The 57671-nt window shown below is 58.2% G+C and carries 46 protein-coding genes and 1 tRNA gene (1 of these 47 running past the window's edge); 20 read left to right on the forward strand and 27 right to left on the reverse strand.

Annotation, left to right across the window (positions count from 1 at the left end; translation table 11 throughout):
* A partial coding sequence (locus VEH04_03655; GenBank protein HYG21853.1) for a glycoside hydrolase family 5 protein occupies positions 1–644 on the reverse strand: 644 nt, incomplete at its 3' end.
* 137 nt (positions 645–781) lie between these two features.
* Between VEH04_03655 and rpmI the strand changes: the two genes are divergently transcribed.
* From rpmI to pheS, 3 genes are all read left to right on the forward strand, one after another.
* Positions 782–991 carry a 50S ribosomal protein L35 gene (gene rpmI, locus VEH04_03660; protein HYG21854.1) on the forward strand — a complete coding sequence of 70 codons (210 nt, stop codon included), beginning with the start codon at positions 782–784 and terminating at the stop codon, positions 989–991.
* 33 nt (positions 992–1024) lie between these two features.
* Positions 1025–1405 carry a 50S ribosomal protein L20 gene (gene rplT / locus VEH04_03665; GenBank protein ID HYG21855.1) on the forward strand — a complete coding sequence of 127 codons (381 nt, stop codon included), beginning with the start codon at positions 1025–1027 and terminating at the stop codon, positions 1403–1405.
* Positions 1406–1533: 128 nt separating this feature from the next.
* Positions 1534–2562, forward strand: a complete 1029-nt coding sequence (gene pheS, locus VEH04_03670; protein ID HYG21856.1) for a phenylalanine--tRNA ligase subunit alpha — start codon at positions 1534–1536, stop codon at positions 2560–2562.
* Between the two features lie 10 nt (positions 2563–2572).
* On the opposite strand, the gene VEH04_03675 is transcribed toward pheS, so the two are convergent.
* From VEH04_03675 to VEH04_03685, 3 genes are all read right to left on the reverse strand, one after another.
* The gene (locus VEH04_03675) at positions 2573–3379 is read right to left on the reverse strand and encodes a hypothetical protein (protein HYG21857.1); all 807 of its coding nucleotides are present in this window, start codon (positions 3377–3379) and stop codon (positions 2573–2575) included.
* 42 nt (positions 3380–3421) lie between these two features.
* The gene (locus VEH04_03680; GenBank protein ID HYG21858.1) at positions 3422–8986 is read right to left on the reverse strand and encodes a DNA repair ATPase; all 5565 of its coding nucleotides are present in this window, start codon (positions 8984–8986) and stop codon (positions 3422–3424) included.
* A 238-nt stretch (positions 8987–9224) separates the two neighbouring features.
* Positions 9225–11399 carry a flotillin family protein gene (locus VEH04_03685; GenBank protein HYG21859.1) on the reverse strand — a complete coding sequence of 725 codons (2175 nt, stop codon included), beginning with the start codon at positions 11397–11399 and terminating at the stop codon, positions 9225–9227.
* Positions 11400–11835: 436 nt separating this feature from the next.
* Between VEH04_03685 and VEH04_03690 the strand changes: the two genes are divergently transcribed.
* From VEH04_03690 to pheT, 3 genes are read left to right on the forward strand one after another with little or no spacing between them, the layout of a single operon-like run.
* Positions 11836–13161 (forward strand): cytochrome ubiquinol oxidase subunit I, encoded by a 1326-nt coding sequence (locus tag VEH04_03690; protein HYG21860.1) that lies wholly within the window; start codon positions 11836–11838, stop codon positions 13159–13161.
* The gene (locus VEH04_03695) at positions 13158–14165 is read left to right on the forward strand and encodes a cytochrome d ubiquinol oxidase subunit II (protein ID HYG21861.1); all 1008 of its coding nucleotides are present in this window, start codon (positions 13158–13160) and stop codon (positions 14163–14165) included. The genes VEH04_03690 and VEH04_03695 overlap by 4 nt, the downstream gene beginning before the upstream one ends.
* A gap of 46 nt (positions 14166–14211) precedes the next feature.
* On the forward strand, positions 14212–16641 hold the full coding sequence (gene pheT / locus VEH04_03700) for a phenylalanine--tRNA ligase subunit beta (protein ID HYG21862.1): 2430 nt from the start codon (positions 14212–14214) through the stop codon (positions 16639–16641).
* Positions 16642–16652: 11 nt separating this feature from the next.
* Here pheT and VEH04_03705 read toward each other — a convergent pair whose 3' ends face one another.
* The 7 genes from VEH04_03705 to nadC all read right to left on the reverse strand — a co-directional run bounded on the left by VEH04_03705 (position 16653) and on the right by nadC (position 22364).
* Positions 16653–16961, reverse strand: a complete 309-nt coding sequence (locus tag VEH04_03705; GenBank protein HYG21863.1) for a PGPGW domain-containing protein — start codon at positions 16959–16961, stop codon at positions 16653–16655.
* A gap of 106 nt (positions 16962–17067) precedes the next feature.
* Positions 17068–17556, reverse strand: coding sequence for a ribonuclease HI (rnhA, locus tag VEH04_03710; protein HYG21864.1), 489 nt, complete (start codon positions 17554–17556; stop codon positions 17068–17070).
* 6 nt (positions 17557–17562) lie between these two features.
* Complete coding sequence (locus VEH04_03715; protein ID HYG21865.1) at positions 17563–18693, reverse strand: sugar phosphate nucleotidyltransferase; 1131 nt, start codon at positions 18691–18693, stop codon at positions 17563–17565.
* 45 nt (positions 18694–18738) lie between these two features.
* Positions 18739–19551: a tryptophan synthase subunit alpha gene (trpA, locus tag VEH04_03720; GenBank protein ID HYG21866.1), complete on the reverse strand. Its 813-nt coding sequence runs from the start codon at positions 19549–19551 to the stop codon at positions 18739–18741.
* A 156-nt stretch (positions 19552–19707) separates the two neighbouring features.
* Complete coding sequence (locus VEH04_03725) at positions 19708–20457, reverse strand: type III pantothenate kinase (protein ID HYG21867.1); 750 nt, start codon at positions 20455–20457, stop codon at positions 19708–19710.
* Between the two features lie 4 nt (positions 20458–20461).
* Positions 20462–21445 carry a biotin--[acetyl-CoA-carboxylase] ligase gene (locus VEH04_03730; GenBank protein HYG21868.1) on the reverse strand — a complete coding sequence of 328 codons (984 nt, stop codon included), beginning with the start codon at positions 21443–21445 and terminating at the stop codon, positions 20462–20464.
* Positions 21435–22364, reverse strand: a complete 930-nt coding sequence (gene nadC / locus VEH04_03735) for a carboxylating nicotinate-nucleotide diphosphorylase (protein ID HYG21869.1) — start codon at positions 22362–22364, stop codon at positions 21435–21437. Before nadC ends, VEH04_03730 begins: the two co-directional genes overlap by 11 nt.
* A gap of 131 nt (positions 22365–22495) precedes the next feature.
* Here nadC and treZ point away from each other — a divergent pair, with 131 nt between their 5' ends.
* The 3 genes from treZ to VEH04_03750 are packed head-to-tail and all read left to right on the forward strand — an operon-like array spanning position 22496 to position 26672.
* Complete coding sequence (gene treZ / locus VEH04_03740) at positions 22496–24412, forward strand: malto-oligosyltrehalose trehalohydrolase (protein HYG21870.1); 1917 nt, start codon at positions 22496–22498, stop codon at positions 24410–24412.
* A complete protein-coding gene (locus VEH04_03745; GenBank protein ID HYG21871.1) occupies positions 24402–24584 on the forward strand; it encodes a hypothetical protein in 183 nt (60 codons plus the stop codon). The genes treZ and VEH04_03745 overlap by 11 nt, the downstream gene beginning before the upstream one ends.
* A 21-nt stretch (positions 24585–24605) precedes the next feature.
* Positions 24606–26672: an amylo-alpha-1,6-glucosidase gene (locus VEH04_03750; protein ID HYG21872.1), complete on the forward strand. Its 2067-nt coding sequence runs from the start codon at positions 24606–24608 to the stop codon at positions 26670–26672.
* 60 nt (positions 26673–26732) lie between these two features.
* Here the strand turns inward: VEH04_03750 and treY are convergent, their stop codons facing one another.
* Positions 26733–29435: a malto-oligosyltrehalose synthase gene (gene treY / locus VEH04_03755; GenBank protein ID HYG21873.1), complete on the reverse strand. Its 2703-nt coding sequence runs from the start codon at positions 29433–29435 to the stop codon at positions 26733–26735.
* Between the two features lie 175 nt (positions 29436–29610).
* Between treY and efp the strand changes: the two genes are divergently transcribed.
* The 3 genes from efp (at position 29611) to VEH04_03770 (ending at position 33274) form a co-directional block, all read left to right on the forward strand.
* A complete protein-coding gene (gene efp, locus VEH04_03760; GenBank protein HYG21874.1) occupies positions 29611–30168 on the forward strand; it encodes an elongation factor P in 558 nt (185 codons plus the stop codon).
* A 111-nt stretch (positions 30169–30279) separates the two neighbouring features.
* Entirely contained in the window at positions 30280–32058 is a 1779-nt protein-coding gene (ptsP, locus tag VEH04_03765) for a phosphoenolpyruvate--protein phosphotransferase (protein ID HYG21875.1), read from the forward strand.
* Between the two features lie 175 nt (positions 32059–32233).
* Positions 32234–33274 carry a UDP-glucose--hexose-1-phosphate uridylyltransferase gene (locus tag VEH04_03770; GenBank protein HYG21876.1) on the forward strand — a complete coding sequence of 347 codons (1041 nt, stop codon included), beginning with the start codon at positions 32234–32236 and terminating at the stop codon, positions 33272–33274.
* Between the two features lie 8 nt (positions 33275–33282).
* Here VEH04_03770 and msrA read toward each other — a convergent pair whose 3' ends face one another.
* The 4 genes from msrA to VEH04_03790 form a co-directional block, all read right to left on the reverse strand.
* Positions 33283–33825 (reverse strand): peptide-methionine (S)-S-oxide reductase MsrA, encoded by a 543-nt coding sequence (msrA, locus tag VEH04_03775; GenBank protein ID HYG21877.1) that lies wholly within the window; start codon positions 33823–33825, stop codon positions 33283–33285.
* A 99-nt stretch (positions 33826–33924) separates the two neighbouring features.
* Positions 33925–34140: a DNA gyrase inhibitor YacG gene (gene yacG, locus VEH04_03780; protein ID HYG21878.1), complete on the reverse strand. Its 216-nt coding sequence runs from the start codon at positions 34138–34140 to the stop codon at positions 33925–33927.
* A 2-nt stretch (positions 34141–34142) separates the two neighbouring features.
* Entirely contained in the window at positions 34143–36521 is a 2379-nt protein-coding gene (locus VEH04_03785) for a carboxy terminal-processing peptidase (protein ID HYG21879.1), read from the reverse strand.
* A 99-nt stretch (positions 36522–36620) separates the two neighbouring features.
* Positions 36621–36697, reverse strand: a tRNA-Asp gene (locus VEH04_03790).
* 323 nt (positions 36698–37020) lie between these two features.
* On the opposite strand from VEH04_03790, the gene hisC reads away from it, so the two are divergent.
* On the forward strand, positions 37021–38148 hold the full coding sequence (gene hisC / locus VEH04_03795; GenBank protein HYG21880.1) for a histidinol-phosphate transaminase: 1128 nt from the start codon (positions 37021–37023) through the stop codon (positions 38146–38148).
* 235 nt (positions 38149–38383) lie between these two features.
* Positions 38384–40621: an autotransporter-associated beta strand repeat-containing protein gene (locus tag VEH04_03800; protein HYG21881.1), complete on the forward strand. Its 2238-nt coding sequence runs from the start codon at positions 38384–38386 to the stop codon at positions 40619–40621.
* 108 nt (positions 40622–40729) lie between these two features.
* On the opposite strand, the gene VEH04_03805 is transcribed toward VEH04_03800, so the two are convergent.
* The 7 genes from VEH04_03805 to VEH04_03835 all read right to left on the reverse strand — a co-directional run bounded on the left by VEH04_03805 (position 40730) and on the right by VEH04_03835 (position 48522).
* Entirely contained in the window at positions 40730–42949 is a 2220-nt protein-coding gene (locus VEH04_03805; protein HYG21882.1) for a multiheme c-type cytochrome, read from the reverse strand.
* Positions 42950–43166: 217 nt separating this feature from the next.
* A complete protein-coding gene (gene hemA, locus VEH04_03810) occupies positions 43167–44240 on the reverse strand; it encodes a glutamyl-tRNA reductase (GenBank protein ID HYG21883.1) in 1074 nt (357 codons plus the stop codon).
* Between the two features lie 309 nt (positions 44241–44549).
* Positions 44550–45932: a phosphoglucosamine mutase gene (gene glmM / locus VEH04_03815; GenBank protein HYG21884.1), complete on the reverse strand. Its 1383-nt coding sequence runs from the start codon at positions 45930–45932 to the stop codon at positions 44550–44552.
* 13 nt (positions 45933–45945) lie between these two features.
* Entirely contained in the window at positions 45946–46377 is a 432-nt protein-coding gene (locus VEH04_03820) for a CdaR family protein (GenBank protein ID HYG21885.1), read from the reverse strand.
* On the reverse strand, positions 46374–47264 hold the full coding sequence (gene cdaA, locus VEH04_03825) for a diadenylate cyclase CdaA (GenBank protein ID HYG21886.1): 891 nt from the start codon (positions 47262–47264) through the stop codon (positions 46374–46376). Before cdaA ends, VEH04_03820 begins: the two co-directional genes overlap by 4 nt.
* Before the next feature lies 1 nt (position 47265).
* Positions 47266–48051 (reverse strand): dihydropteroate synthase, encoded by a 786-nt coding sequence (gene folP / locus VEH04_03830; GenBank protein ID HYG21887.1) that lies wholly within the window; start codon positions 48049–48051, stop codon positions 47266–47268.
* A gap of 69 nt (positions 48052–48120) precedes the next feature.
* On the reverse strand, positions 48121–48522 hold the full coding sequence (locus tag VEH04_03835; GenBank protein HYG21888.1) for a VOC family protein: 402 nt from the start codon (positions 48520–48522) through the stop codon (positions 48121–48123).
* A 218-nt stretch (positions 48523–48740) separates the two neighbouring features.
* Here VEH04_03835 and VEH04_03840 point away from each other — a divergent pair, with 218 nt between their 5' ends.
* Both VEH04_03840 and VEH04_03845 read left to right on the forward strand, forming a co-directional pair.
* Positions 48741–49943: a hypothetical protein gene (locus VEH04_03840; protein HYG21889.1), complete on the forward strand. Its 1203-nt coding sequence runs from the start codon at positions 48741–48743 to the stop codon at positions 49941–49943.
* Between the two features lie 74 nt (positions 49944–50017).
* The gene (locus tag VEH04_03845; GenBank protein ID HYG21890.1) at positions 50018–51238 is read left to right on the forward strand and encodes a hypothetical protein; all 1221 of its coding nucleotides are present in this window, start codon (positions 50018–50020) and stop codon (positions 51236–51238) included.
* Here the strand turns inward: VEH04_03845 and VEH04_03850 are convergent.
* Genes VEH04_03850 through VEH04_03865 form a run of 4 tightly spaced genes read right to left on the reverse strand, consistent with a single transcriptional unit; the run spans position 51205 to position 54905 of the window.
* Positions 51205–52803, reverse strand: a complete 1599-nt coding sequence (locus tag VEH04_03850) for a class I SAM-dependent methyltransferase (GenBank protein ID HYG21891.1) — start codon at positions 52801–52803, stop codon at positions 51205–51207. The two genes, VEH04_03845 and VEH04_03850, sit on opposite strands and share 34 nt — an antisense overlap.
* Before the next feature lie 22 nt (positions 52804–52825).
* Positions 52826–53515, reverse strand: a complete 690-nt coding sequence (locus VEH04_03855) for a CAAX prenyl protease-related protein (protein ID HYG21892.1) — start codon at positions 53513–53515, stop codon at positions 52826–52828.
* Positions 53516–53556: 41 nt separating this feature from the next.
* Positions 53557–54093, reverse strand: a complete 537-nt coding sequence (locus tag VEH04_03860; GenBank protein HYG21893.1) for a hypothetical protein — start codon at positions 54091–54093, stop codon at positions 53557–53559.
* Entirely contained in the window at positions 54090–54905 is an 816-nt protein-coding gene (locus VEH04_03865) for an AAA family ATPase (protein HYG21894.1), read from the reverse strand. The genes VEH04_03860 and VEH04_03865 overlap by 4 nt, the downstream gene beginning before the upstream one ends.
* 183 nt (positions 54906–55088) lie before the next feature.
* On the opposite strand from VEH04_03865, the gene VEH04_03870 reads away from it, so the two are divergent.
* The 4 genes from VEH04_03870 to VEH04_03885 all read left to right on the forward strand — a co-directional run.
* Entirely contained in the window at positions 55089–55865 is a 777-nt protein-coding gene (locus VEH04_03870) for a polyprenol monophosphomannose synthase (GenBank protein HYG21895.1), read from the forward strand.
* 245 nt (positions 55866–56110) lie between these two features.
* Entirely contained in the window at positions 56111–56512 is a 402-nt protein-coding gene (locus VEH04_03875; protein HYG21896.1) for a hypothetical protein, read from the forward strand.
* Positions 56513–56984: 472 nt separating this feature from the next.
* Positions 56985–57518 carry a peroxiredoxin gene (locus VEH04_03880; protein ID HYG21897.1) on the forward strand — a complete coding sequence of 178 codons (534 nt, stop codon included), beginning with the start codon at positions 56985–56987 and terminating at the stop codon, positions 57516–57518.
* 59 nt (positions 57519–57577) lie between these two features.
* Positions 57578–57671: the 5' portion of a hypothetical protein gene (locus VEH04_03885; protein HYG21898.1), read on the forward strand. The gene runs 1052 nt beyond the window's last position; 94 of the gene's 1146 nt are visible here — the first part of the coding sequence; the start codon lies at positions 57578–57580; its stop codon lies off the right edge, out of view.

A 57671-nucleotide genomic window follows, 5' to 3' on the forward strand; every position in this document is an offset into this window, starting at 1 on the left:
TCTGGAATGTTTCCCCAGTTGCCCGGTTCCACAAAAAGCGTGCGGGACGGGTTCGACTTCCGGATTTCGCTGATGACGCGAGGATAAATGTCATTCATCACCGCCGTCGTCGCCTTGTCGTGCGGTTCGTTCAGCACCTCGAATGCAAGAGTCTCGGGACTGTCTTTGTAATGTTCCGCTACCTGCCTCCAGATGGCCACGAGTTGGTCGGCAGAACCGGCAGGATCGGCATCAAATTCGCGGAAGTGATGAATGTTGATCAAGACCGCCAAGCCATGGGCCAGCGCATTCGTCACCACAAAGTCCACTTTGCCAAAGATTTCCCGAGAGAGTTGAAATTCGGGCGCAGGGCTGGAATAGCGGTGCCATCCCACAGGCACGCGGATGTGATCGAAACCCTGCGCTTTGATTTGCCGGATATCCTCGGCGCTTACGCGAATCGCCCAGTCGGGGCCGGCTTCCAGGTAATCGCCGAGGTTCACACCGCGCAGGAACTTCCTGGCCGCACGGTAGGCAGGGGTATCGCGACTCGCGATAGGTTGCATCGCAGGCGGGTTTTGCGACTGAAAGGGCAGGTCCGCCCCCGGTGAGGGCAGCGCGGAAGCAAACCAGAGCGCGAGGAAAAACGAAGGAAACGGTTTCACTGGGGAACTATCGGTCCTGGGGTTGCCTACTTCAATTCGCATTGCGATGACCTGAGCCGTCAAAATAATGGCTTGCGTGGCCGGAGGCCGGTACTTATATTGCGCGCTCTTTTTGAAAGAAAGTTGATTGATTTTTTATGCGACGTCCCAAAGGCATTAAGACGAAGAAATCCGCGGCCAAGCGGTTCAAGATCACCGCAAGCGGCAAGGTCATGCGCTCCAGCGCAGGCCGCCGCCATTTGGCACAGGGCAAGAGCCCGAAGCGCCGCCGCAATCTTCGGGGGACCACCACGGTTCACTCCACCGACGAGTATCGCATCAAGCAGAACCTTCCGTTCACACGCTGATTTTTCGACTGAGACCCTGCACCTGATTTCGTTATGCGAGTAACAAACGCTCCAGCTTCCCGCAAACGCCGCACCAGAATGATCCGGGCCGCCAAAGGCTTCCGGTTGCGTCGTTCCAAACTCTACCGTTACGCTTCCGACGCCGTTGATCACGGGCGCCAATATGCCTACCGCGATCGCCGCACGAAGAAGCGCACGTTCCGCTATCTCTGGCAGATCCGCATCAATGCCGCCGCACGCGAGGCCGGAATCACCTACAGCCGCCTGATCGAAGGACTGAAAGCCGCCAAGTGTGAACTGGACCGCAAGGTCCTCGCCGACATCGCCGCGCAGGACGTCGCGACGTTCAACGAAATCGTCAAGCTGGCGCAGGGTGCGCTCAAGACGAAGGCGGCGACCGCCAAGGCGGCATAAACCGATCACTTCTGTTTTCGCCACGGGCGATCCGCAATGCGGGTCGCCTGTTTTGTTGTCGCGAACCGAAAGGAGTTTGGAATTTTCTGTGACTTTTGCAGCCGATGCGGATTAAATCTGCCGCTCGTATGTCGTTCCTGAATGAAATTGAGCCGTTGAAACAAGCTGCCCTGGCTGAGTTGAGCGGGGCATCAGACCTCGCCGCCCTGGAGCAAACCAAGGGGGCCTGGATGGGTGCCAATGGGAAACTGACAGGCCTGATGAAGCAACTCGGTACGCTTCCCAAGGAGGAAAAGCCCGCCGCAGGAAAATTGATCAACGCCGCAAAAGCCGAACTCGAAGCAGCGCTGGCGCAACGCCGAAGCGAGCTCGAAATGAAGGCCGCCCTGCCCAAGGAACCCACTGACTTTACGCTCCCAGGACGCCGTCGCGTTCTCGGCAAGTTGCACCCGCTCACGCAGGTCACCGAAGACATTGTCCGCAGCTTTCGCAAGATTGGGTTCGTGGTCGCTGACGGCCCTGAGATCGAGGACGAGTATCATTGCTTCGACGCACTCAACACTCCCGCAGACCACCCCGCTCGCGACACGCAGGACACGTTTTATCTGGGCGGAAATCCGAGTTCCGAAAATCCCGGTGCCAAGCCGATGCTCCTGCGCACGCATACGTCGTCGGTCCAGATTCGCGTGATGAAATCCCAGCCGCCACCCGTGCGCATCATTGTGCCGGGACGGGTTTACCGGCGCGACAATGCGGATGCCACGCACAATCCGACCTTCCAGCAGGTGGAAGGGTTGTATGTCGACAAAGGGGTGACGGCGGCGGATCTGAAGGGCACTGTCGAGTTTGTGTTCCGCGAATTGATGGGCAGCGACGTGAAGATCCGCTTCCGCCCACACTACTTCAGTTACACCGAACCGAGCTTCGAAATCGATTTCACGAGCGCGCTCGTCAAGAAGATGGGCAAGGATTGGCTGGAAATCGCGGGCTGCGGCATGGTGCATCCCAAGGTTTTTGAAAATGTCGGCTACGATCCCGAAGTCTGGACAGGCTGGGCTTTCGGCTTCGGCATCGAACGCATCGCAATGATTCGGTATGGAATCAACGACATCCGCCTTTTCTACGAAAACGACCTGCGATTCCTAAGGCAGTTCTAAGCCGGAAAGCTCAGCGCGAATATTTCGATTGGTGCGGATTTTTCTTCAATCGATCCAATGCTTCCTGTTTCCAGTCGACGGCTGGAGCAGATTCGACCGAAGGCACCGGTGGAGCAGGCGAGGAGGCGGCGGCAACTCCACTGATCGCTGGCGGAAGTGCGGGAACGATTGTTTGCGAGGGGATGCTCCGCGATTCGAAATATGAGCTTTGGCTGAACGCCGATTTTGCCGGCATGTCGGCTTGGATGGGGGCGGGGGAAGTGACGCTCGCCGCCTGGGATGAAAGTGCCGCCGGTTCTTCCTCCTCTGTTCGCCAGGAAAGACGCACCGACGGTATGGGCCCGACATGCACCACAAGCGTGCGATATGTGAGTTCGCTCAGCGCGACGCGGTCCGCGACAGCCTCCGCCTGCAGCAGTGATGAGAGCAACGCGTGGATTGTCTTGCGGGCTTGATGCGCGGTGACAAGCGCTCGGATGGCGGGATGGGGGACGTCCTCGTATTTGTCCAGGTGCACTACCAGCCGCTGCACGGGGCTCAGTTCCATGTCCACACCGCGGAGGTCGTATCCGGCTTCGGCGAACGTGCCCGCCGCGTCGTGGATCTCCTGGAGCGCTTCCAGGATGTGATCGGGATTATCCATCCGCAGATCCGTAACGCTCGACTGAATGCTGCTGCGCAGTTGCTGCAACTGGCCTGCGGTCACGGCGACAGTCTCGCGAATCTCGGAAATTTTTGGCGGAACACTTTGGATGGCCTTCTGAATGTCAGCAGCCTTCTGGCTGAGATTCTGAACTTTTGTGACGAAGCGTTTCATTGGCTTTTTAAATTGTTCGTTGTGGGTTGCACCGTCAGGTTTTCATTCTCGCCTCTCTTGATCGGGAGCGGGCAGGGGACCGGGCTGGGGCGCGGGTGTGTCGTCCTGCGATTGCGAGATGACTTGCTGGAACTTTTCCAAAAACGCGCGCTCGTTCGTCAGCATCTCCTGCGTCAGGTCAATTTCCACCGTTCCCTGCCGGGCCCGCGTCGCCAGGAGTTCCTGCGCTTCGCGGAGATGATTGCGCTGCTGCTCGGCGAGATCCTTCAACGTGCCGAGCGTGCTGTGAATCATCTCCAACTCGTGCGACAGGCTGTTGACCTTGTCGGACATCGACCCTGAATGAACGGCAGTGATCGCCCGTGTGAGGTCCTCGCGCAAAGCGTGGAGGCTTTCCGAGAACTGCGACGCAAGGTTTGCTCCGTCGGGCGCGGCTTTTGGCGCTTCCGCCGCGGGAGGCCGCGATAATCCGTGTTCGAGGGTCGTTCTTAACGTTTCCAGCGTTTTGCCTATTGGCGCCAGGTCAAGCACGGGCGGCAAAGCTGGCTTCGAGAGTTGTTTTTCCAGCGTGCTTTGAATGGATTCCAGGCCTGCCTGAAAGCCGGAAAGCTGTCCCACGACACGGCTCACCGGATCGTTCTGATCTCCGCCGCGGACGAGTTGATTGCGTTTGAACGTCTTCTTGATGTCTTCCCACCGCGCCTGCTCTTCATCGGTGATCGCGCCGATCATTTCCTTGAACTTGAGCAGGTTGGCCTCGGCTCCCGTGGTGAGCGTCTGCGATTCGTTGCGATAATGATCCAGGATGATGCCGCGCACTTCCGCGTCGTTCATGATCGGAACCACCTTTTCCGCAAGGCGATTCATGTTGCGGTAGGAACCCTGCAGGCGGAAGGGAGGCTCGACACGATACTCGTCAACCTGCGCTGCGGAATGAATATATTCCTGGTTCACGCGCAGGATGACTTCGCGGATGGCCACGAGTTTCTTCATCACGGAAAGAATCTCCTCCACTTCCTGCGGTGAATAGCTGCCTTCAAATCCTTCCGCTTCGCGCTCGCCGGATTCCGCCATGCGGATGAAGGATCGAATATCCTTGTGGCTCTTGTTCGCGAGTGGCGCGAGCACAGCGTTCGATGTGACGGCGTTCTCGATGTAGCTCGCCTTGAACCATTCTGCACTGCCGCCAATGATGTCGCCCAGGTTGTAGGTGTCGGCGCGGTTGGCCAGCATGTCGGGGATTTTGAATTTCTGTCCGCTCTCCGTGTAGGGATTGCCCGCCATGACAACGATCACCTTGCGTCCGCGCAGGTCGTAGGTTCGCGGCTGCCCGCGCCAGACGCCTTCGATCTTTCTTTGCGCGTCGCAAAGCGAAATGAATTTTTGCAGGAACTCGGGATTGCAATGCTGGATGTCATCCACGCAGATCATCGTGTTGTCACCCATTTCGAGCGCGAGATTCAGCTTTTGAATTTCCTCGCGGGCTGCGGCGTTCGGCGCCTCCTCGGGATCCAGCGACGTCACCGCGTGCCCCAGGGCGGGGCCATTGATTTTGACGAACACGATCCCCAGGCGATTGGCAACGTACTCCATGAGCGTTGTCTTGCCGTAGCCGGGGGGTGAAATGACAAGCAGCAAACCCATGAGGTCCGTGCGCTTCTGATCGCCCGCCGCGCCGATCTGTTTTGCGAGGTTGTCGCCGACGAGAGGAAGGTAGATGCGATCGATCAACTGATTTCGCACGAACGATGTGAGCACGCGGGGCTTGAATTCATCGAGCCGAAGCTTGCGCCGTTCCTGTTCCACGAACTGCTGTTTGAGTTCACGGAATCGCTCGAACTTTGGAACCACCTCGCTCTCGAACTTTTGCAAACGTTCCGTGAATTGCAGGTAATCGAAGCGATAGCGGCTGCCGTGAATCACGGCGTGATTGCCCTTCATCCCATCCAGTTCACGGACCGAACTTGCCTCGACCACGCTCTGTTCGAGCGCGTCTCCGCAAAACACGATCGCCGCGATCTCCTCGACGTATTGCATCCGCCCTGCGGAAGCCGCCGTTGCGTTCAACAGGAATCCGCGGACCCAATCCCGCGTCAATTCCAGCGAGCTTTCCGGATGATCCGCCAGTTCGGTGACGGCCGCGTCGAAAATCTCCTCGCTCGATTTGGCGATCAGGTATTGATGGAAGTCGATGGAAAGCTGGTGCGCCTCCTGCGTTACGGCAAATGCATCGCCACTGATCAGCTCGTGAAAGAGGTATTCGCCCGCTGGGTGCACAACATTCTCCGGATACAGGGCATTCTGTTTTACGAAGGCCCTGATCAGGTTTTGAAGGGCTGCGATGTAATTGCCCTGGATGGGATCGCCAGGAAACAACTTGTTGCGTTCGCCAAAAGCCCGCAGCCGGGCGCGCCACAGCGTGCGAGCTGGTTCGGGGCAGAAGCGATGCCAGTAAACAACGGCGCATGCCCGCGCGGTTGGATCGAAGCGGGCGAGTTGCAAAGCCAGATGTGATCCAAGGAGGGCGGAGAATATTTTTGCGCCGTCCAGGTCGTGCACCCCCTTCGTGTATCCCTCCTGATAACGGGCGCTTACAAACTGCTGCACAAAAGCCAGGCGCTCGTCATCGGACCACGACGCAACCTCCTCGAGTGACACGGAGGAACCTGGGCGCCCATTGGCCGCCTGGGCGCTGCTCGCCTCAGCATCTTCAGTAACGGCAACCTGGCCACCGTTTTGCGCGCGCGCGGGAGTGCCGTTGAGCGTGCCCGCGGCAAGGGATTGCAGAAGCTGCCACGCGAGATATTCGCCGCGATAAACCTGCGCGTTTTCAGAAACAACCTCCTGGTTCCACACGTCGCGCGTGGCGAGCAGGTCCGGGCTTTGAATCGGATCGAAGTATCGGGTGCCCGTGAGATGAATGAACTGCGTGCCGTCGCGCTGAACCACAGTGAGGTCGAGCGGCTGCGTGTTGATGTTGAAGCGATGCTTGCCCAGCTGAATCACTCCCTCTCCGCCCGCAAACAGATCCTGCCGATCCTTCAGCTGGCGAACCGCTTCCTGCTGCACGCTTTTCAGGCGCCCCTGCAGGTCGTCCGCCTTCACCGAATCCCCCGTCGCCATCAGTTGATCGATTGTCTCGCGCACCTTGGCGATCATCAGGTCTGACGCCATGTAGGTGTTGATATCCTCGACCGATTTGAAACCACTGAGGCGGTTTTGGATGACCTTCAGGATCCGCTCCGCTGCGGTCATCAGCGCATTTGCGCGCCGATGTCGCTGTTCCACGAGAGCGAGCTTTCTTTGCTCAAACGCTTCGTAGAGTTCGGTGCGCCGTTCAGATAGCTGAACCGTGTATTCCTCAAAATCGGCGAACGCGCCTTCCAGTTCCTCGATTTGAACGGTGAGGCGGTTCAGATATTCCTCGCACTTCGCAGGCGAGTCGCAGAGATCGAGATAGCTTGCGGCGGCCTGGCTGAGCAGCTTGATCTGGGCGTTGAACTGCGCCGCGCCTTCCCGGGCGACCAGTTCCTGCAGGCGCTTCTTCAACGCTGCCTTCACCTGGTTCAGGGTCGAGTAGACTGCCGTGATCCCATCGATGATGCGGGTTGTCTCCGTCGCGTCGGCAATGTTCAGGCTGTTGACGACTTCAATCAACATCTCGAGCTCGCCGCCGGCTGTGTTGACCGCCTTTTCGATCGCCTTGCCTTCGGCGACTTTTGAAATCTGTTCGACCGCAGCAACCTGCGTGTCGGCCTGCTTGCGATACGAGTCCAGGGATTCGGGCTTCAGCAGGAACTGCACGGTGGCCGTGGAAAGTTCGCCGGCCTGCCCGGCCACCTTTGCCTCGATGGCATCCAGCGCCGCGAGATCGACGTAGCGAACCTCCTTCAACGTGATCAGCTCGCCCCGCATGTGCCGGAGTGCGGTGAGGTTCACCACGAAATCGTTCAGCGTGTTGAAGCTCGTCCTGCGAATGGTGTTGAAAAGCTCGCGGCTGCGCTTGCTGACGTCATCAACGCGTTGCACGGCTTCGCGCTGAAGGCGTTGAACCTTGTCGAATTCGTCGACAGCCTTGTCGGCAGCTTCGCCCACCTGGCGCAGCGCATCATCAATCTGAAACGCATCGGGGTGCGCGAGCCACGGATACGAATCCAGGATGGCGCTGCAGCGCTTGACGAGGTCCGTGTAGAGTTCTGCGTAGGGATTCTCCTTGCGAACCAGCGTCAGCACTTCATTGCATTCTGCCAGCGCACGAACGACCTCCTTGTTTCCAACCTGGTAGAGATAGGCGTCCTTCCGTCCGGCCGGCTCATAGCCGGGCTGATGAAAAGGGGTCTGTCGCAGCTGGATCGAATGATGTTTCTGCGGTTCCAATTCCGCGCGGAAGAGCAGCAGCTGGCCATTCGGAAAAATCGAAAAGCCGTTGCAGCTGATCCGCTCCTCCACCTTTTGAGCGATCAAGCGGTAGGGCATTAGCACGTATTCGCCGCTGATCCGATTGTAAAACACGTATAGGACATCCTCGCCGTTGGGTGCGTGGATGACGCGCTCCATGACCATGCCATCGACCCTCGCCTCGAAACGCTTCAGCTCGCCCGTCGCGAGATAGTAACCGTCGGGAAAGATCAACCCGTGCGACTCGGGCAGGAACACGCAGGATTCGCCGACCGAATCGACGCGCACAGCGGTCTGCTGCTTTTCGTTGAAGATGAAGTATCGCGCCTGCGATTCCTTGTACGGCCGCACCTTTAACAGTATCAGGTGCCCAACAATGCCATACGCGATCTCCGCGTCATCGACCTTCTGGTACTTGTCATCAACAGGTTCGGCATACACGCCTTCGCCCGTTGCGGTGTTGTCCTCGACCTTGATCGTGAGATCGCCGCCCACGCTTTCGACAAAGACGCGGTCTTCAATCGACACGTGGGGATGATCGCCGTATCGATACGACTCGCGGTCGGGAGTTTGCCATTTGAATTGGTGAGGGGAAGGATAGGCGATGCGGCGGTATTCGGATTCGGCCCGGCCGTCGACGAATTTCAGGTTGCCATCGTTGTAGGCCCACTTGAACACGGCGAAGTCATTGATTCCCGCGCCTGTGGCAAACTTCATGTAAAGCTTCCCCTCGATCAGGGCGAACTTTCGAAACGCGGCCTTCTCGTAAACATTGTAAAGGCGCTTGAAGTCCCCAAGGAACTGCTTGTCCATGAGCAGGTCCATGCTTGCTTCCTTGAACGAGCCCGACTGTTCGTCGCGGCTGTAGATCGCGAACACATCGCTCAATTCCATTTCCTTCTTCAAGCCAAACTGGACGTTGAAGCCGAACAGGAACTGGTTTTCGCCGAGTTGCACCATGTCGCGCGGGACGCAGTTGTGCGCGGTGACGATGCGATCGGCCTGCAGCAGCTTGAATTCAATGGAACCGAAAACTTCCCTGCGCCGGCTGTCGAGCTGCGCCATGCGATCACGCAGTTTGGCGCCCTGCGCCTGCAGGCGGTTGCGAATGATCTCGTACGTCGCGCTGCCGAGCGCCTGGACAGTGGATGATCCGTCGGGAACGGCCGGCGCCCCCGGAGCTGGGGCCCCGGGGTCGTTCGGCTTCATTAAATTGTCGGAAACTTCAGCCATGCTTCAAAGTCCGCGCCTTCGCAACGGTGCGCCGGTTTCCCAACCTGCCGTATCGCAGATTTTCACATCTGCGTTCGCGTGAACTTGGCGCGCAGGTTGGAAACCTGTCCACCCTCCGCAGTAGCTGCTTCGGAGGTCGGGCGATACAGCGGACTGGGAGGTCTGCGCTACGCCGCCGGATGAGTCCGCGTGACAACATTGTCAGAGCTGCATGTCACCCGCGGGCTCCCGCCTTGTCAGCCAAAGCGATGGACGCAAGGGTTTCCGCGATCCCACTCTGGTCAGCCATCGCCTTCGCCGATTTCAACAGCGACTGCAGGGAACTGTCCTTTGTGGAAGCCATCAGCTTTGTGATCAAGGCGGCAACAGTGAGGTTTTTCAAATCCTCGCTGCTAATGCCAAACTCATTCACAAGCTTCCGAAGCTTCGTTCGGAAATGTTCCGGGTCGCCATTGAAGAAGGTTTCCTTGATATCGGTCAGCGTCGCACTGTTGTGTACCAGGCGGTCGACGGCCTTGCCGTTGCTGACTGAGCGCACAACCTTTTCGAAGAAGTCATTCTCGCCGCCAACGATGTCGATGTGCGCGCTCTTGAGCGCTTCGCCCACAAGGTGCGAATGTGACTGCGCAATATCCCTTTGCACGTGGATTGCGGCGAGTTCGACATCCCGCTCCTTGGCGAGTCGAAGCCGGAATTCCTCGTGTTGCTGGCTGGCGGCCTGCAGGAGTTTCATGGCGTTGGCCTTTTGCTCGATGCCTTTTGCCTCGGCGAGCGCGCGGGCCTCAATGCCCGCAGCGGCGGCGAGTTCCTTTTCCTTCACCCCTTCGGCTTCGGCCTCGGCCTGCTGCTGTGTTATGTCTGCATGGGAATGCCCCTTGGCCTTGATGATCTCGGCCTCGGCAAGTCCCAGTTCGCGCACGCCACCGGCCTCGATCTTTTTGGCTTCGGCCTTGGCCATGATGACCTTGGCTTCCGCAAGCCCGTGTGCGGCTTCCTGCGCGGCCAATCCTTCGGCTTCCTGTTCCATTGCGTGACGCTTGCGTTCAGAGGCCTTCGCTTCCGCCTCGGCAAGAGTCTGGATGCGTTCGGCATCCCGCACAGCCGCTTCCTTCGCAGCTTCTGCCGCCACGACAGTCTTGATCTTTTGTGCATCGGCCATGTTGCGTTCCGCGTCACGCTGCGCTTCTGAGGCCACCACCTTCACGACCTGTTCCTTCTTGGCGTTCATCTCCGCCTCGATCAGCGTGACCTCGCGGACGCGCTCGGCAGTCATGCGCGCTTCGATATTCAGCTTCTCCTCTTCCTGTTGAACGACAGCTTTCTGTTCGGCCACGACAATGGCGCGTTTGCGTTCCACTTCCACCCCGGCTTCGGCGACTCTCGCGCTCTTGTCCAGGTCAGCGAGAGCGACCGTGCGCTCGCGGCGGACACGGGCTTCCTCGCCCTCCTGTTGCGCCTCCTGTTCCAGCCGTTGTTTTTCCTTTCGCACCGTGAACTCGCGTTCCTGAACGGCGCGGTTCATGTCCTCTGTGCGCAGGCGAATCGACTCCTCGGTCTCCAGGCGCTTGGCTTCCACTTCCATCCGCCGCGCTTCGATCACCTTGCGCGCCTCGGCTTCTTCGTTGGCCTTGATCTCTGTGATGGCGCGGGTTTGCTTTGCCGTGTCTTCCTCGTTGCGACGTTTCTGTTCACGCCGCGCGATCTCGGCATCGGCGTTTTCCTTTTCAATCTGCACTCCGGCGCGCTGTGAATGCTCGTTGGAAACAACCCGCTCGCGTTGTGTGATCTCGGTGATCTTCTTGATGCCTTCAGAATCAAGCACGTTGTTTGGATCGTGCTGGTCCAGGGGCGTCTGTTCGAGGTAATCGATGGCGACGTCCTGCAGGAGGAAGCCATCGAGGTCCTTGCCAATAGTGTTCTGGATCTGGTCGCGAAACTTGATTCGCTCGGTGAACAGCTCGTGAAATTCCATCTGCTTGCCGGCCGTCTTGAGCGCCTCGGAGAATTTGGCCTCGAACAGTTCTCTCAGCTTCTCAATGTCCGACACGCGTTCGGGCGTCAGCATCTGCGCCACCTTGCGAACGCTTTCCTCCGTGGCATCGACGCGGATGTAGAACGCCACGGTAATGTCCGCACGAATGTTATCCTTGCAGACCAGGCCGTCCTTTCCTTTGCGGGCGATCTCCAGCTTCTTCACGGAGATGTCGACAATGTGGTAGTTCTGCAGGAGCGGGAAGGCGACCATCCAGTCGAACGACACCTTCAGGCCGCCCATGCCCGTCTTCACGCCAGCGCGGCCCGGCTGGATTTTTCGGACGAAAAGCATGCTGACGATCGTGACAACGACCAGCAAACCGATGACGACGACTGTGATGATTGTGGGCAACATAACTATGAGCGGGTTATCAACAGTTTCTCCTGAGTTGGTTCAGATCCGGGCTGCAAAAACTGGTTTATGGTTAACAGAGCGGAAGATTGGATGCGAATATAATTTCCCGAGCGGATTCGAACGGGGCGTGATCAACGTCGTGAGGCGCGGGGCTCTTCAAATCGGCGGCATCCGCCAACTCAATGCAGGTTCTCCCGACGAGTCGGGACCGTCTCGCCGCGCTTCCAACCCGGACGGGTATGGCCAGCGCCGAGCAGGCTAGGAAATCCGCAATGGAGCAACCTTGGAAGTCTGCGCCACGTGAAACTCATTTTCGCCATAAGCATCCTGAAATTCTGACAGTGGCCCATGGACGTTTCGGTCCATGGTGTCCATCTTCTTCGCAACTCACAGCCGGAACATTCCCGAAGCAGTATGCTTCGTTATCGCAAATTTTATGAGTGACCTGCTTGCTGCCCGATCGCAAATGGCGATGTCGCTCGCGTTCCACATCATCTTCGCCGTGGTCGGCATCGCCATGCCCCTGATGATGGTGATGGCGGAGTGGAAATGGCTGCGGACGCGTGATGACGTTTATCTCACGCTTGCGAAGCAGTGGGCCAAGGGGACCGCGATCCTGTTTGCGGTGGGCGCGGTTTCCGGAACCGTTCTTTCGTTCGAACTGGGGTTGCTCTGGCCGGAGTTCATGCGTTACGCGGGTCCGATTATTGGGATGCCGTTCTCGCTGGAGGGTTTCGCGTTTTTCCTCGAGGCGATCTTTCTCGGAATTTATCTGTATGGCTGGAAGCGCGTGTCGCCCTGGGCACATTGGTTTTCAGGCGTCATGGTGGCGTTCAGCGGCATGATGTCAGGCGTCTTTGTTGTCACGGCGAATGCATGGATGAATACGCCTGCCGGATTTGAACTGGTGAATGGCAAGCCCGTGAACATCGATCCCATCGCCGCAATGCTGAATCCCGCGGCGGTGCAGCAGGTCGTTCACATGACGCTGGCGGCGTATGCAGCGGTTGGATTTGCAGTCGCTGCCATTCACGCATTCATGTTGCGGCGCGATCGGGAGAACCTGTTTCATCGGCGCGCATTCGTGATCGCGTTCATCGTCGGCGCAGTCACTTCCGTATTGCAGCCGCTGAGCGGCGATTTCCTCGCGCGGCAGGTTTTCCGCTATCAACCCATCAAACTGGCTGCAATGGAAGGGCAGTTTGAAACGGAACGCCGCGCGCCTTTGCGCATTGGCGGCTGGCCGGATGAGAAAACCGGGACAACGCGATATGCAATCGATATTCCTGCCGGCCTCAGCCTGCTGGTTCATCACGATCCCGACGGCGAGATCAAAGGGTTGAACGAATTCCCCAGGGACGAATGGCCGCCCGTTGCCATCGTTCACGTTGCGTTTCAAATCATGGTGGGTTGCGGCATGACGCTGCTGGCGGCAAGCCTGGCGGGCGCGTGGCTTGCGTGGCGGAAGAAAAAGCTTTGCGATCAACGCTGGTTTCTGACGTTTGTCATGCTCTGCGGCCCGCTGGGATTCATTGCGATCGAGGCAGGGTGGACGGTGACGGAAGTCGGACGCCAGCCCTGGATCATTTACAATTACATGCGGACTGCCGACGCAGTCACGCCCATGCCAGGGCTGATCGTGCCGTTCATCTCGTTCACCATTCTCTACATTTTCCTGGCATTCGTCGTCGTGTTCCTGTTGAAACGGCAGGTGTTTGAAAGCCCGCGCATTTTTCGTCCGCCCGAAAGGACCAAGCCATGATGACGCAGGCTGAGTTGGTGGGAATCGTCATGTTGTTCGCGCTCACATTTTACGCGCTGGGCGGCGGAGCGGATTTTGGCGGCGGGGTGTGGGATCTTCTCGCGCGTGGCCCAAGAACACGCGAACAGCGCGATTTAATCGCGAGCGCAATCGGACCTATCTGGGAGGCCAATCATGTCTGGCTCATTCTCGTCATCGTGCTCCTGTTTGTAGCATTCCCGGCGGCGTTCTCCGCCATCAGCATCGCTTTGCACATCCCGCTGACCGTGATGCTGATCGGGATTGTCCTGCGAGGTTCAGCCTTCGTGTTCCGCAGTTACGATACGCAGAGGGACGATGTTCAGCGGCGCTGGAGCCGCTTGTTCGCGGCTGGCAGCATTGTTTCTCCTTTGATGCTTGGAGTGTGCGTTGGCGCGGTGGCATCGGGGCAAATTCGAGTCGATGTTGAAACTGGCGTCGTGCAAACCAACTTTTTCTCGCAATGGATGGCTCCGTTCCCATTCGCAATAGGTTTTTTCGTTCTGGCATTGTTTGCGTTTCTTGCGGCGGTTTACCTGGCATGGGAGGCGAAGGATCCAATGTTGAAGGATGATTTCCGGCAGCGCGCATTGTGGTCTGGGATTGCGGTGGCAGTGACGGCATTCGGTTCGCTCCTGCTTGCGGGTGATGGCGCCCCGATGCTGCGATCCGGCCTCGCGCAGTCATGGTGGGCATTGCCGTTCCAGTTGCTCACCGGCGCGGTGGCCGTCATGACACTCGCCGCGCTGTGGCTCAGGAAATTTCATGCGGCGCGCGTGCTGGCGATCAGCCAGGTGGCATTGATCATTTGGGGTTGGGGCTTTTCCCAGTTCCCATTCCTGGTTGCGCCGAACCTCACGTTCACCAACTCGGCCGCGCCTGATAACATCCTCCGCAGCCTCCTGATTGCGCTCGCGGCGGGCGCAGTGCTGCTGCTTCCCTCGCTGTGGTATTTGTTCCGCGTCTTTAAACGACGCGAGGACTAGGAGCAGGTTGACTGCCCTTTGCCGGCCGTTTACCGTCCCCCCTTCGATGAAAGTCACCCTGAATTGGCTCAAACAATACGTGGATTTTGACTGGACGGCAGACGAGTTGTCCGAACGCCTGACCATGCTCGGCCTTGAAGTGGAAAGCGTTCACAAAATCGCCGCCGAGTTCGAAGGAGTCGTCGTTGCAGAGGTGATCAGCCGCGACAAGCACCCGAATGCCGACAAGCTTTCGCTCTGCCGGGTCAACGATGGCAAGGGCGAACGCCAGATCGTCTGCGGCGCGCAGAATTTCAAGGCGGGTGACAAGGTCCCGCTGATTCTGCCCGGGGCTTCGCTGCCAATGAAGGCGGGCGACAAGGAACCATTCACCATCAAAGTGGGAAAGATCCGCGGAGTTGAATCACACGGCATGATGTGTTCCCCGCAGGAGCTCGGCTTGCCAGACGCCGTGGACGGTTTGCTCATCCTCCGCGAGGATGCCACGGTCGGCCAGCCCTTCGCCGAATACCTCGGGCGCAGCGGCAGCGATGTTGTTTACGACCTGGAAATCACGCCCAATCGCCCCGACTGGAACAGTGTGATTGGAATTGCCCGCGAGATTGCTGCGCTCACTGGCAATCCGCTGCGCTTGCCTGAAATTGTTTTGTCCCCATCCGAAGTTCGCGCTGCAGATCAAGTGGCTGTTCGTATCGAAGACGTCGAACGCTGCCCGCGTTACACAGCGCGAATCATCCGAGGCGTCAAGGTTGGGCAAAGTCCGGACTGGCTGAAGAACGCTCTGGAAAAAGTGGGGATTCGCAGCATCAGCAACGTGGTGGATGTCACCAACTTCGTGATGCTCGAAATCGGCCAGCCGCTGCATGCTTTTGATTATCACCTCATAGCGAAGGGCGCCGATGGCAAGCCGGCGATCGTGGTCCGCCGAGCGGTCGACGGCGAGAAATTCACGACCCTGGACGGGCAGGAGCGCACGCTCAGCAGTGACATGCTGTTGGTTGCCGATGAACAGAAGGGCATTGCGCTGGCGGGAATCATGGGCGGCCGGAACACAGAGATCAATGAGCAGACCGTCGATGTGCTGATCGAGAGCGCGTACTTCGAGCCCGCGAACATCCGCCGCACGAGCAAACGATTGGGATTGCGCAGCGATTCGAGTTATCGCTTCGAGCGCGGGGCCGATGCAGGGATCTGCGACTGGGCGAGCCAGCGCGCGGCCCAATTGATTCTGCAGACGGCGGGCGGGCAGCTCGCGAAGGACGCCGTGGATGTTCATCCGAATCCTCCGATTGCTCGCGAGATCCCGTTGCGCTTCCGCAGGACAAACGAATTGCTGGGAACAAACATCAGCGACGAACAGCAGGCGAATTATCTGCGCGCCCTTGGACTGGAACAACGTCAAGGACAAGCTGGCGTTCATTTTCGCGTGCCCAGCTTTCGGGTCGATATCAAGCGGGAAGTGGACCTGATCGAGGAAGTCGCACGCTTGCATGGGGTCGACAAAATTCCATCCACGCCGCCCCGAGGCGCAATTGGCCAGAACCCGTTCGATTCCGTCCACGATCAGCTTGCCGAAGCGCGCCGAGTGCTCTGCGGTCTTGGGCTCAGCGAGGCGCAGGGGCAGACACTCGTTCCGAAGTCTGAAATTAAAAATGCTGCATCGGGGGTTGGAATTGTCGGCCTCGCCAATCCCTTGAGTGCGGACATGGACGTCCTGCGCCCCACGCTCCTGACCGGCATGGTCCATGCACTCCGGCATAACGTCAGCCGCAAGAGCCATGATCTTGGCTTGTTCGAGGCAGGCCGTGTCTTTGGGTCCGCCAATGGCTTAATCAAGGAGGAACGCCGCATCGCGCTCGCGCTCACTGGCCAGCGCAATCCGCTGTTCTGGAGCGGTGAGAATCGCGATGCAAAGATGGACATTTACGACTTGAAAGGCGTGCTTGAAGAATTTCTGGAGCAGTTTGGCATGCGTGGTGTTGTGTTCACGCGTCGGGCTGAGGGCACGGATCTGTTCCTTGAATCAGCCACCATTCAGCTGGGGAAGTTGTCCCTTGGCGAAATGGGGCAATTGCTGCCGGCGCTCGCCCGGCAATACGATTTGCGGGATCCCGTGTTCCTTGCGGAATTGAACCTCGACCAACTGCTGGCACGGCGAAATCCGGCGAAGTCGTTCAAGACGCTGCCCTCATTCCCATCGAGCCGGCGCGACGTTGCCATGCTCGTGGCGGACACCGTGACACATGAAGCCGTGCTGCAGGTCGTGAAGCAGACGCGGCCGGCGAACCTGGAGTCGGTGGACTTGTTCGATGTCTTCCGCGGCAAGAATGTTCCCGCCGGGCAAAAGAGCATGGCCTACGCGTTCACCTATCGGAATTCGGAACGAACGCTGACGGACATTGAAGTGAACGCGGCGCACGAAAAGCTCGTGGCGCAATTGAAGCAAACGTTGCAGGCGGCGATTCGGGAATCTTAACGATTCGCGGCTCAGGCTTTCGAACGGCGGCTGCGGCGTTCGTCACGGTGCCGGCGGTATTTGTCCCGCCCACGTTCAAACCATTTGCGCGCCTTTTTTACATAAAGGCGGGCCCAGGCGAATTCGCTTGCAAGGATCGCGAGCCCGAGGGGAATCACCACGAATGCCGGACCCGGCAGGAATAGCAACGCGAGGCCAACCAGGAGCACGACGCCCCCGACAATTCCAATGATGGTCTTGCGAACCGACGGCGACAGTGCGTCCAGGTGCAATATATGCCGCCACTTCGCAGAACCACTCCGTGCATGCGCGGGACCCATGCTCCAAGACTCGCCTGTAAACTGTGATCTGGAAATAGGGGAAACTCAGGGGGGGAGGATGGGTGCACGGACACGTTTCGAATCTGTCCGCCCCGCCGACAGCGGATCAAGCGTTTTGAAGCAGTCCTGCCGCGGCTCGAAGTTCTGCCTCGGAATGTGTTTTCTTCAATGCCTTGATCTGCTGATTCGCCAGCACATCACAACGTTCATTGTCGGCATGGCCCGCATGGCCTTTCAGCCATTCCCATTTCACGCGGTGTTGTGACGCGGCGGCGTCGAGGTCCTTCCAAAGGTCCGCGTTTTTTACAGGCTTCCTCTCCTGCGTGCGCCAGCCATTGCGCCGCCAGCCGTGAATCCAGAGGGTGATGCCCTTGCGAAGATATTCGGAATCGGTGAACAGCGTGACAGCACACGGTTCCTTCAGGGCGCGCAGACCCTCGATGGCTGCGCGCAGTTCCATTCGGTTGTTCGTGGTTGCGATCTCGGCGCCACACATTTCGCGGCAGTGGGAACCATAGCGCAACACCGCGGCCCACGCTCCCGGCCCCGGGTTTCCATGGCATCCTCCGTCCGTGTGGATGGTGACTTCCTTCACTGCCGGCTAAACGAGATGCCTCAGCCTGGGATTTTCCGCGAGCTTTTTCACGAGTTCCTTGATCTTTTGCGACTGGCTCTTGTGTGCCAGCAGAACCGCGTCATCAGTCTGCACAAGAATCGAATCGCGCAGGCCCACGACGGCGATAGGGGTCCGATGCCGCGTGCGGGCATCGAAGATGATGTTTCGCGCGGCATCCACGTGAACGAACTCACCGACCGCGCAATTGCCTTCGGGATCCACCTTCAAATGGCGCGACAGGGCGTTCCATGCGCCCAGGTCGTCCCAGGCAAACGCGCCGTCCGCACAGACAACGTTCTGCGCCTTTTCCATCAGGGCATAGTCGATGGAGATTTTCGGAATGACGGGATATTCCCTGGCGAGGACCCTTGCGAGTTTCACAGGCTGGGCCGCTGCCTTGAACCAGCGCTGGCAGGCTTCGAACATCTCGGGCTGATGTTTCTGCAGCGCCTCTGTGATCGTGACGAACGACCAAATAAACATGCCAGCGTTCCAGCGATATTGTCCGCTCGCGAGATACTCCGTGGCTTTCTCGAAGTTCGGTTTCTCAACAAACTGTTCCGCGCGATGGAAAACGGTCGTGTAAGACTTCACGCCGGCAGGCGGCGGCAACGGTTCGCCAACCCGTATGTAACCATAGCCCGTCGCGGGTTCGTTCGGTTTGATGCCGATGGTAATGATGGCCCGTCCGCGGCTCGCGAGGTCAAAGGAGTCGGACAGGATCTGCTGAAACTTTTTCGGCTCGGGAATGACGTGGTCGGCGGGCAGCACTGCCATGATGCCTGTGGTCGAGCGCGCGCCAACAATTGCTGCGCCGAGCGTCACCGCCGCGCACGTGTCGCGGCCGATCGGCTCTGCAATGACGTTCGCGCGCGGCAGTTTCGGAAGCTGCCTCCGCACTTCCGGCGCCTGTGCGGCGTTCGTGATGATGAGGACGTTCTTGAGGGGAACGAGTGGCGTAACGCGGTCAACTGCCTCCTGGAGAAAGGATCGGCGGCCCAGCAGCTTGATCAGTTGCTTCGGGGTTTTCTCGCGGCTTACAGGCCAGAACCGTTCCCCGCGTCCGCCTGCCATGATGATGACGAATCTGTCTTTGGGATCGGCTTTTGATTTCATTTACAAATACTGCTGGGTGGTGGATTGGAACCGTTCTGGATGGAACTAGACCTTTAAATGGGCCTGCTTGATGGCCTCGCTCAACGACTGCACAAACGCCGAAACGCGCTGAACGAGGTCGGGAGATTTCCCCTGTTCGGCGATCTGGTTGACGATGGCGCTGCCGACCACCACGGCGTCACCGTGGATCGCCACAGTTCGCGCCTGTTCAGGCGTCGACACGCCGAAGCCGATGGCGATTGGAAGCGTTGTGTGAGCCCGGATTCTGTTTGTCATTGTTCCGATGGTATCCGAGATTTTCTGCTGCATGCCGGTGACTCCTTCGCGCGAGACGTAGTAAATAAAACCGGCGGCGCGTTTTGCGATCAGTTCAATCCGGTCTTCAGGAGTTGTGGGAGCAATCAGGTAAATCTGGCAGAGCCCGGCTGCCTTCATCACCGACTCGTAGTTCACGCTTTCCTCGGGCGGCAGGTCCAGCACCAGCAGTCCGTCCACTCCTGCCTCTGCGGCATTCCTGACGAATTGTTCGAGCCCGACCTTGTGAATGAGATTGAAATAGATATAGAGGACGATCGGCAGCTGTGCATCCCGGCGGATCGCGGCGACGGTTTCAAGGACCTTCGCGGGCGTGGTGCCTGCCTCAAGCCCGCGTTGCGCGGCCAGTTGGTTGACGACGCCATCCGCGAGGGGATCGCTGAACGGAATCCCGAGCTCAAGCACATCCACTCCGGCTTTGTCGAACGCGAGGGCGAGGGAACGGGTGGCGGCGAGGTGCGGATCTCCGGCTCCGATGTAAACGACGAAACCCTTTTGGCCATCACGCTTCAATCGTGCGAAGCGTTCAACGATTCGGTTCATGTGGGCGCGAGTTTCGGGTTTCGAAATGCAGCGATCAAGCCCTGAGTGCGCGCAGCGCAGGTCTGCGAACCTGCTGTATCGCAACGTCTCGTCTGCTAGGCGATCCAACGCCCAGGAGGGAGCGAAACCCCAATACGGCACATCTGAAAGTCCGCGCTATGCCTGTTTGGACAGGACGAGCCGCAGCCCTTCGAGTGTAAGGTTCGGTTCCACTGCCGAAATTTCAGGAAGCTTTGCCGCGATCAACTTCGCGTACCCGCCCGTCGCAATGACCGGAAGCCGCCGCACGTTGAGTTCACGTTTCAAACCCGCGATCAGCTCGCGTACCAGACCGCGGTAACCCTGCACCGCGCCAATTAACATCGCCTGCTCCGTGCTCTTCCCAACCGAACTTGAGATTTCGCGGATCTTGATCTTTGGCAGCAATGCCGTCTTCTCGTGCAGGTAATCGGTCATCGCCGCCAATCCCGGCGCGATGATGCCGCCCACATATTCGCATCGGCGATTCACCACGTCGAACGTCACTGCGGTTCCGAAATCGACGACCACGACTGGCGCACCAAAGTGATGGCACGCCGCTGCGGCGTTGGCGAGGCGGTCGGGACCAATGCTATTGGGCCGCGGATAGTCAATGCCAACGACTTTCAGCGTTCGAGGTGTCAATTCCAGCGCATCCAGCTTCCACAACTGCCACACCGCTTTGAGAACCAGGGGCGTGGCTCGTGGCACAACGCTGCACAGCGCCGCGCCTGTGATGCGGCCGCGCCCTGCGAAATCCAGCAAGGCATCCCGCACGCCGCCATTGCGGAGTTCCGAGGTTGCCAGGTCCCGATGCTTGACGATGCGCTTGCCGTCTGCGAGGCCCACGTGGGTGTTTGTATTCCCGATGTCGAAGAGGATGAACATGCGTCTATTTCTCCAGCGTCACGTCTCCACCGATGATGGGTTCCAGGTGGCCGTGCTCGGATCGGACGAGCAACGCTCCTTCCGCGCTCAGGGATTCGGCGCGTCCGCGGATCTGTCGGGATCCCATGGCGATGCGAACGTTCTGCCCGATGGTGGTGCATTGAGATTCCCACTCATCCGCGACCGCGGCAAATTGCCCGGCGCAAATTCGGGTGTAATCGCGGTCGAGCTCGCGAAGGATTGCCACGGCCAATCCGGCACGCGATATCAGGCGTCCGCCCGCCTCCGCACGCAGCGACGTTGCCACCGCGCCAAGGTCGGGTGGGAATTCTTCAGTGGCGAGATTTACGTCCACGCCAATTCCCAGGATGACATATTTCACCTGATCCAGCTCGGCGTTAAGTTCAGTAAGAATTCCCGACACTTTCTTTTTCCGGATCAAAATATCGTTTGGCCATTTGATATCCGGCTTCAGTCCCGTCTCCATGCGGATCGCACGCGCCAGCGCTGTGGCGGCAGCAACGGTCAACTGCGTCGTCTGTTGAGGTCGCAACTTCGGTCGGAGCAACACAGAGAACCATAGTCCTTTTCCACGAGGTGACATCCAGCGCCTGCCGAGCCGTCCGCGGCCGCGGGTCTGCGATTCGGCGAACACCACGGCGCCTTCCCGGACGCCATCACGCGCGAGTTTCTCGATGATGTCATTGGTGGACGTTGTTTCCTGAAACACCTGGATATGCCGGCCGACGATCGTTTCCTTTCCAAGCCGCGCCATCAAATCGTCCGCGTGAAGTGAATCGGGAGAGCTGGTCAGGTGATATCCGAGGTGCGGGCTCGCCTCGATTTCGTAGCCCAGCTTCCGGAGTTCCTCGATTCGGGCCCAGATGGCAGCGCGGCTGATTCCGAGTTTCTGCGACAACTCGGCCCCCGAAACCGAGCCGTTGGAAGCCTCGCGCAACGCGTGGAGGATTTTGGCGTCAGTGGTCACGCGGGCGTGTCGGTTGTGTTACGAAGTCCAGGCCGATGTCGACAGCCCGCGCGGAATGTGTGAGGGCGCCAACAGAAATGAAATCGACACCTGTCTCCGCAATGGCGCGCACTGTTCCGAGGTTCACGCCGCCGCTCGCCTCCGTCTGGCAAACGCCGCGGCATATCTCCACCGCTGCGCGAAGGATTTCCGGCGCCATGTTGTCGAGGAGAACGATGTCCGCGTTTGCTGCTGCGGCCTCCGCCACCTGCTCCAGCGTATCGGCTTCCACTTCCACCTTGAGGTTTGGATAAGCCTTGCGAGCCCGTTGAATGGCTGCGGCGACAGCGTTTCCCTCCGTCTGTCCGACCGCTGCGAGATGGTTATCCTTGATGAGAACCATGTCGAACAGTCCGAAGCGGTGATTCCTCCCGCCGCCGCATGCAACGGCGTATTTCTCAAATCGCCGCCAGCCCGGGGTTGTTTTGCGCGTGTCGAGAATGTGCGCGTGCGTTCCCTCGACCGCCCGCACGAATCGGTCCGTGAGCGTCGCGATACCCGAGAGCCGTTGCACAAAATTCAGCGCGATCCGCTCGCCCGTCAGGATCGATCGAGCCGTGCCGGAGAGGCTCAGGAGAACCGCGCCTGCCTCGATGTGCGCGCCATCCTGCACGTGTTTCTCAATCTGCAGGGATCCGGGCTGCTGGCGAAAGGCTGTCTCGGCCAAGGCTAATCCCGCAACAGTGAGCGGTTCGCGGGCGCGCATCACAGCGGAAGCCACGGCATCGGCCGGAACCGTTGCCAGCGTTGTGGCGTCGCCGTGGCCAATGTCCTCTGCGAGGGCTTCGCGCACGGCAGAATTAATGTCATCAGGATCCAGCGGTTGCACTGGCCGAGCATGGCCCAAACCCTTGAACGCGCGAAAGTCAATTGTTGGCACAGCATGTTTGGAAGCCGGCGCTACCGTGTTGGGGGTAATTCCCCCTTCCTCGAGCAGGCGCAGAACTTAGACTGGTCGCGCTCGTGAAAACCCGCGACATACAGCTCCATTCGCCAGGACCTTCGCGCGCCATGGGCGAGCGTGGCGATGGCGTGCGGTTGCCGGTGCATCGCAGATTGCCTGTGGGGGCAGAGGTGCGGCCGGGAGGCGGTGTTCATTTTCGCGTTTGGGCGCCCAAATCCCAATTTGTTGCAGTCAAATTCGGCAACGATCAGCCCGAACTGGAAGCAACCTCTGTCGAGCTGGAGGCAGAAGGGACAGGATACTTTTCCGGACTGATCGAGGAAGCCGCTGCCGGCATGCTCTACAAGATACAGCTCGACTCTGGAGTTTTTCCAGATCCTGCATCGCGATTCCAGCCTGAGGGGCCGCACGGTGCTTCACAGGTTATCGATCCCGGATTGTTTCATTGGACGGACTCCGCCTGGAAAGGACGTGGCCGTGAAGGGCATGTCATTTACGAATTGCACATTGGAACCTTCTCGCCTGACGGTACTCTTGCCGGGGCTCTGGGTGAGTTGCAGGAACTGGCAGGACTTGGAATTACCACGGTGGAATTGATGCCGGTTGCTGAGTTTCCCGGACGTTTTGGCTGGGGATACGATGGAGTGGGGCTTTTCGCACCCACGCATTTATACGGCGAGCCAGACGACTTGCGGCGGTTTGTGAATCGCGCGCACGAACTCGGGTTGAGCGTGATACTTGACGTCGTTTACAATCACCTCGGACCTGATGGAAACTATCTCAAGGAATTCTCGAACGATTACTTTACGGATCGCTACGCCAACGAATGGGGTGAGCCGCTGAACTTCGATGGCCCTGACAGCGGGCCGGTCCGTGAGTTTTTCATCGCGAATGCCGGATACTGGATTGACGAGTTCCACTTCGACGGCCTGCGGCTGGATGCGACTCAGCAAATTTTCGACAGCTCGGAAGACCACGTGATAGCTGCGCTTGCACGGAGGGTGAGAGAAGCGGCGCCACATCGTGCAACCTTCATCGTCGCTGAAAACGAATCCCAGGATGCATGGATGGCGCTCTCACAGGACAAAGGCGGACATGGCGTTGATGCCCTGTGGAATGATGATTTTCATCACGCCGCACGGATCGCGTTGACGGGCCGCAAAGAGGCTTATTACAGCGATTATTCGGGAACACCGCAGGAATTCATCTCAACTGCGAAGCACGGCTACCTGTATCAGGGACAGTGGTATTCGTGGCAGAAGAAGAATCGCGGCGCATCGGCGCGCGGGCTGCATCCGAACCAGTTCGTCACGTTCATCGAGAACCACGATCAGGTGGCGAATTCCCTGCGGGGAATGCGCGTGCACCAGTTGACAAGCCCGGGCAAGCTTCGGGCGATGACGGCGTTACTGCTGCTTGGACCGGGAACACCGATGTTGTTCCAGGGACAGGAATTCGCAGCGTCGGCGCCTTTTCTTTATTTCGCGGACCACAATCCCGAGCTGGCGCGCTGCGTTGCGGAAGGTCGGAAGAAATTCGTCGAGCAATTTCCAAGTGTTGCCTCCGCGGAATCAACCGCCTTCCTGACGGATCCACAGGCCGAAGAGACATTCGCGCGCTGCCGCCTGGACCTGAGCGAACGCGAACGGAATGCGCCGGTTTACACGCTTCACCGGGATCTGTTGCGGCTGCGTCGCGAGGACCCGGTTCTAAGCCTTCCACGGGCCGGTGGAGTGGATGGAGCGGTGATTGGATCTGAAGCATTCTTGTTGAGATTTTTTGGCGAGGGAGGTGCCGACAGGCTCCTGTTGGTTAACTTCGGCAGGGATCTGCAGCTGCCATCCTTGTCAGATCCGCTGGTTGCCCCGCCCGCAGAGGGCGAATGGCATTTGATGTGGTCGAGTGAGAATCCAAAATACGGCGGTTCGGGCACACCGTCCCTGCAAACGGAGAATGGCTGGTGCATTCCCGGGCAGGCTGCAGTGTTGCTGGGACCGCGAAAGGACGTTGCCCATGACACTTGAAATAGACTTCCAGAGAGCCCTTTCATCGCTTGTCTCCGACCGCAGGGGCGAAGGCGTGACGCGGATCGCCAACGGGTTCTTTCGCAGCATTACGCCATCGAGCCGTTCTGCAAGCCTTCCAACGCCTGTCAAATCGCGCCGGCTGAAGCTGCGCCTCGGTTCCGGTTTCTGATGTGTCGGCACAGCGAAACGCATGCAGAAATTGATCCGCCGAATAGAATTGGATGCTGCGCATCCCGACGAAGCACGAAGGTTTCTGAACCAGGAATGGCTGGTTACCAACGGCCTGGGCGGTTATGCATCTGGGACTGTTTCCGGCGCGGTGACCTGGCGGTATCACGGGTTGCTGATTGCGGCTCTCCCAGCGCCGCTTGGACGCGTGGTGATGTTGAATCACCTTTCCGAAACCGTCATCACGCCCGATGGAAAGCGCGTGCTGCTCGGCGGCGTGGAAACTGCGCCGGAAGCTGATCCTTCTGATTGTCCATTTTCCTGCATCACGGAGTTTCGTCTCGAAAACCAGATGCCCATCTGGAGATACCAGGTGGGATCAATCGTCATCGAAAAGCATCTCGTCCTGCTTCAGGGACAGAACACGGTTCACGTCGGCTATCGCCTCCTGAGCGAGCACTCCGGCCTGAAACTTGAGTTGCGGCCTGCCATGCATTTTCGCGGGCACGAGCATTCTGTGAGCGAAGCGCCGCGGCGGGATTATCGGTTGCAAGTGGAGAACGGCAGATTCGAAGTGCACGCGGGCGATCCCGTTCCTCCATTGCGATTCGTGCTGCGCGGCGTCGACGGGGCACCATTCACCTACGACGGCGGAGCACCGCGTGAGATTTTTTATCAGCGCGATGCGGAGCGTGGTTATGAGGCTAAGGGGAAATTATGGAGTCCCGGCAATTTCAGTGTTCAGCTGCACCCCCAGAAATCGGTGACCTTGATTGCCTCGACAGAGCCGTGGCACGCCATGCTTGCGTTGTCGCCGGAGGAGGCCGTGGATTTTTATCTTCAGCGCAGGGCGCGGTTGATTCGAATGGCGCATCCAAAGGCGCAGGATCCCCCCGCTGCAGACCTTGTGCTCGCTGCAGACCAATTCATCATCGAACCTGTTGGACGCCTTCAGGATTCCGCCCGTGCCCGCGCCGCGGGTGACGAGGTGCGGACTGTGATCGCGGGTTACCATTGGTTCACCGATTGGGGACGCGACACCATGATCAGCCTGGAGGGATTGACGCTCACGACGGGACGGCAGGTCGAGGCGGGCTGGATCTTGCGAACCTTTGCGCATTACACGCGCGAAGGCTTGATCCCTAATTTGTTTCCAGAAGGCGCGAACCAGGGATTGTATCACACCGCCGATGCGACGCTGTGGTTCTTTCACGCGGTCCACCGATACGTTGAGATCACGGGCGATCGGGACACCCTGCGGCATATTCTGCCCAAGCTGATGGATGTCGCGGAGCATCATTTGCGCGGCACGCGGTTCGGGATAGGAGTCGATCCCAATGACGGCCTGCTGCGGCAGGGAGCCCCTGGGTATCAGCTCACGTGGATGGATGCGAAGGTAGAGGATTGGGTGGTGACTCCCCGCCGTGGCAAGGCGGTCGAGATCAACGGTCTGTGGTACAACGCGCTGTGCCTTCTTGCGGGCTGGCTCGCGGAGGAAGGCGAGATAGAAAAGGCGGAACGGTACGCGGGGCATGCAAAGCAAGCGCGTGAATCGTTCAACCAACGGTTTTGGTGCGCGGAACGGAACCATCTTTACGATGTCATTGACGGCGAGCAGGGGAATGATCCCGCATGCCGGCCGAATCAGCTGCTCGCGTTTTCGCTGACTCACGCCGTCCTGGAACAGTCACGCTGGAAGGCCGTTCTGGAAGCCGTTGAACGAAATCTTGTCACGCCAGTGGGCCTTCGCTCGCTAAGCTCCGACCACCCCGATTACAAATCGAAATACTTTGGCGATCTGCGGGCACGCGATGCAGCTTACCACCAGGGGACCGTCTGGGCATGGCTGATTGGACCCTTCATTGACGCCTGGTTGAAAGTGCACCCGGACGATCGCCGCGGAGCGCGTGAGTTCCTGAAGGGTTTTGCCGCGCATTTGAATGCGGGGTGCGTCGGATCCATCAACGAAGTGTTTGACGCCGAAGAGCCGTTTACGCCCCGCGGATGCATCGCGCAGGCGTGGAGCGTGGCGGAAGTATTGCGATGCTGGGTGAAAACATCGGACCCAGGCGAGGCAGTTACAAAATGACCAGGAAGGTGTCAAAAGTCCCGGATTGCTGATGCAGCAGAGATCATAGAAGGCCGCAGCTTACACGTCGGCCGATTCGAGCAGCGCAACGGGGAAACGCCGCAGCACGGCGCTAATCGCGAGAGCTTTCTCCGCGTTCAACACCTCTCCAGTGAACACGTTGCGATAGCGGAGATTCAGATCGCCCGGCAACGTGAGGAAAGTGTCCTGCCAGAGGTCTCCCAACGGAGGGACTTCGCGGCCAGCTGTAAGTTTCGCAACAAGGCGAGGAACCACTGCGATGAGACTCCGTCTGCCGTGCCTGCGGGCGAAGGCGCATACATGGCCTTCGAGCGGTCCAACACCTTTCAGCGGAACGTATGAACCCTGCGCGAACAGCTCGCGTGCGCGTTGACGCAGATCCAATGCACGCCAGGTCACAAAGAGCTTGGCTCGAGCCGACGCATCAACTTCCGGGATTGTCGCCCCGTCTCTGAACGATTGTCTCAAGTCCCCCAGTAATCGTTGACGAAGGTCGAAGTCAACGGCCCGGCGATTATCCGGATCGACGAAACTGAAATCCCAAAGTTCAGTTCCCTGGTAAATATCCGGCACTCCAGGCGAGGCGAGTTTCAAGACAGTTTGACTGAGGGAATTGACCCTCCCGAAAAATGCGACCCGCGCAGCAAACTCCCGAAGCTCCAACAGAAACACGTTATCCGCAGACTTCGAGAGAATGGCATTAATGAATGCCTCGACGGCAGTTTCGTAATCGATGTTCGGCTCGAGCCAATTCGTATTCGTCTTGGCCTCACGAAGTGCTTTGAGGGCGAAGGCCTTCGTGCGATCGCGAAACGAATCGAGCTCACATTCTTCTTCGGGAAACGCCCCAACAAGGCTTTGCAGGAGCAGATATTCATCATTGGCAGATGGCGCAGGTTGGTCGCCGACGCGCTGCTTCCACCTCCAATTCAGCTTGCGCCAGCGAAGTGCGATTTCAGCCCACTCGTCCGTGAGTTCCGACAAAATATTGATGCGCGCGCGCGCGTCCTCGCCCCGTTTTGTATCGTGCGTGGAAGTTGCCAGCAACGTATGCGGCCAGTGTTCCGCGGCATGGCGGTTCGCTTCGTGAAATGCGTCGACGCTGCAGCCGAAACGGCCAGGTTCGCCGCCGACTTCGTTCAACGAAATCAAACGGTTGAAGTTATAGAAGGCAGTATCCTCGAGGCCCTTCGCCATCACGGGTCCAGTGAGTTGTTGGAAACGCAGAATGAATTCCCAGGCTGATTCCTGTGCAGCCGAATCCGTCGACGGCAACAATTCAAGGGTGAGCAACCCCTCCAGAAAGCCGAGAACATCAGCGCTGGGTCCGCTGCGCTGCTGACGGGCTTCGTCAAATGCGGCACGAATGACAGCAAGGTCTTGCGGTCCAGGCGCAGAGTCGCCCTTGGTTAAATACGTGCGGTACACGGGAAATGCGGCGATCATCTCGTTCAGCACGGAACGGCATTGCTTGAGCGTCAAATCCCGTCCGCCGCGGCTGACACTGGCGACGGCGTGGAGGCGTCGTGCAAGAGATTCCCACTCGCTCGTCAACGACAACTCCAGGATCTGCTTTTTGCTCCGTCGCACAAGAGCAGGAAAATCGGTGAGAACAGCGCTGTCCTGCCCGGAACAGAAGTTCTCGTAGAGTTCCGTCATGCGCGCTTCGTTGCTTGCATCCACGAACACGCCATTCAGCCGGTTCAGGAAATCGTATCCCGTGGTTCCGGCCACAGGCCAATCTTTCGGCAGGCGCTCGTCGCCTGAGAGGATCTTTTCAGCAACGACGTAAAGAGGCCCGCCCTCGGAGCCGTGGCATTCGGCGTTACCCGTTTGCAATCGGCGGAAATATTCGCGCGGATCGCGAAGCCCATCCGGGTGATCGATGCGCAGACCCGTGATCGCACCTTCGCGAAGCCATCTGAAAACCACTTCGTGTGTGGCGGCGAAAACTTCGAGTTCCTCCATTCGCAATCCCACCAGTTGGGTGACGTCGAAGAATCGGCGATAGTTGATTTCCTCGGAGCCGACGCGCCAGAACGCGAGGCGATACGCCTGTTGATCGAGAATGTGGTGCAGGTCATCGAAGGATTTGGGGCGGTCCGGCTGTCCGTTCAGTTCCCGCAGCAACGCGTTTACAGCAGCGACGTCGCCCGCCTGAATTGCTGCCGCCAATTTCGGCGGAATGGTTGACTTCCGAATGGGAAACTCGTGCTCAAAATAAGCGAGGGATATACGGCCGTTGTTCCCCTTCAACTGCAGTTCTCCGCGTTCCAGGACTTTGCCGTAATGGTCGCCCAATACGGGCAGCAGGACCTTGTTCCGCAATGACCGATTTGGGGGATTCCAGTCGATGTCAAAGAACGCGGCATATCGGGATTCGTGGCCATTCTCGAGCACATCGAGCCACCAGCCGTTGGACAGCGCGGCGCCCATATGGTTGGGAACCATGTCCAGCACCATGCCGAGGCCGTTTGCCTTTCGAGCACGGGTAAAATCGCCGAACTGTTCTTCCGTGCCGACGCTGGCGTTGATGGCCGTGAAACAGCAGACATCGTAGCCATGGGTGCTTTCTGGTCCTGCCTGGAAGAGCGGTGAGGCGTAGATGTCGGATATTCCCAGTTCGCGCAGGTAAGTGAGAATTGCTGTGGCGCTTTCGAGGGTGAATTCGCGATTGAACTGCAGCCGGTAGGTTGCAGATGGAACTTTCGAGATTGTGCTGGGACGCGGAGCCGTGTTCATGACGCCGCCGAAAGTTTCCCGGCCTGCCGGTCCTTTGACACTGGACAAAACACCTACCTTTGCGAGGGAAAACACTGAAATGAGCACTTGCTTTCCCGGGGCCGTTCGCTACTTTGCTCGGCTCCCGTTCCGGCAGACCGGCGCGGAACCAAGTTACGTTTTACAGACCTCGATTATGGCAACAGCAAACGACCTTCGACGCGGGATGGCGATCAATTACAACGGCGACATCTGCGTCGTCCTCGATTTCCAGCACCGCACCCCTGGAAACCTCCGCGCCTTCGTTCAGGCGACCCTTCGCAGCATCCGCACGGGAAAGTCCTCGGACATCCGCCTGAGCTCGACCGAGCGGATTGAGCCGATTCCGATGATCACAACGAAGATGGAATTCAGCTACAAGGATGGCCAGGACTACGTTTTCACCAATCCAGAGACATACGAGACCGTCACGCTGACTCCTGAACTCGTCGGCGACGCAAAGGATTACCTGGTTGAGAATGCGTCGGTCACCGTGACGTTTGTCGAAGAAAAGGCGGTTTCGATCGAGCTGCCGTCGAGCGTTGTCCTGACCGTTACGGATGCACCCGAGGGGATTCGTGGTGATTCGGCGAACAACGTGCAGAAGCCCGTCACATTGGAAACGGGAATTACCGTTCAGGTGCCGCTCTTCATCAAAACGGGCGAAAAGCTCAAAATCGATACCCGCACCGGGAAGTACATGGAACGCGCCTGATTTCGCTGCTGGATCAGCCAGGATTGCAAGCCCGCCTGTTGGCGGGCTTCCTTTTTCCGCCAACCCAAGAATTGCTTTTCATCACAGTTTCTTTCAGCTAATCCTGCCCGCATGGTCGAGCCGCTCCACAAAGGTGAACAGGTCTTCAGGGGAATACCTGTGTCAGCCGGCGTGTGCCGCGGGAAAATCCTCGTTTTCGGCAAATCGACCCACTCCATCGGCCGGCGCCCTGTCGACCCCGCGGAGCTTGCCGAGGAAGTCAGCCGGCTCGAACGCGCGCTCGTGCAGACGCGGCAGGAATTGCTCGAGGTGCAGCGCCGTGTCAGCGACGCAATGGGAGCGTCGGAAGGGAGCATTTTTGACGCGCACCTGCTTGTCCTCGAGGACCGCACGCTCATCGACGAGGTCGTGAGGCTGGTTAATCGGGACAAGGTGAATGCGGAGTTTGCATTTCATACGGTGGCAGAGCGCTATGCTGCGACGCTTGCGGCGATCGAAGACGATTACCTGCGTGAGCGCGCAACGGACATGCGCGATGTTACCAATCGCGTATTGAACAACCTGATGGGGCACCAGGATCATGCGGACTTGAAGCATCTCAAGGAGCCCTGCATCGTCATCAGCCACGATCTGACACCGTCTAACACGGCGCAATTGGATCGCAGCAAGGTTCTCGGTTTCGCGACAGATATCGGAAGCCGAACCTCGCACACCGCCATCATGGCGCGTTCCCTGCGCATTCCCGCGGTAGTTGGATTGAAGGGCGCCAGTGAGCAATTGGAATCAGGTCAGTATGCGCTTCTGGATGGCTTTAATGGAATCGTCATTGTCAATCCAACAGACCAGACGCTGTTCGAGTATGGGCAGCTGATTCGGAAGCAGGTGACCCTGCAGGAGAAACTGCGCGACATTCTGTTGAAGCCGGCCGTGACGCTCGATGGCCACCGCGTCTTTCTTTCGGCGAACATCGAACAGGCCTCCGATGCCGAAGCCGTTACAGCGAATGGCGCTGAAGGGGTGGGATTGTTTCGCACGGAGTATCTCTTTATCAACCGCGACTGCCTGCCCACGGAGGAGGAACAGTATCAGGCCTATCGAACAGTTGCCGAGAGCCTGAAGCCGCATTCAGTGGTCGTCCGGACATTCGACCTCGGCGGGGACAAGTTTTTGTCGCATTTGCAGGTGCCGACCGAGATGAATCCGTTTCTCGGCTGGCGGGCCATTCGTTTCTGCCTTCAGGAACGTGATATTTTTCGAAACCAGTTGCGCGCCATTTTGCGGGCCAGTGCCCACGGCAACGTGCGAATGATGTATCCGATGATCTGCGGCCTGGACGAATTGAACCAAGCGAACGCCTTGGTCGAGGAATACAAGGCGGAACTGCGCGCCGAAGGGGTGGCCTTTGACGAGCACATTGAGATTGGTGCAATGATTGAGATTCCCTCGGCGGCGCTGATCGCGGATTCGCTGGCAAAGCGGGCGCGCTTTTTCAGCATTGGCACGAATGACCTGATTCAGTATTCGCTCGCCGTCGATCGGATGAATGAAAAGATCGCGCACCTCTATGAGCCGACGCATCCGGCGATCATTCGGTTGATCAAACTGACGGTCGACGCAGCGCGTAAGGAGAAGATTCTGGTCAGTGTTTGCGGCGAAATGGCAGGCGATCCTGTATTGACGCCGTTGCTGCTGGGGCTTGGAGTCGATGAACTGAGCGTCGCACCACCAGTGGTTTCTCAGATTAAGTTCATGATCCGCCGGCTGAAGCTCACAGAGGCTCAGGCGCTTGCAGAGTTCGCCCTGAGTTGCGAGTCCGCGGCTGAAATTCTTGCACGGTGCCAGGCCCTCGCCCGCGAGGCGGCACCCAGTCTGTTTGAAAACAAGCTTTGATTCTGTTTGCGGACCCGAACGGGTGACGGCTTTTGCATTGCCCTGGCGCCGATTCCTTTCTTCAATTCGCAGCCGTTCGTGCGCGGGGATTGAACACCACCCGGTCTCGCGCGGCCTTCGTCTGATCCTGATGCAGCCGCTCAGCACATGTGCAAGGTGGAAGCTATATTAACCCGTGAACTTTGATCCAAACCTTCACCCGCATCGCCGATTCGACCTCTTGAGCGGCGATTGGGTTCTTGTTTCTCCTCATCGAACACAGCGTCCCTGGCAGGGGCAGCGCGAAGCGGGCTCGGCGGAAACGCGGCCAGCTTATGATCCGCAGTGTTATCTCTGTCCTGGAAATCAACGGGCCGGGGATGCCCGCAATCCCGCGTATACTCGGCCGTATGTCTTCCGAAACGATTTCGCTGCGTTGCTGCCCGACACGCCTCCCGAAACGGTGGAAGGGCACAGGTTGTTTGTCTCAAAGCCCGTTCAAGGCGAGTGCCGCGTGATCTGTTTTTCGCCTCGTCACGATCTCACGCTCCCGGAAATGGCCGTCGATGATATTGCAGGCGTGGTGGACGTGTGGGCGGCGCAGATCAACGAACTGGGGGAGAAATACCGATGGGTTCAGATCTTCGAAAACAAAGGAGCGGTGATGGGTTGTTCAAACCCGCATCCGCATGGCCAAATATGGGCTGGCGATTTCATTCCACGCCTCGTCGCTCCGGAAATCACAACGCAGGGCGAATACATGCGAAAGCACGGAGCTCCGTTGCTCATCGACTATGCCGAGGCGGAAATAAAGTCGGGCGAACGGGTCATCGAAGCAAACGATCACTGGCTGATGGTGGTGCCGTACTGGGCAGTGTGGCCATACGAGTTGTTGCTGATGCCATTGCGATCGGTGCAGCGATTGCCTGAGTTGACGTCGCTGGAACGACGAAGCCTTGCGGAGATTCTGAAACGCAGCCTGACGCGCTACGACAATTTATTCGAAACGAGTTTCCCTTACTCAATGGGATGGCACGGGGCTCCGACGGGCGGCGAACAATACGAGGGATGGCAGTTACACGCCCATTTTTATCCGCCCTTGCTGCGTTCGGCGACCGTTAAGAAGTTCATGGTCGGTTACGAGATGCTCGCCGAGCCGCAACGGGATCTCACCCCCGAACAGGCGGCAGTTCGTCTGCGCGAGACTTCACTCCGGCATTTCAAAGCCGCCCGATAGCAAACCTGCTACTTCGGCTGTGGAGTGGCTTTCAGCGTCTTTTCGACCTTGTCGACCTTGGGCTTGATGACGGCGCGACTATAGCCCTTGTCCGGATTGTTGTTGTAGTAATTCTGGTGATAATCCTCAGCGCGGTAAAATTTCTCCAAGGGTGCGATCTGGGTGACGATTGGATCGCGGAAGCGGCTCTGCGCCTCCGTTTTCGACTTTTCAACGACGGCCTTTTGCTGGTCGTTGTTGTAGTAGATGACTGAACGATATTGCGTTCCGACATCCGCTCCCTGCCGGTTCAAAGTGGTGGGATCGTGGGCATCCCAGAAATGAACGAGCAGCCGTTCCAGAGACAGCACGGCCTGGTCGTATCCCACCTGCACCACCTCGGCATGGCCTGTTGTTCCTGAACATACCTGCTCATACGTTGGGTTCGGTGTCTTCCCCCCGGAATAGCCACTCACAATCGATTTGACGCCAGGAACCTTCTGAAAAACGGCCTCCACACACCAGAAGCAGCCGCCTCCCAAAACAATAGTTTCCACTTGGTTCGTATTCATAAGTTGACCCCGGGCCGGATGGTTTGCAGCCATCCCCAGAAAAAAGAAAAGCAGCAGGCAGCGGACGGCCCATGCGGTAAATGTATTCATTGGTTACGGCTAAGCGGTATCGTTGGTTCCATCTAAGCCGGTCATTTCTGTACCGGACGTTTCCAACTGCGACAGGTTTTCTTCTCGCAAGGGACTCGAGATTGCATGTTCCTGGTTCAGCCACTTGCCTAAATCCAGGAGCTTGCATCGGGACGAACAAAATGGCGCCGATTTTGCCTCGAGCCAGTTCCCAACACGCCTGCAATGGGGGCAGCGCACCTGCATTTTCAATTGCGATCGGTGGAAATGGCGGGATTCAACTCGCGCTGATTTGCCGCAATCGGGCTCGGTTTCGCCAGCAGGTCGAGATAGTCAACCATGATGCGTTGCGCTTCCTGCAGATACGCTGCGTTCCAGTCAAATGTCAGAAGCTTCTCTTCGTCGTCCTCGTCGTCTTTCGCAACGTGATCTCCGAGCGCCGCGCTCAGTTCCATCATTTCGTCCAGCTCAGCACTGGCAACGGTGTTTGTCTTTTGGAGCGGGGCAGGCAGGCCTGGAAGTTCGGCTTGCTTGAGTGTCAATTCGTAGACTTTCTCTTCGGATTCCTTGCGCGCCCGGAGTTCCTTGTCTCGCGCTTTCTGCCGCTGCTCAGCTTCTTCCTGCTCCTTGATCCGCTGCTGCTCGTTGAGAGAGATGGTCCGATCGGCCTGCGCCTTGCGGTATTCTTCAATATCCTCGCGGATGTAAACAAAATCCTGATTTGTGGAGATTCTATGCGTGAAGCGTTTAAGCAGTTCCGCCAGGTACGGTTGGACCGTATTGACTGGCGTGTATTTCGCACTGCTGATTTCGTCCCACGGCATCGGATTGTCGAGGGCCCGCTCTCCGATGTCTTTCGAGTAGTTGAAGCGCGATGGCAGCACGATGTCGGGATTGACACCTTCCAATTGCGTGGAGCCTCCGCTGGCGCGGTAAAACTTGCGGATGGTGAACTTTAATGCGCCAGGTTCAGGATCTGTTTCGCTAAGGCGCATGAGCGGCCGCAAGGACTGGACAGTCTGGACCGTGCCCTTGCCGTGAGTCGAGATGTCGCCCACGATCAGGGCTCGTCCATAATCCTGCAAAGCTCCCGCGACGATCTCGGATGCGGAAGCGCTGAAGCGGCTCGTGAAGACGATGAGTGGTCCGTCGTAGGCCACGGATGAGTCTGTGTCTTTGTCCACCTGAACTGTACCGTCCATGTCACGGACCTGCACGACGGGGCCTTCCTTGATGAACAATCCCGTCACCTTGATCGCTTCCTCCAGTGATCCTCCACCGTTGTAACGGAGATCCAGAATCACGCCTTTGACATTCTCCTGCTTGAACTTGGACAGGAGCTTGGCCACGTCGATGGACGTATATTTGCCCAGCACATCTTTTCGCGCAGCCGCGGAGCCATCCAGCATGGGTGCATAGAACGAAGGAAGGGTGATGACGCCGAGCCGGGTAACGCCCTTGCCATTTGGCATGTCGATGATCCGTCCCTTGGCTGCCTGGTCTTCCAGCGGGATTTCGTCGCGGATCAGGGTGATTTCCGTGCGCTCGGACTTCTTGCCTGCGGGCGCAAGTGTGAGCCGGACCAGGGTGCCCTTCGGCCCGCGAATCATCTGGACGATTTTCGTAAGGTCCATATCGACGACATCCACGGGCGCTGCGTTGCTTTGTGCGACGGCGACGATGAGATCTTCCGCATTGATTTTCTTGCTCTTCATGGCGGGGCCGCCAGGGAGCAGTTTGGCGACCTTGCAGTATCCGTCTTCCGCGCGGAGTTCTGCTCCAATGCCAAAGAGTTGCAGGTTCATGCTGATCTTGAACTGTTCGAGCTGTGTGCGGTTGAAATAGTCCGAATGCGGATCGTAAACACGGCTGAGCGCCGTCAGGTAAATGCCAAGGATGTCATTCTTGTCCCAGTCGGCGAACCGCTTCAGGGCGCGCGTGTTGCGATGGCTGAGGGTATCGACAATCTTGTCGTGCAGCGGGACTTCAGGCTCGGCGTCTGGCTTTGATTCTCCCTTGTCGGCTTTGGCCTTCTTATCCTGCAGGGTCAATTTCTCCTGCAAGTATTCAAATCGCAGCCGTTGGCGCCACAGTTCACGAGCTTCGTTGAGATCCGCGGGATACGGTGATTCGCGCCGGTCGACGGCGATGCGCTCGTCTGTGTTGAACTCGAACTTTTCCTTCTTGAGCAGTTCGTCGACGTATTCGACCCGCTCACGCAGCCGCTCAATGTAGCGTCCGAATACTTCAAAGCCGGGGCTGACATCGCCCGTGCCACTGCGGGTGACCAGCATGTTGTCCAGATTCGTCCGATAACGATCGAAGCCGTTCAGATCGGACTGGAGGAAATGCATGTGTTGCGGGTCCAATGCTTCAAGATAGCTGTCCAGGAACTGACTGGAGATGCGATCGTCGAACGGCTGATGGGAGTAGTGATATTTCTGGAGGAGGTAAGCGGTCCAGAAGGCAATCTGGCCATCCTCCGCCTCGGCGCGCGGGAGCCGCCAGCTGTTTGTGGTCGGCGCGACGGTGTCCGGAGTGTCGGCGGCAACGGAGAAGCACAGTCCGGTCGCACCGACGAATGCGAGCAGCCAAATGCGTGCTCGGAAAAGTGTGGGATGGATCATTTTTGTAAAAAGTCGCAAAACCATAGCATAGCTTGGACGGAATGCAGCAAGAAGTGTTCAGAGTTTCCGCCCGCCACGGGCGATCAATTTGCGGGAAAGTGGCGGGAGTGGCGGGGCTCGAACCCGTAACCTCTGCCGTGACAGGGCAGCGCTCTAACCAATTGAGCTACACCCCCGCAAGGGGAGCGCGAACTTAGGGAAATCCTCGTTCGTCGTCAAGCGCGCTGCCGGAAATTTCTGTGAAAACTTCTTCGAGAACATGCTTGGAAATATTCGGGCAGCAGACGCCAAGGAGGTGGGGGTGGGGAACCCCGCTGAAGAAACGTACTGCTACCCGAACAACCCAAGTGTATGAACGGAGATTGGTTTGTCAACTGGCCCCCAGCTCTAAATTGTTGCTCTGCACGAGTTTCATGCGAAGACACGCGTTCGTTTTTGCCTGTATTCCGGCGGTTCCCGCGACTCGACTTCAAAGGCGATTTTTCATCAAATGGATTCGATGTCGCGCAATACTGAGAAGTTGATCCGGCCTTTGGTTCGCCAACTGCATCCCTACATACCAGGTGAGCAACCAGCAATCCGGAACCTGATCAAGCTGAACACAAACGAGAACCCGTACCCGCCGTCACCACGGGTGCTCCGTGCCGTCCAACAAGCGGTCGATTCGCGGCTTCGTCTGTATCCAAATCCCGCCGCGGATCCCCTGCGGCAGCGTCTTGCGAAAATGCATGGCTGCGCTCCTGAAAACATCCTGGTCGGAAACGGCTCGGACGAAGTCCTGGCGCTGGCAGTTCGTGCTTTTGTCGAACCCGTGCCGAAAACCTCTCGCACGCGGCAGACCGTCGCGGCACCGCGTTCGACCGTGCAGTATTTTCACCCAAGCTACTCCCTTTATTCCGTCTTGGCTGACACGCACGGGGGCTTTCGAAACCCGGTTCCGCTTGCGACGGATTTTTCTTTGCCTTCACTCCACGAACTTCGGAGAAACGCAGTGTGGCAGTTCAACGCTGCCTTGACGCTCATCACGACCCCGCACGCGCCGAGTGGACGCGGCTATTCCACCAGTGAGCTGGAACGGCTTTGCCGTGCTCAAAAAGGCGTGACGCTTCTTGATGAAGCGTATGTCGACTTTGCTAATGAACACGCGATGGACCTTGCGTTATCGCTCCCGCACGTTCTTGTGGCCCGCACCTTTTCGAAAGCGTATTCGCTCTGTTTCCAGCGCGTGGGCTATGTTGTGGGAAATCCGGTTCTGATTTCAGCGCTGCACAAGATTCGCGACAGCTACAACGTGAACGGCCTCGGGCAGGTTGCCGCGGTGGCGACACTGGACGACCTGGCCTACTACCAAAGCAACTTCAAACGAATTCGCGGAACCCGCGAGCAACTGGGCGCGGAATTGACGAAACTCGGCTTTGAGGTTTTGCCAAGCCAAACCAATTTCATTCTCGCGCGGCCTCCCCGATTCCCGGCGGAGCAATGGCTATCGAGTTTGCGGGAGCGAAAGGTCCTTGTGCGCTGGTTCAGGCAGCCTGAGGTCAGCTCATTCCTGCGGATCACCATTGGAACACCTGCTGAAGCGGAAGCTTTGATCAAGGCGGCGCGACGCATTCTCAAGACCCAGTGATCGGGGAACTGGGGCATTTGCGCAATCCTTCCGCTCTCGCATCTGCACATTTCGGTCGGCGTGATTTTCAAAAACTCGCTTGACCTTTCTTTTCTGCGGGCGGACGATGCCCGCGTTCGAGGCGGCTGATTCCAAACGCAAGGTATCCTCCGGGGCGCGTTGTTGTTTTCGGCCAAGGAAGCTTCGAGCATTCAACAAAAACGTTGGTGAACTATGGAAATAAGGGAGTACACCTATGAAACTGCTACCTCGTCGGCACGTCATGTCAGCTTTCGGCGCTGTCATGTTTTCTTCAATCACATCCATCACAGCTCAAACCTGGATTTCTGATGCCAGCGGGAACTGGGACGATCCTGTCAATTGGTCCGGGAGCGTTGTTCCTGATGACGGGAACGCCGTTGCTGACTTCAGCACACTTGATATTGGAGCCACAAGAACCGTGACGCTCGGCTCCTCGCGCAAGGTTGGAACATTAAGGTTCGGCGACCTTGCGGGAACTTCGGGATGGACCATCACGACCAACGCGTCCGGTGACTCATCATTGACACTTGGTCAGGGCGGTACCGTGCCCACGGTCGAAGTCATCAATAACACCGCGGCGATTCGAGTTCCGTTGGAGGGGGCGCACGGGTGGGTGAAAGCCGGCCCAGGTTCGTTCGTCTTGCAGGGCGCGGCGAATGGTTATACTGGAGAAACTCGGGTATTGGACGGTACGCTCGCCTTGAACAAAGCATCGGGTGTCACCTCAATCCCCGGTGATCTCGTAATCGCCGAGGCGGGAACAGTGCTGATTTCGGGAGGGTCGAATCAAATTTCGGATTCCGCGCTCGTCACAATCAAGACGGGCGGGACGTTGAATTTGAACAATCGTCCGGAAGTGATTGGCCAGCTCGTGCTTGATGGAGGCGTGATCACGAATAACACAGGATCGCCTGCGTTGGTTTCGCAGGATGGATTCGATCTTCGGAGTGGCGCCGTGCATTCGGTGCTCGGAGGCGCCGGAAAGATGTTAACGAAGAGCACCGCGGGAACTGTGGTTTTGACGGCAGCGAATACGTTTTCCGGCGGAACTCTCATTCTGGACGGAACGCTGCAGGTGGGCAATGGCGGCACGGGCGGAAGTGCCGGACCAAGTGGAAGCATCATCACCAATTATGGCCGGCTTGTATTCAATCGCGGAGCCGGAAGCGCTTTGACAGTTTCGAGCGTCATTTCCGGTCCGGGAGTCGTGGTCAAGACCGGGCCCGGAACGATAGCGATGACAGCGGCCAATAGTTATACTGGCGCCACGATCGTCAGTAACGGGGTGCTGAACATCAGCAGTTCATCAACCCTTGGCTTCGGTCCGATCGAGCTCGCGGGCGGCACTTTGAACACCACAGCGAACCGATCCGTGAACACTGCGCCACTTGGCAACCCCATTGTTGTCTCGGGTGACAGTGCGATCACGACCACCAGCCCGTCTGGAACTGTGGATCTGAACTTCACCAACAGCTCGTTCTCAGGCACCGGGGGCACGCTCACGTTTCGAAACGACGGCGCGAATGACCCCACGGATCTTTTCGACCCGCGGCTGTCTGGCGGCAGCTTCGTGTTTGATCGTCCCATTGTGATCGACAACGGCGCTATTGGATTGACGCGGCTCAATGCCTTCAATGCCTTGGGAACGACGCAGACGTTCAACGGACCCATTGCTGGCACTGGCAGTTTTCGGAAATCGATCAGCGCCGGCGCGGCAGGAGTCACGATCCTGAACGGGCAAAACTCTTACAGTGGCACCACTACCGTTACCGCAGGGGAACTGCAGATCAATGGAACCCTCGGGACGAACTCTCTGATTGTCAGCGGGTCCGGAACCTTGAGTGGAAGCGGAGTGCTTGGCGGAGCAGTCACTGTGCAAGCGGGCGCAACGTTGTCGCCCGGCAATGGCGCCGGCACCCTGACGATCAGCAACAACGTCACCCTTGCCGACGGAAGCAAGACTGTCATGGACGTTGGTGCCGCAGGGTTGTCAGACCAGGTTGCCGGCATCAGCGAATTGACCTGCGGCGGAACGCTGGAACTGAATGTCAGCGGGAATCTTTCCGCAGGCAAAACGTTCCAGCTGTTCAAGGCAGCCAGTTATTCCGGCAGCTTCAGCAGCATCCACCCGCCCGAACCCGCCTCGGGTCTCGTATGGAACACCAACAGGCTGGCGGTGGACGGAGTCCTTTCCGTTGAATCCACGAACCTTGTCGTTCAACCGGCAATCTCACAGTGCGTCCGTCTGCCCGATCGCAGTGTGCGTTTCTCATTCAATGGAAGTATCGGTCTTCCTTATCGCGTGTGGGCTTGCACGAACCTCGCGTTGAACCTTGATACAGGATCATGGATCTTATTAACGAATGGCAGCTTCAACCAAACGATCGAATCGTTTGCCGACCCCGACGCAGCCCAGTTTAAGCAGAGGTTCTATCGCGTATCGGTTCCATGACGGAGCCGATGGTCCAGCGCGGTTCGCAAGAGGTTCCCGTTCTCGATCGGCCGAATAAAAAAACCCCTTCCTGCATACGCGGGAAGGGGTTGTTGTTTCAACAGGCGTTTAAGGCGTGCTCGACACCCGGAAGAACATCTGTGCGTTCGACCGTGTGGGAGTGACATAACTTACGGATTGCCCCGTGCCGGGGATGGGAGATCCGATGTTTTGCCATCCGCCACTCAGCGAAGAGACACCCTGAATCTGGTAATTCTTGCCAGCGACCGTGTCGAAGACCACTTCCGCGGCGGTGTAGATCTTCACATTGCTGCTGCCCGGGTTTTCGGAGTTGACCAGCGTATTGGCATTCATCCAGACAACGCCGTCAGGCAATACCACGCCCGACGTATTCGGGTTCAAGCCGAGCGCAAACTTCAGCCAGTTCGGAATCCCGTCTCCCGAGGGTGTGGCATTCGGGGCTGCGTTCGGGTGCGTCGCAGATCCGAAATACGCGGTCTGCCATGTATCGGCCAGGCCGTCGTTGTTGGCGTCTCCGCTGAGATCCGCAATCGACGCCTTAAGAAGCCCGACCGCATAGGCCGTGTTGTGAATTCCGAAGCTGCCGTCTTCCTGCACGAACTTGTAATTGTATCCGGCGCGCAGCTGCTGTTTGGTCCAGCTCGCCGTGATGTTGATCGAAGTTTTCGGAGTGCCGACTGGCGGCAGGAGCATTCCGAGTTTCGCCAGCATGCCCTGCACTTCGGTTTGAACGCCTTCAACGAGTCCGTCGCCATCATAATCCTGGCGGCGCAAGTCGAAGCTTTCGATTTCGCCATGGCACTGTTTGCAGGCGCCTACGACTTCGACGTCGTCCGCAGTCGTGTTCGTCGTCCCGCCGTCCCACGCGAGCCGGAAGGTGTGTCCGCCGGCGTGTGTAAATGCCGGACCCGAGGTGATCGGCTGCATATGGCAGGTGACGCAAGTTCCTTCGACAGAATCACGATGGGCGGAACTTGGAATGTCCTTGCCGTAGGTGACCGCGTTGACACCCATCAACATGTCGGTTTGGAGTGAATGATGAGGGCCGAAGTTGGCGCTTCCCGCCGTGACTTCGACGTAGTTGGTTGCATCGCGGCGGCTCATGTGACAGTTCATGCAAACCATGCCCGCCCCCGCGTCGCTAATCACAGTCTTGTTATCCATCAACGCAATCGGACCCACATTGCGGAGTTGGTGCGGCTTGCTGGCGTCGTGCGGATCATGGCAGGCGGCGCAACTGATCGCCTCGTATTCGGTTCCGATGGGCTGCATTCCAGCCGTGTAACGAGCAAAGCCTTCCGCAGTATGGCAGCGAACGCAGCCGGATCCGGTTTGGCGGGGCGAGATCGCGTGGCCGGAGCTGTTCCACTCCTGCACTTTCCAATGCTTTGAAAGGCTGTCGTGGCATTGCGCGCAATCGCCAGCGCTGAAGCTTGTGGAAATATAATTAACGTTGCCCAATTTCATCGCGTGCTCGCTGCCTGGACCGTGGCAGCTTTCACACTGAATATTGGCTGCGCCCTTGAGCGAGTTGTGCATGGCGGCCCAATTGCCATTCGTCAGTGATGTCGGAAACTGCCAGTTCACGGACGCCGCAATGTCATCGAATCCGCCATTCACCGCGTTGGTGTGAGCGTCATAGCCGGTTACGTGGCACGAAACGCAGTTCTTGTTGAAGGTCGGGGCGCCGATGCCATCGATCTTGCGGGTGAATGCCGTGGCGTGGGGCGTCTGCTGCCATGTCGTGAAAGTATTCGAGGCGACGACGCCGCCGCTATGGCACAGGGCGCACGTTTGGGCTCCGAGAAATGTCGCGGCCGTTATGGTCTGCGACACGTTTGTCGTGCCCGTTGTTGTGTTGATCGTCGCAACAACCGTGTATTGGCCAACCACATCAGGAACCAGCACAGCTCGGCCTGCGACGCGCAGGACAAGGCGATCCGCGGGTTTGTAGACCGGAACATTGGTGCTGAGCGGACTGGACGTGATGGCTGCAGCCGAACCGATTGGTTTGTTGCTGAGGTTCCAAGTCACACTCGTTATCGACGCGGGCGCAACAGAGGAGTTGACCACTGCGTCGAGGTAAGCAGGTTGTCCAATGCCGATGGTGTTGAGGCCGCTGGCAGTCTGACGGCCGGTCAAGGCATGGTCCTTGATTTCTTGCGGCGTCAGAGGGCGGAGCTGCAGTTGCCCGTTCAGGCCCGCGGCGGGGGCGGTCGCCGCGATGGCATTCCCGCCTCCAGGGGCAAATAGCGCGCACGCCGCCAGCAAGGCGTACGCAGGTTTGGTCCAGGTTTTCGGTTTCATAGTTGATTGTTCAATAGAGAGGTTGCGGTCAAGGAGACACGAACTGGCATGAGCTTAGGCAGGTTCGAAAAACCAACTATCCGCCTATTGTCAAACAACGACTTTTAATTGGCGTACGCGACAGCAACATGCGTTGGATCAACGTTGGTTATGCAGCGGACGGGCAGGACGCAGGCCATTCGAAGCCAGCCTGTGCAGGAGGACAAGCGGACAAGTTTCAGCCGGCGCAAACAGCGGGCTCAAGAAAGGCGAGTTCAACGTTTGCAGGAACGGGACGAACGGCCGGAGCCGTGAACCGACGCAAGAGGTCATTCGCACGGGAGCTGATAATTTCCTCGCATCGTCCCAGCTCCTGCTGACGCAGGCGCATGTTCTCGCGCACGATTACTTCGAGATCATCCACGTCGTACAAATAAACATTGCTCACCTGCTGCACGTCGGCAGCGATATCGCGCGGCACCGCGATATCGATGAGAACAAGGGAGCGATTGCGTCGTGCCTGCATCACACGCTCTATTTCTTCTCGGTGAAGGATCGTGTGGGGGCAGCCAGTCGATGTGACAACGATGTCGGCCTGTTCCATCGCGGGAAGGCAATCGTCAAAGCGGATGGCGCGTCCGCCGAACTCCGACGCAAGATTTTGGGCGCGGTCGAACGAGCGATTCGAAACCAGCACTGAGCGCACACCCTTTTTGCTCAGATGTCGCACGCAGGCTTCTCCCATCTTGCCCGCGCCAATGATCATTATGGTCTTGTCGGAAAAATCCTGGTCGAAGATGCGTTCGGCCAATTCGACGGCAACACTGCCGACAGAGGTGGCGCCCCTGCCGATTCCGGTGCGGGTGCGGATCTCCTTGGCTGTCTGCAAAGCGGTTTGGAAAGCGCGGTTGAGCACTTTTCCGGTCAGGTGCGCATCGCAGGCGGCCTGGTAAGCTTGCTTGAGCTGGCCGGTGATTTCCGTTTCACCAATCACCATGGAATCCAGTCCGCTGGCGACAGAGTAAAGGTGTTGCACCGCTTCGGAGCCCTCCTTGATGTAAAGATAGGGTGAGAAGTCGATCCTGCTCGCGGAGAGGTGCTGGAAGAGGGTGTTTAACTGGGTGCGCGGATTGCGGGTCACGCCGTAGATCTCTACGCGGTTGCACGTGGAGAGAAGGACGACCTCATCCAATTGGGCGCTCAGCTTCAGGCGGCAGCCATGACACTGGAGGCGCGACGCGTGCACTGCAATTTGCTCGCGGATCTCGACAGGCGCGGTTTTGAAGCTGAGACCGGCGATGAAGATTCTCATATGGCCGCTTGGGGGACGGAGTTCAAGGACCGCGCGCAGCGAACCGGCTTCCTGCAATCCATCACTGTGGGTGTCAGGACGCCCGAACCTGGCAGGCTACGCTGCGCGGGAAAGGTGTCAGGGTTGGGAAGAACAGCCAAGCTGGCGTCAGTGCCGAGGGCAGCAGCCAGCTCTTGTCGCGTGCACTTGCTCGGGCGTCGGCTGTTCATGAGGCAAATCTAGTAAGGCGCCCCCTGAGCGCCTCGCCATGACTTGCCAAACAATTGCCGTATCTTGCTTCCTCCCAGCCCACACAAGGCCAAGCGCCTCTCAGGCGCCAATGTGTTTGCGCAGGAGGCCGCAGATCACATCAGACCATTTTTTGAGCGTTGCTTCTTCCCGGCCTTCCACGAGCAAACGCGCTTTCGGTTCGGTCCCGGAGTAGCGCAGGAGAATGCGGCCGCCTTGCGACTGGAGTTCCTTCTCAGCGTCATTGACCAGCGCGGCCAGTCCGTCGAGCTGCTCAAACGGCTTCTTCTCCCTCACACGCACATTGGTGACGAGTTGCGGGAAACGCGTCCAGCAGCGGGCCAGTTGCGACAGGGACTGTCCCTTGGCCTTCATGATACGCAAAATCTGCAGCGCTGAAACGAGTCCGTCGCCCGTTGAGCTGTAATCGCGGAAAATCATGTGCCCGCTCTGCTCGCCGCCCAGGTTGAATCCATGGCGAAGCATTTCATCGATCACGTTCTTGTCGCCCACAGCCGTGCGAATCAGGCGGCCCCCCGCACTCTTGATCGCTGCGTCCAGCCCGGCATTGCTCATCACCGTGCTGACAAGTGTGTTCTGGCTCAAGGTGCCCTGTGCGAGCATGTCCAATGATGCGATAGCCATGATGTCGTCGCCATCGATCAATGCCCCGGATTCATCGCAAAGGATCACCCGATCCGCATCACCGTCGTGGGCGATGCCGAGGGCGGCGCCGTGTTCGCGGACTTTTTTGCAGATCAATTCAGGATGCATTGAACCGCAATCCTTGTTGATGTTCATGCCGTCCGGCTCGTTGCCATAAACGAAGACCTCCGCGCCCAGCTCACGCAGGACGCAGGGTGTTGCCTTGTAGGCGGCGCCATGTCCGCAATCGACGACCACCTTCAATCCCTCCAGCGTCTGGCCGCGCGGGAACGACGACTTGGCATACTCAATGTAGCGACCCAGGGCATCCTCGATGCGAACCGCTTTTCCGATTGCCTCTGCCGTCGGGCGAATGGTTTCGATCTCACCGCTGAACACCAGGTTCTCAATCTCCGCTTCAATCTGGTCGTCCAGTTTGTATCCGTCGGCCCGGAAGAACTTGATTCCATTATCAGCATACGGATTGTGCGACGCGGTGATCGCAATTCCCGCGTCTGCGCGAAGGCTGCGGGTCACGTAAGCCACGCCTGGAGTGGGAAGCGGCCCGATGAACAGGACGTCGACGCCCATCGACAGCACGCCTGAGGAAAGGGCGTTTTCCAGCATGTAGCCGGACAGGCGCGTGTCTTTGCCGATGACGATCTTGTGGCGTCCGCGTCCGCGCGCCTGCGATTCGAGGTTTTTGAAAACGTGCGCCGCGGCGCGGCCAAGCTTCAACGCGGTTTCCGCCGTGACGGGTTCGATATTTGCAGTTCCGCGCACCCCATCGGTGCCGAATATTTTTCGGGATGAACTCATAGTGGAAAGCGATTCAATTCTGCGGCGGTACAATGACCTCCACATCGCCAGGAGCGACGCGCGTAGCCACGAGGCCGTTGGGAAGTCTTACCTCGATCTGCTTGCGGAGGGAGTTTGCCGAGCTGATACCAGTCAGGTCGATCTCAGCGTGGATATCCTGCCGCCGAAGCTTTTGCATCAAAGCGGTTTCGCCGCGCACCGTGATCTCCACGCGATTGGGTTCAACGCTGACCGAGCGCGCCTCGGCTGCGGGAACGCGAACAAGGATTGGAATTTCCCGATACACCTGCTCGATCATGTGGGTGCCGAAGGTTCCAATGACAGGCGTGACTTCGCGCCGGAGAAAGAGCTTGGAAACGGAGATCCAGATGATGACCGCGAAGACTGTCGAAAGGAGCTTCAGCCAGAAATCGCGGAAGAGGATGTGGCGCAGCAGGTCGATCATTTCGCAAGGGTGCTCGGGGTGGTATCGCGCGGCGTTTCCGGGGAATCTGAACCGGCAAGCACGACAGGCCCGGGCGCGGTCCGTTCTTTGCGCCACGAGCGAATCAGCTCGAGCCACTTTCGTGACTTCGCCGGGTTCACGAGCAGCGATGTAAGGAAGGATCGCAGCGCTTCCATCGTGACCCCGCGGACCAGATTCCCCTTGTATGCGTAAGAAACGGCGCCCGTCTCTTCGGAGACCACAACGACAATTGCATCGGTTTCCTCGCTCAATCCGATTGCCGCGCGATGCCGCGTCCCGAGCGATTTGCTGAGATCCTGTCTTTGCGTCAGCGGGAAAATACACGCCGCAAACGCAATCTTGTCGCCCTTGATGATTACGCCGCCATCGTGAATGGCATTATTTGGGAAGAAAATGGCTTCAAGCATCTCCGGCGTCGCGTCACAGTTCACCGCGATTCCGGATTCCACCGCCTCCTGCAGTTGGATGGATTGTTCAATTGCGATCAGCGCTCCGATGCGCACTTCCGAGAGGCGTTCGGATGTTTGAATGATGACCTCGATGCTTTCACGCTGTTCGTGGGCAGTTGTAAACATCGGGAGATTGCCGAGTTCAGCGAGCATCCTGCGCAATTCCGGTTGGAAGATCACGACGACGGATACGCTGAAGAAAGCGAGGAACGACACGAGCAGCCAGCGCAGCACTTCGAGTTCAAGCAGGAAGGTCACGAGAACGAAGGTCAGGAAAACCACCAGGAACCCGGTGACCACAGCCCATCCGCGTGTCCCGCGAATAAACCGCAAGGCATAGTAGATCGCTACGGTCAGGATCAGAATTTCCAATCCGGCCTGCCAGCCATCCACAATGATGTCTCTGAGTCGGTCCAACTTATTTCCTGACGTTAACAATGGCCTCGGTCATTCGCACCGCCTGCACTGTTGCAGCGACGTCGTGCGTCCGAATGATCTGAACCCCGGATCGGACCGCGGCGCATGTGCAGGCGAGCGACGCGGGCAATCGATCGCGGAGCGGGGCTCCCAGCAACTTGCCGATGAAGGATTTTCGGGACACTCCCAGCAACATCGGCCGGTTGAACTGCTGAAACGCTTCCAGGGCGCCGAGCAGCTGCAGATTGTGCTCCAGCGATTTTCCAAACCCAATTCCGATGTCGAATATAACTTGCTCTGCACGCACTCCGCAATCGTTCAGTCGCTGCAGCCGGTCGGAAAAGAAGCTGCGAACTTCGTCGACCACGTCTTTGTAGTGCGGGTGCTGCTGCATCGTCTGTGGCGTGCCTTGCATGTGCATACACACATACGCCGCGCCCGTTGCTGCCGCCACGCGCCACATCCGATCGTCATCACGATTGGCTGCGATGTCATTGATGATCGATGCACCCGCTTTCACTGCGGCTTCAGCCACGGCCGGCTTCATTGTGTCGATCGAGAGTGGACACCTGGTTTCCGCCGCAAGCGCTTCAATGACAGGCAACACGCGCCGCAGCTCTTCGCGTTCCGGAACGGGATGGGCTCGCGGGCGGGAGGATTCACCTCCGATGTCGATGATCTCCGCGCCCTCCCGGATCAAATCTCGCGCGCGATCAATTGCCAGGTTCGCGTCGAGAAAACGGCCGCCATCTGAAAAGGAATCGGGCGTGACGTTGACGATTCCCATGATGAGCGCGGGCCTGGGGAACTGCAGTTCAAATGGACCCGCGCGGAGCAGCATGGAGGAAGGAACGGCCTAGTAGCCAGCGCCAGATTGCGACTTTTGGATCAGCTCGATCTCGTATCCCTCGGGCGCGTCAACAAAGGCGAATGTTGTGCCGGTCGAACTCGTGGTGGGTCCGTCTGAAAACTTCAGACCCTGCGATTCCAGGTGCCGCCCGAACTCCACCAGATCTTCGACTTCAAAAGCGAGGTGCGTGAGATCAGGTTGAACCTGAACCGGTCCACTGCCAGGAAAGTGAGTGATCTCAATCAACTCGTCGCTTTGCGGCGCCTTCAGGAACACCAGTTCTGAACCACGCGGAGAGCGGTGGCGCCGGACCTCCTCCAGCCCCAACACGTTCTTGTAGAATTGAACGGTGCGGTCCAGGTCGTTCACACGATATCGCGTATGCAACAGTTTCGTCGCCTTGCTCATGGCGACACCATACGGGCAGAACGCTGATGTGAGAAGGGGAATTCAGAAACTCGACCTGGTTCGCGCGCGCTCCGTATTCATCCGGCGAAAACAGGATGCGCACGTTTGAGAGGAAGGTTCCCCAGTCGTCGTGGGGCATCAAACCCCTTGCTGCGCCCGTTGCTTTTTAATACCAAGGCGCCGTGCATTATACAGTGGGCTGGTTTCGCATACTTTTTTTGGCAGCCGGCATTATGGTTCCCGCGGGGACCTGGGCTCAGATTGATCCCATGCCGCGCCAGATGATCCAGCTCGGCTACAACGCCGCGTTCCAGGGCCATGCGCCGCTCTCAGCCTACGCGTTTTACTACCGCAACATTCCGCACTTCATGCAAACGAACCTTGCGTTGCGCATGGCAATTGCCCCGACCTACGTTGACGCGGAACTCGGAATCCGCGAAGTGCTGGGCGAGAACACCGATCTCGGGATTGGAATTGCGGGGGGCGGGTTTGCGGACAGCTATGATGAAATCCGCCGGGGAACCTTCATCCCTCGCGAATCATTTGTGGGACACGGCGGTGAAATTTCGGCCAGTCTCTATCACTGCTTCAACCCAGGGCAGCAGATTCCGCTGAACGGTGTCATGCGCGGCCTGGTGCATTACACCGCGTATGAAGAGGATGATTCCACGGCGCGCACGTTCCCGCTTCCTGAGGATCATCCCTGGGCGGGAATTCGGACGGGATTACGTTGGGGCGGCCAGGAGCCAATTCTCTTCCCCTCACTCGCCATGGAACTTTCCGTCTGGTACGAGGGCCAGTTCCGCGGGGAACATGGCCGCTACGGATACACGGGCGTCAATCCTCGTGGCGACCGCAGCATGGAAGACATGTCGCACCTTTTCTGGGGTCAGGCCCTGCTGGCTTACACATTCACGAACTCGGGCCAAAGCTTCTACATCAATCTCACAGGGGGAACGAGCATCGATGCCGATCGATTCAGCGCCTATCGATTGGGCGCGCTGCTGCCTCTCGTGTCCGAATTTCCACTCAGCCTGCCTGGCTACTATTATCAGGAAATCAGCGCCGAACACTTCGTAATGCTCGGAGGAAATTATACGGTCGCCCTGGACTCCAAGGGGAAGTGGTCGGCCAATCTGGTCGCAGCGACAGCAGGTGTCGATTATCTGGATGGGCTGGAACAACCCGGCCAGTGGCATTCCGGAGTGGGCGCCGGAATCCTTTACCAGGCTTCGTCGGTCAAGGTGATGGTTGGCTACGCCTATGGAATCGATGCAATCCGCAGCAGTGGCCGAGGGGCGCACAGCATCGGGTTCCTGATGCAGATGGATCTGGATCACGCACGTCGTTTGCTCTTCAGTCCGCAACAGCCCAACCGCTGGCGCGGCTTTCAGCGTATCTTCGGTGCTTTTGGAGGTTGAAACACAGCTGTCAGGGGTGGCGGAATGCCTTAACCCTGCGCGGTTTTGCTCCGATGCAATGCATGCGTACCGGCATGATTTATCAAATCCTGAAGCGATTTATTTTTGGATTCCTCGTTCTCGCGAACTGGCTTCCAGGTGCAGCGCAGGCGCAAGAGCTTTCGTCGAATCGCTGGCTTTTGATCGTTGAAACGTCGCGGCCCATGCAGCGGCGAGCCGAAGCCGCGCGTCATATCGCCGCGAATCTTATCGCCAGCGGGATGAACGGGCAGTTGCGCCGCGGCGACACGCTGGGTGTCTGGACGTTCGGCGACGCACTGCACACAGGCAGCTTTCCGCTGCAACACTGGACAGGTGACCGCCCGCGTGAAATCGCAACGCGAGTCCTTGCCTTTCTCGGCGACCAGAAGCACGACCGTGAATCGTTCCCCGGGGTTCTCGTGCAGGACCTGCAGGATGTCGTCCAGGATTCCGAGCTGATCACAATCGTTCTGATTACCGAGGGATCCTCGGCCAATCTCGGAACTTCCTTCGATGCGCAGATCAAAGCGGAATACACAGCTTGGCGGGCGCAGCAGATGGAAGCCAACATGCCATTCGTGACGGTGCTTCGCGCGGAGAGAGGCAGGATTACGTCCCACATGGTCAACACCCCTCCGTTTCCCCTGGAACTTCCCGACCTGCCGCGCGTTGCACCGCGACCCGCGCCTGCACCTGTTGTTAAAACGGTTCAACCCGAAACGAATCGCCGTCCCACTCCCGAACCTGTTCCGAGTTTGATTATCTCAGGAAAGAAAGCCGAGGCTGCCGCCGCACCTGCCGGTGCATCGTTGCCTGAATTGCAACCGATGTCTGCGCTGGTGGCGCTGCATTCCAATACGATTTCAAGCGTTGCGACGCCCTCTCTCGCAGCCGTTCCTCCTCCTCCTGCTCCTGCTGCGGCGCAGTCGGAAGCCGTCGTTCATGCGCCTGTGCCTGTCGAAGCTGAATCACCCGCACTGCCCGTTTCACCTATTCAAGCAGCGGCCCCCGCGTCGATAGCGAATCCAATTTTGACGATTGAGAATGCTTCGGTTTCGCAGGGTGCGGAACGAGTTGAAATTATTGCCGAACCGGCGGAAGCGAGCCCGCGATGGGTTTGGTTTGCAATTGCAAGTGTTGCCGCGCTCATCGGCCTTGCCGTGGCCTTGAAGCTTTCGCGGCGTGCAGAACGTCACCCAACAAGCCTCATCACGCGGTCACTCAACCGCGAACCCGTCCCTCAACCCACCCGCAGCCAGGCTGTCTTAAGATAGGCGGGCTCTGATTTCGGGATTGGAAAATCCGGCGGCTGCGGAACGTAATGCTGCTGCAAAACCCGTCTTCCTGCCTTTGCTATCGCGTCCGCAACCTGTTCCAGGAATTCTTCGGGCGCCCACTCCGCGGCGTTTGTCGATGCCAGGAGCACACCGCCGGATTGGAGCAGCGGCAAGGCTGCGCTGACCAGCTTCCCAAAATCCTTCTCCGCACGAAAGATCCCGCTCTCCTTGGACTGTGAAAAGGTGGGCGGGTCGAGAATGATCACGTCAAAGCCCCGGCCTTTCTTGGCCAGCCGACGGAACCATTCGAATGCATCGCCATAAATGAAGTTGTGTTCCGCGGGGTCAAGATCGTTCAACAGGAAGTTGCGCTTTCCCCATTCCAGATACTTGCGCGAGAGATCAAGGCTCGTCGTGCGCGCGCCTGTCTTCGCCGCGCACACCGAGAATCCGCAAGTGTAGGCGAATGCGTTCAACACCTTTAACGGATCCGCGCTGCGGGACGGCGGGGAGAGTTCGAATCCTGCTGCGACATGGCCATTGAGCAGCCGCCGCCGGTTATCGCGTTGATCCAAAAACAGACCCGTGGAGTAGCCTTCGGCAAAACTCATCTCGAACTGCACGCCGTTTTCGCGAATCACAAAACGTTCCGGAGCAAGAGACCCCTGAACCCATCGTGGGGATGCGTCGGATATGCGACTCCGCCGAACCTGCCGATCGAGCACCTTGTGATAGATTCCACGCTCCGCAACCGCAGCGGGTTGAAAGCCGACCAACGGCAACAGCTCCTGGCGTTGCGGGTCGAGGCCAAACGGCGCCTGCGACAAAACGAACGCCCCCAGTTGGTCAACATACCATCCAGGCCAGCCATCGCCCGCCCCGTGAATGCATCGAAACGCGTTCGTCTCGTCGGAATTAATGACAGCCCGCCGCAGTGCAGCGCGCGGATCTGTGTCAAAATCCGCGGCCGCGGAAAAGAGCAGCTCCCGTCCGTCGAGCGGATGGCAAAGTTTTAATTCGGCTGCGTGGAGGCAAACGCGCGAAAACGGCGATCCTCCGTACAACGAGTCGCCGAGGATCGGAAAACCTTTTTCAGCTGCGTGAACGCGGATTTGGTGCGTTCTGCCCGTAACAGGTTCCGCCTCGACACTGAATAGAATGGAATCCGCGGCGGGTGGTGCGGGTCGGAAGCGAGTTTCCGCAGCGTCCCCGATTGTGGCGCTGACGTAGCGATCGCCCGCGCGCGTGATGTTTGATTTCACCACGCATTCACGTGCAACTGGCCGGTCGGTCAGCAGCGCGTACGTTTTGCGAACGACGCGCTGCGTGAATTGTTCCGTGAGCGAACGATTGGCGAGCGCGGTCTTGCCGAACACCAGGACTCCGCTTGTTTCCTTGTCGAGACGATGCTGCAGGCCAAGGTGTGCCCAACGGCTTTCGCGATGCTTCAACCACTCGTAGATGCCTTCGCCGGCGAACGGCGACGGCGCGTGCGTGTTCATTCCCGCCGGCTTGTTGATCACCAGCAGGTGGTCGTCTTCGAATAGCAGCAGCGGAAGCATCGGGCCGGGAACCCGCAAGGTCCTAGAAGAATTTCCAGGCGGCACCGCCCTTCCAGACGACATACACTCCCAACAGGAAATTCGTGATCGCGTGCGCGGTCATTGCATCGCCCAGGCGGTTCTTGCGCAGCACGAGCCCCTGATACGCCATGCCGCAGATGATTCCCGCAAGCCATTGGAAATGCACCAGGCCGAACAGGATTGCGATCACGATGAACGCAGTGGGATGAAAGCGGTTCAGGGGCATGTTCTCGAAGTCGGTCCTCACCGAATACCGGTACAGGAATGAGCGATAGAATACTTCTTCGAGGGGCGGCACCACCACGGTCATGCCGAAGATGCGGATCACAATCAGGCTCCAGGCAACCATGCTTTCCGCGCCGAAACGTTCGAACGGATTCCACACGCTGTCCGCGGTGTCATCAAAGAACAACGTGTTGCGCGGAACGTAGGGATCGATTCCGACCCAGACGACAAAGATGACGGCACCGACGACGACCGCTTCCCAGCTGAAGGCCCATCGCATCTCCCGCACGATCGGCCGCATCACCCAGATCATCCATGCGCCGAGGACTACTTTCACGGCATAGAGCCAGAACATCGCGTTGCCGCCCATCATTCCACCCAAGCTGGTGATAATGAGGAAAACGAAGAACGGCACGAACCGCGCGTGTATTGCCGACTGCTCGATTTTCGCCCTGAGTGGATTCATCGGGCCAAATCATCGCCGAGGCCGCATGAACGCCAAGAAAATTATTCTGCGAAGCTCAGCACGTTTGTACCCGTCGCACTCACGAGGCGAACGCTTCCCGGCTGGATCTCCTGAACGCGGTATTCGCCGACGGCGCTGTTGGTGTACACCGTTTTTCCATTGATGATCGCCGAAGGTTTTGCGCTGTGGAAGAAGATGCCATTCAATTTCAGCGGCGGCGCTTTTGGCTCTACTGGCTCAACAACCGGGGGCACAACCTCGGGAGCGGGCGTCGATGCAGCGGCAAGGGGCTCAGCCACAGGTTCGGGAACGATCGCGGCCGCCTGAATGGGTTCCACGGCTTTTTTTGGAACCGAGGCGGTGATCAAGGTTTCTGAGGGCGTGCGTTTGTTGATCACCATCGGAACGACAGCGCCTGCTGCCACGAGAACTGCGACAAAGCCCAGCATCAGCAGCATCCCTGTTCCTGAGTTCGAATGCGGAGGGGCTTCGGCAGGTCGCAGCGGAAGGTTCAGGTTTCCGGCGGGTTGCGCGGTTTGTTGTTTGGCGCGCCGCAATGCGTCATTGATCAAACTCATACTCCGATGTCTCCCTCCAGTTCCCGAATGGCCGCGCCCACGACGCGATAGCCCAATTCGTCCCGATGATTCACAAACCCCGCGAGCAACGCCTTGTCGCATACGGCATTGACCAGGCGCGGGACGCCGCCCGTGTAATGATGTATCCGCCACAACGCGGCCTTGGTGAAACGCGGTGCGCCGCGCGCCCCGGAAACCTGCAATCGATGCTGGATGTACTGGCCGATCTCGGCCTGGCTCAGGGGCGAAAGGTGGTAGCGAACCGTGATGCGCTGGCGCAACTGGCGAAGGCTGTGGCTGTTCAGGCGATCGCGCAATTCCGGCTGTCCCATCAGCACGATCTGCAACAGCTTGCGATTGTCGGTTTCCAGGTTCGATAACAGGCGAACCTGCTCGAGAAGTTCCTCCGTCAGGTTCTGCGCCTCGTCAATGATGAGAACCGTTTCCTTCCCTTGTTCGACATTCCACAGCAGGAAATCGTTGATCTTGGCAATGGTATCGAGCCGGTCCATTCCCCGCACATCGAGGCCGAACTCGATTGCGATCGCCTTCATCAGCTCGTCCGCATTGAGGACCGGATTCAAGATCAGGGCGGTGGAATAATGCTCGTCCAGTTGTTCGAGCATCGCGCGACAAAGGGTCGTCTTTCCAGCGCCCACCTCACCCGTGAGCTGGACAAATCCTTTCCGCTCGCGAATGCCGTAGAGCAGGTGGTTGTAGGCTTCACGATGCTTCGGGCTGTAAAAAAGGAAGCGCGGGTTCGGCGTGATGTCGAACGGCATCTCTGACAAGCCATAGTAATCCAGGTACACGTGGAGTGTTCAGCAAGAGGAGTGCCTTCCGGAAAATCTGGCGGCAGGGGGCCGATGATGTCCCGAAACGATTCGTTTCTGCCCAAAAGTTGTTGGAGCGATGACGCGCAAACGGTGCCTCCCGCAGCCAAATGCCCGCTTGTTTTGATTCGGCCCCTCGGCTACTTATCTCCGGGCTTTACGATGAACAGGACGCTGGTGGTTGTGCCGACCTATAACGAGCGGGAGAATCTTCCGATGCTCGCTCAGCGCCTTTTAGCTCTCCCTGTGAAGGTCGATTTGCTGGTCGTCGATGACAATTCTCCCGACGGCACGGGCAAAATGGCCGACGAGCTGTCAGTGCAGCATCCCTCCGTGCACGTCCTGCATCGCACGCAGAAGAATGGGCTCGGACGCGCCTACATCGCTGGTTTCAAGTGGGCGTTGCAGCGCGGATACGAGTTCGTGTTTGAAATGGACGGCGATTTTTCCCACAACCCGGACGACGTGCCCATATTCCTGCAGGCTGCGGAGGATGCGGATCTCGTCCTGGGTTCGCGTTACATTCATGGCATCCGTGTCATCAACTGGCCGTTGCGCCGCTTGATGCTCAGCGTCAATGCCGGCAAGTACGTGCGCATCGTGACGGGCATGCCATTCAGCGACCCCACTGGCGGATACAAGTGCTTTCGCCGCCGTGCATTGGAATCGCTTCGGCTGGATGAGGTGCAATCCAATGGCTACAGCTTTCAGATCGAATTGACCCACAAAATCTGGCGGCAGGGGATGAAAGTGGTTGAAGTTCCAATCATCTTTACGGACCGCTTTCAAGGCCATTCGAAGATGTCGCGCGATATCGTGCGGGAGGCGTTCTGGATGGTGTGGAAGCTCTGGTTTCAAAACGGAATGCGCCGTCGTCCGACGGTCCCCCCGCAGAGGCCTGGCAATTCCGGCAAGGCCTTGCCTTCGCAAGCGCTTTGATCTGACTGGCCGACGCAAAAACACGAAGGGGACGGCCACAAATCGCACAGCGCGGCAGAGCCGCAACCAAAAGGGGATGGGGAAGACGGGTTTCCAAGAATTGCGCTGATTTTCGCGAATTGCCTGCCGGTTTGGTGTGATGAGTGTGTTTCTTGGTTTACTATTCTTCAAGTGATCCGCGGGCAAAACGGGATTTGAACAGGAGGACCCAGAGATGGCGGAGGAAGACGTTTGGGCAATTCGTTTTGATCGGTTATCACAAGGAGGGCATTGCGCGAGATGTGATCCGTCAGGAGCGAGTAAAGGAGGATCTAATCACCGTGATCAGCCGTCGAGCCCTGCCGCACCTGGTTCGTGCGTGGCAATCGCCTGACCAAGAAACTGGAACTCAAGCTCAACTGGGGCAAATGCATCTATCTCTATTTTTACTTCTTGCATCAACGGCTGGGTTTTCTGCATCTGCGGCTGCAAACGTGGTTCCCGCGGCAGTCCACATCATGACACCGCTGGCCCAAGAAGCCGGCAAAGCTTGCCGCGCCAAACAAAAGCAGGGAAGACGTTTTCGAGCGCTGCGAGCCTTTGGAGAAGATGTTGAGTTGCTCAAGGCTGTCAACCGAATTTGCGATCAGCGGCTTTCGCAACTATGACATCCGGCAGGCGCTCTATGGTCAAAGGGTCGGAAAAGCTCAAAAGCGCAAGCAATCCGCAGCAGTGAGCCGCCGACTAGTTCGGGTCCGCGGTGCCGACTGCGAATGGAGAAATCCTCTATGCCCACACGAACGGCACGGTGAATTCGAACTCGGGGCGGACTGAACTCATGCTGCGGGCACAAGGCCTAATCCGCAATTGTGGGATAGTAGTAAGGATTAGAAGAACAAAATCCCGCTCCTCTCTCTGCTACCTCTGCTTGCTCCTGTTCAATGCCGTTTTCCGTTTCCAACCTTCGCGTCCTTCCCATGAACCTGCGCAGGTTCCAGGGTCGTGAGCAGGTTAAAAACAAGGGCTTCGCATGAGGTCGTTTGTTTGGCTACGGCGAAGTGCGGCCCGCCTGGTTTGACACCCGGTTCCCCATAGGCTATTGAACCAGCCGTTCACTCGTGCGGAATTCACCTGAAATGTATGAAAACGATTCTCCTTGTTGCAACCGCCGCGCTGATTTGCGCCGTGCAATTCGCCGTTGCCGCTGATGCTCCATCCGCCCTGAAGGCAGGGGACAAAGCGCCTCTCGTAGAAGGCAAGGACCAGGACGGAAAAACGTGGAAGCTCGCCGACGACATAGGCAAGCAGGCGTTGCTACTCTACTTCTATCCCAAGGACGAAACGCCGGGCTGCACAAAGCAGGCCTGCAGCATGCGCGACAGCATCACTGAACTCGAACAGAGCAAGGTCAAGGTCGCGGGGGTCAGCTTCGATTCCGCCGAGAGTCACCAAAAGTTCATCGCGAAGCATGGATTGAATTTTCCGTTGATTGCCGACACCGACGGGAAGATTGCGGAAGCGTATGGAGTGAAGATGAAGGACCGAAACATGGCCCGCCGCGTGAGCTTTCTGATCGGACGCGACGGCAAGATCGCGCACGTCACGGACTCGGGCGATCCGGAGAAACATGTCACGGAAATGAAACTCGCGGCTGCGACTTTGAAGAAGAGCTGAGAATATCTTACGTTCGTTTGGGGCTGTGGCGGAAAACCAGCCCGTTTGCTAAAAACCGCATGACCTCCGACCTTTCCATTTTTGCCGCGCGACTCCGCGACTTCATTGAACTCGCGTCCCGCGAGGAGTTGTATCTCCTCCCTGCAACCGATC

This window comes from Verrucomicrobiia bacterium (genome assembly GCA_035629175.1).
Taxonomy (GTDB): Bacteria; Verrucomicrobiota; Verrucomicrobiia; order Limisphaerales; family DASXHY01; genus DASXHY01.

What these genes read in the sequence shown, in the direction of transcription:
- pheS (HYG21856.1), top strand. Translation starts at nt 1,534, where the DNA reads ATGTCGTTCCTGAATGAAATTGAGCCGTTGAAACAAGCTGCCCTGGCT.
- VEH04_03685 (HYG21859.1), bottom strand. Translation starts at nt 11,399, where the DNA reads ATGTTGCCCACAATCATCACAGTCGTCGTCATCGGTTTGCTGGTCGTT.
- VEH04_03725 (HYG21867.1), bottom strand. Translation starts at nt 20,457, where the DNA reads ATGTTCATCCTCTTCGACATCGGGAATACAAACACCCACGTGGGCCTC.
- VEH04_03745 (HYG21871.1), top strand. Translation starts at nt 24,402, where the DNA reads ATGACACTTGAAATAGACTTCCAGAGAGCCCTTTCATCGCTTGTCTCC.
- VEH04_03750 (HYG21872.1), top strand. Translation starts at nt 24,606, where the DNA reads ATGCAGAAATTGATCCGCCGAATAGAATTGGATGCTGCGCATCCCGAC.
- VEH04_03880 (HYG21897.1), top strand. Translation starts at nt 56,985, where the DNA reads ATGAAAACGATTCTCCTTGTTGCAACCGCCGCGCTGATTTGCGCCGTG.
- VEH04_03690 (HYG21860.1), top strand. Translation starts at nt 11,836, where the DNA reads ATGAGTGACCTGCTTGCTGCCCGATCGCAAATGGCGATGTCGCTCGCG.
- treY (HYG21873.1), bottom strand. Translation starts at nt 29,435, where the DNA reads ATGAACACGGCTCCGCGTCCCAGCACAATCTCGAAAGTTCCATCTGCA.
- hemA (HYG21883.1), bottom strand. Translation starts at nt 44,240, where the DNA reads ATGAGAATCTTCATCGCCGGTCTCAGCTTCAAAACCGCGCCTGTCGAG.
- hisC (HYG21880.1), top strand. Translation starts at nt 37,021, where the DNA reads ATGTCGCGCAATACTGAGAAGTTGATCCGGCCTTTGGTTCGCCAACTG.
- rplT (HYG21855.1), top strand. Translation starts at nt 1,025, where the DNA reads ATGCGAGTAACAAACGCTCCAGCTTCCCGCAAACGCCGCACCAGAATG.
- VEH04_03845 (HYG21890.1), top strand. Translation starts at nt 50,018, where the DNA reads ATGATTTATCAAATCCTGAAGCGATTTATTTTTGGATTCCTCGTTCTC.
- treZ (HYG21870.1), top strand. Translation starts at nt 22,496, where the DNA reads ATGGGCGAGCGTGGCGATGGCGTGCGGTTGCCGGTGCATCGCAGATTG.
- VEH04_03860 (HYG21893.1), bottom strand. Translation starts at nt 54,093, where the DNA reads ATGAGTTTGATCAATGACGCATTGCGGCGCGCCAAACAACAAACCGCG.
- ptsP (HYG21875.1), top strand. Translation starts at nt 30,280, where the DNA reads ATGGTCGAGCCGCTCCACAAAGGTGAACAGGTCTTCAGGGGAATACCT.
- yacG (HYG21878.1), bottom strand. Translation starts at nt 34,140, where the DNA reads ATGCAGGTGCGCTGCCCCCATTGCAGGCGTGTTGGGAACTGGCTCGAG.
- efp (HYG21874.1), top strand. Translation starts at nt 29,611, where the DNA reads ATGGCAACAGCAAACGACCTTCGACGCGGGATGGCGATCAATTACAAC.
- VEH04_03805 (HYG21882.1), bottom strand. Translation starts at nt 42,949, where the DNA reads ATGAAACCGAAAACCTGGACCAAACCTGCGTACGCCTTGCTGGCGGCG.
- VEH04_03785 (HYG21879.1), bottom strand. Translation starts at nt 36,521, where the DNA reads ATGATCCATCCCACACTTTTCCGAGCACGCATTTGGCTGCTCGCATTC.
- VEH04_03820 (HYG21885.1), bottom strand. Translation starts at nt 46,377, where the DNA reads ATGATCGACCTGCTGCGCCACATCCTCTTCCGCGATTTCTGGCTGAAG.
- VEH04_03695 (HYG21861.1), top strand. Translation starts at nt 13,158, where the DNA reads ATGATGACGCAGGCTGAGTTGGTGGGAATCGTCATGTTGTTCGCGCTC.
- VEH04_03850 (HYG21891.1), bottom strand. Translation starts at nt 52,803, where the DNA reads ATGCTTCCGCTGCTGCTATTCGAAGACGACCACCTGCTGGTGATCAAC.
- VEH04_03855 (HYG21892.1), bottom strand. Translation starts at nt 53,515, where the DNA reads ATGAATCCACTCAGGGCGAAAATCGAGCAGTCGGCAATACACGCGCGG.
- trpA (HYG21866.1), bottom strand. Translation starts at nt 19,551, where the DNA reads ATGAACCGAATCGTTGAACGCTTCGCACGATTGAAGCGTGATGGCCAA.
- VEH04_03680 (HYG21858.1), bottom strand. Translation starts at nt 8,986, where the DNA reads ATGAAGCCGAACGACCCCGGGGCCCCAGCTCCGGGGGCGCCGGCCGTT.
- rpmI (HYG21854.1), top strand. Translation starts at nt 782, where the DNA reads ATGCGACGTCCCAAAGGCATTAAGACGAAGAAATCCGCGGCCAAGCGG.
- VEH04_03675 (HYG21857.1), bottom strand. Translation starts at nt 3,379, where the DNA reads ATGAAACGCTTCGTCACAAAAGTTCAGAATCTCAGCCAGAAGGCTGCT.
- VEH04_03705 (HYG21863.1), bottom strand. Translation starts at nt 16,961, where the DNA reads ATGGGTCCCGCGCATGCACGGAGTGGTTCTGCGAAGTGGCGGCATATA.
- msrA (HYG21877.1), bottom strand. Translation starts at nt 33,825, where the DNA reads ATGAATACGAACCAAGTGGAAACTATTGTTTTGGGAGGCGGCTGCTTC.
- folP (HYG21887.1), bottom strand. Translation starts at nt 48,051, where the DNA reads ATGGGAATCGTCAACGTCACGCCCGATTCCTTTTCAGATGGCGGCCGT.
- VEH04_03870 (HYG21895.1), top strand. Translation starts at nt 55,089, where the DNA reads ATGAACAGGACGCTGGTGGTTGTGCCGACCTATAACGAGCGGGAGAAT.
- VEH04_03800 (HYG21881.1), top strand. Translation starts at nt 38,384, where the DNA reads ATGAAACTGCTACCTCGTCGGCACGTCATGTCAGCTTTCGGCGCTGTC.
- glmM (HYG21884.1), bottom strand. Translation starts at nt 45,932, where the DNA reads ATGAGTTCATCCCGAAAAATATTCGGCACCGATGGGGTGCGCGGAACT.
- VEH04_03835 (HYG21888.1), bottom strand. Translation starts at nt 48,522, where the DNA reads ATGAGCAAGGCGACGAAACTGTTGCATACGCGATATCGTGTGAACGAC.
- pheT (HYG21862.1), top strand. Translation starts at nt 14,212, where the DNA reads ATGAAAGTCACCCTGAATTGGCTCAAACAATACGTGGATTTTGACTGG.
- VEH04_03715 (HYG21865.1), bottom strand. Translation starts at nt 18,693, where the DNA reads ATGAAATCAAAAGCCGATCCCAAAGACAGATTCGTCATCATCATGGCA.